General features: G+C 74.3%; 63 protein-coding genes, 1 tRNA gene and 1 riboswitch (2 of these 65 only partly in view). Of the genes, 19 read left to right on the top strand and 45 right to left on the bottom strand.

Annotated elements, in window-relative coordinates; all coding sequences use genetic code 11:
- The 4 genes from WCD74_RS18640 to WCD74_RS18655 all read right to left on the bottom strand — a co-directional run.
- Positions 1–160, bottom strand: partial view of an RsiG family protein gene (locus tag WCD74_RS18640; protein WP_337696371.1) — the start only. It extends 410 nt beyond the left edge of the window; 160 of the gene's 570 nt are visible here — the first part of the coding sequence; the start codon lies at positions 158–160; its stop codon lies beyond the left edge, outside the window.
- Positions 161–290: 130 nt separating this feature from the next.
- Entirely contained in the window at positions 291–1,232 is a 942-nt protein-coding gene (locus WCD74_RS18645; RefSeq protein ID WP_337696372.1) for a threonine ammonia-lyase, read from the bottom strand.
- Complete coding sequence (ygfZ, locus tag WCD74_RS18650) at positions 1,229–2,380, bottom strand: CAF17-like 4Fe-4S cluster assembly/insertion protein YgfZ (RefSeq protein ID WP_337696373.1); 1,152 nt, start codon at positions 2,378–2,380, stop codon at positions 1,229–1,231. Before ygfZ ends, WCD74_RS18645 begins: the two co-directional genes overlap by 4 nt.
- On the bottom strand, positions 2,377–2,808 hold the full coding sequence (locus WCD74_RS18655; protein WP_337696374.1) for a Fur family transcriptional regulator: 432 nt from the start codon (positions 2,806–2,808) through the stop codon (positions 2,377–2,379). The genes ygfZ and WCD74_RS18655 overlap by 4 nt, the downstream gene beginning before the upstream one ends.
- A gap of 147 nt (positions 2,809–2,955) precedes the next feature.
- Here WCD74_RS18655 and WCD74_RS18660 point away from each other — a divergent pair, with 147 nt between their 5' ends.
- A complete protein-coding gene (locus tag WCD74_RS18660) occupies positions 2,956–3,627 on the top strand; it encodes a hypothetical protein (protein WP_337696375.1) in 672 nt (223 codons plus the stop codon).
- A 103-nt stretch (positions 3,628–3,730) separates the two neighbouring features.
- On the opposite strand, the gene WCD74_RS18665 is transcribed toward WCD74_RS18660, so the two are convergent.
- The 6 genes from WCD74_RS18665 to WCD74_RS18685 all read right to left on the bottom strand — a co-directional run bounded on the left by WCD74_RS18665 (position 3,731) and on the right by WCD74_RS18685 (position 6,392).
- A complete protein-coding gene (locus WCD74_RS18665) occupies positions 3,731–4,366 on the bottom strand; it encodes a heme-binding beta-barrel domain-containing protein (protein WP_337696376.1) in 636 nt (211 codons plus the stop codon).
- Positions 4,363–4,488, bottom strand: a complete 126-nt coding sequence (locus WCD74_RS18670) for a hypothetical protein (protein ID WP_337696377.1) — start codon at positions 4,486–4,488, stop codon at positions 4,363–4,365. Before WCD74_RS18670 ends, WCD74_RS18665 begins: the two co-directional genes overlap by 4 nt.
- A gap of 72 nt (positions 4,489–4,560) precedes the next feature.
- Positions 4,561–4,860 (bottom strand): DUF1416 domain-containing protein, encoded by a 300-nt coding sequence (locus WCD74_RS18675; RefSeq protein ID WP_337696378.1) that lies wholly within the window; start codon positions 4,858–4,860, stop codon positions 4,561–4,563.
- The gene (locus WCD74_RS18680) at positions 4,860–5,702 is read right to left on the bottom strand and encodes a sulfurtransferase (protein ID WP_337696379.1); all 843 of its coding nucleotides are present in this window, start codon (positions 5,700–5,702) and stop codon (positions 4,860–4,862) included. Before WCD74_RS18680 ends, WCD74_RS18675 begins: the two co-directional genes overlap by 1 nt.
- Positions 5,703–5,816: 114 nt before the next feature.
- A complete protein-coding gene (locus WCD74_RS29975; RefSeq protein WP_373696099.1) occupies positions 5,817–5,912 on the bottom strand; it encodes a putative leader peptide in 96 nt (31 codons plus the stop codon).
- Positions 5,913–5,936: 24 nt separating this feature from the next.
- Positions 5,937–6,392 carry a TlpA family protein disulfide reductase gene (locus WCD74_RS18685; protein WP_337696380.1) on the bottom strand — a complete coding sequence of 152 codons (456 nt, stop codon included), beginning with the start codon at positions 6,390–6,392 and terminating at the stop codon, positions 5,937–5,939.
- Positions 6,393–6,563: 171 nt separating this feature from the next.
- Between WCD74_RS18685 and WCD74_RS18690 the strand changes: the two genes are divergently transcribed.
- The 6 genes from WCD74_RS18690 (at position 6,564) to pstB (ending at position 12,514) form a co-directional block, all read left to right on the top strand.
- Positions 6,564–7,364 carry a winged helix-turn-helix transcriptional regulator gene (locus tag WCD74_RS18690; RefSeq protein WP_337696498.1) on the top strand — a complete coding sequence of 267 codons (801 nt, stop codon included), beginning with the start codon at positions 6,564–6,566 and terminating at the stop codon, positions 7,362–7,364.
- Between the two features lie 21 nt (positions 7,365–7,385).
- Positions 7,386–8,312 carry a mycothiol synthase gene (gene mshD, locus WCD74_RS18695; RefSeq protein ID WP_337696381.1) on the top strand — a complete coding sequence of 309 codons (927 nt, stop codon included), beginning with the start codon at positions 7,386–7,388 and terminating at the stop codon, positions 8,310–8,312.
- Positions 8,313–8,586: 274 nt separating this feature from the next.
- Entirely contained in the window at positions 8,587–9,696 is a 1,110-nt protein-coding gene (gene pstS / locus WCD74_RS18700) for a phosphate ABC transporter substrate-binding protein PstS (RefSeq protein ID WP_337696382.1), read from the top strand.
- Between the two features lie 183 nt (positions 9,697–9,879).
- Positions 9,880–10,812, top strand: coding sequence for a phosphate ABC transporter permease subunit PstC (pstC, locus tag WCD74_RS18705; RefSeq protein ID WP_337696383.1), 933 nt, complete (start codon positions 9,880–9,882; stop codon positions 10,810–10,812).
- Positions 10,812–11,720 carry a phosphate ABC transporter permease PstA gene (gene pstA, locus WCD74_RS18710; RefSeq protein ID WP_337696384.1) on the top strand — a complete coding sequence of 303 codons (909 nt, stop codon included), beginning with the start codon at positions 10,812–10,814 and terminating at the stop codon, positions 11,718–11,720. The genes pstC and pstA overlap by 1 nt, the downstream gene beginning before the upstream one ends.
- Before the next feature lie 17 nt (positions 11,721–11,737).
- Positions 11,738–12,514, top strand: a complete 777-nt coding sequence (gene pstB / locus WCD74_RS18715) for a phosphate ABC transporter ATP-binding protein PstB (RefSeq protein WP_337696385.1) — start codon at positions 11,738–11,740, stop codon at positions 12,512–12,514.
- 78 nt (positions 12,515–12,592) lie between these two features.
- Here pstB and phoU read toward each other — a convergent pair whose 3' ends face one another.
- From phoU to WCD74_RS18745, 6 genes are all read right to left on the bottom strand, one after another.
- Positions 12,593–13,249, bottom strand: a complete 657-nt coding sequence (gene phoU / locus WCD74_RS18720) for a phosphate signaling complex protein PhoU (RefSeq protein ID WP_337696386.1) — start codon at positions 13,247–13,249, stop codon at positions 12,593–12,595.
- A gap of 80 nt (positions 13,250–13,329) precedes the next feature.
- Positions 13,330–14,952 carry an LCP family protein gene (locus tag WCD74_RS18725; protein WP_337696387.1) on the bottom strand — a complete coding sequence of 541 codons (1,623 nt, stop codon included), beginning with the start codon at positions 14,950–14,952 and terminating at the stop codon, positions 13,330–13,332.
- An 886-nt stretch (positions 14,953–15,838) separates the two neighbouring features.
- The gene (locus WCD74_RS18730; RefSeq protein WP_337696388.1) at positions 15,839–16,834 is read right to left on the bottom strand and encodes a GGDEF domain-containing protein; all 996 of its coding nucleotides are present in this window, start codon (positions 16,832–16,834) and stop codon (positions 15,839–15,841) included.
- A gap of 212 nt (positions 16,835–17,046) precedes the next feature.
- Positions 17,047–17,511 carry a hypothetical protein gene (locus tag WCD74_RS18735; RefSeq protein ID WP_337696389.1) on the bottom strand — a complete coding sequence of 155 codons (465 nt, stop codon included), beginning with the start codon at positions 17,509–17,511 and terminating at the stop codon, positions 17,047–17,049.
- Positions 17,512–17,516: 5 nt separating this feature from the next.
- A complete protein-coding gene (dusB, locus tag WCD74_RS18740) occupies positions 17,517–18,635 on the bottom strand; it encodes a tRNA dihydrouridine synthase DusB (RefSeq protein WP_337696390.1) in 1,119 nt (372 codons plus the stop codon).
- Positions 18,636–18,783: 148 nt separating this feature from the next.
- A complete protein-coding gene (locus WCD74_RS18745) occupies positions 18,784–20,367 on the bottom strand; it encodes a Rieske 2Fe-2S domain-containing protein (RefSeq protein WP_337696391.1) in 1,584 nt (527 codons plus the stop codon).
- 87 nt (positions 20,368–20,454) lie between these two features.
- On the opposite strand from WCD74_RS18745, the gene WCD74_RS18750 reads away from it, so the two are divergent.
- A complete protein-coding gene (locus WCD74_RS18750; RefSeq protein ID WP_337696392.1) occupies positions 20,455–21,489 on the top strand; it encodes a PHP domain-containing protein in 1,035 nt (344 codons plus the stop codon).
- 330 nt (positions 21,490–21,819) lie between these two features.
- On the opposite strand, the gene WCD74_RS18755 is transcribed toward WCD74_RS18750, so the two are convergent.
- Positions 21,820–22,746 (bottom strand): helix-turn-helix transcriptional regulator, encoded by a 927-nt coding sequence (locus WCD74_RS18755; RefSeq protein WP_337696393.1) that lies wholly within the window; start codon positions 22,744–22,746, stop codon positions 21,820–21,822.
- Between the two features lie 41 nt (positions 22,747–22,787).
- Between WCD74_RS18755 and WCD74_RS18760 the strand changes: the two genes are divergently transcribed.
- Positions 22,788–25,010 carry an ATP-binding cassette domain-containing protein gene (locus tag WCD74_RS18760; protein WP_337696394.1) on the top strand — a complete coding sequence of 741 codons (2,223 nt, stop codon included), beginning with the start codon at positions 22,788–22,790 and terminating at the stop codon, positions 25,008–25,010.
- Between the two features lie 31 nt (positions 25,011–25,041).
- On the opposite strand, the gene WCD74_RS18765 is transcribed toward WCD74_RS18760, so the two are convergent.
- Positions 25,042–25,458, bottom strand: a complete 417-nt coding sequence (locus WCD74_RS18765; RefSeq protein WP_337696395.1) for a hypothetical protein — start codon at positions 25,456–25,458, stop codon at positions 25,042–25,044.
- Positions 25,459–25,476: 18 nt separating this feature from the next.
- Complete coding sequence (locus WCD74_RS18770) at positions 25,477–25,953, bottom strand: L,D-transpeptidase (protein WP_337696396.1); 477 nt, start codon at positions 25,951–25,953, stop codon at positions 25,477–25,479.
- Between the two features lie 501 nt (positions 25,954–26,454).
- Here WCD74_RS18770 and WCD74_RS18775 point away from each other — a divergent pair.
- Positions 26,455–26,527: transfer RNA gene (locus WCD74_RS18775), tRNA-Lys, on the top strand.
- A 14-nt stretch (positions 26,528–26,541) separates the two neighbouring features.
- Here WCD74_RS18775 and WCD74_RS18780 read toward each other — a convergent pair.
- Complete coding sequence (locus tag WCD74_RS18780; RefSeq protein ID WP_337696397.1) at positions 26,542–26,889, bottom strand: DUF4333 domain-containing protein; 348 nt, start codon at positions 26,887–26,889, stop codon at positions 26,542–26,544.
- 215 nt (positions 26,890–27,104) lie between these two features.
- Here WCD74_RS18780 and WCD74_RS18785 point away from each other — a divergent pair, with 215 nt between their 5' ends.
- Complete coding sequence (locus WCD74_RS18785) at positions 27,105–27,605, top strand: GNAT family N-acetyltransferase (protein ID WP_337696398.1); 501 nt, start codon at positions 27,105–27,107, stop codon at positions 27,603–27,605.
- Position 27,606: 1 nt separating this feature from the next.
- Here WCD74_RS18785 and WCD74_RS18790 read toward each other — a convergent pair whose 3' ends face one another.
- The 7 genes from WCD74_RS18790 to WCD74_RS18820 form a co-directional block, all read right to left on the bottom strand.
- Entirely contained in the window at positions 27,607–27,804 is a 198-nt protein-coding gene (locus tag WCD74_RS18790) for a hypothetical protein (RefSeq protein ID WP_337696399.1), read from the bottom strand.
- A gap of 238 nt (positions 27,805–28,042) precedes the next feature.
- The gene (locus WCD74_RS18795; RefSeq protein ID WP_337696400.1) at positions 28,043–28,450 is read right to left on the bottom strand and encodes a DUF4333 domain-containing protein; all 408 of its coding nucleotides are present in this window, start codon (positions 28,448–28,450) and stop codon (positions 28,043–28,045) included.
- Between the two features lie 112 nt (positions 28,451–28,562).
- Positions 28,563–28,877: a hypothetical protein gene (locus tag WCD74_RS18800; RefSeq protein ID WP_337696401.1), complete on the bottom strand. Its 315-nt coding sequence runs from the start codon at positions 28,875–28,877 to the stop codon at positions 28,563–28,565.
- A 44-nt stretch (positions 28,878–28,921) separates the two neighbouring features.
- Positions 28,922–29,281: a hypothetical protein gene (locus tag WCD74_RS18805; RefSeq protein WP_337696402.1), complete on the bottom strand. Its 360-nt coding sequence runs from the start codon at positions 29,279–29,281 to the stop codon at positions 28,922–28,924.
- Between the two features lie 2 nt (positions 29,282–29,283).
- Positions 29,284–29,679 (bottom strand): RidA family protein, encoded by a 396-nt coding sequence (locus tag WCD74_RS18810; RefSeq protein ID WP_337696403.1) that lies wholly within the window; start codon positions 29,677–29,679, stop codon positions 29,284–29,286.
- A gap of 130 nt (positions 29,680–29,809) precedes the next feature.
- Complete coding sequence (locus WCD74_RS18815; protein ID WP_337696404.1) at positions 29,810–30,124, bottom strand: DMT family transporter; 315 nt, start codon at positions 30,122–30,124, stop codon at positions 29,810–29,812.
- A gap of 21 nt (positions 30,125–30,145) precedes the next feature.
- Positions 30,146–30,217, bottom strand: a riboswitch (guanidine-III (ykkC-III) riboswitch).
- 30 nt (positions 30,218–30,247) lie between these two features.
- Complete coding sequence (locus WCD74_RS18820; RefSeq protein WP_337696405.1) at positions 30,248–31,078, bottom strand: SAM-dependent methyltransferase; 831 nt, start codon at positions 31,076–31,078, stop codon at positions 30,248–30,250.
- 94 nt (positions 31,079–31,172) lie between these two features.
- Between WCD74_RS18820 and WCD74_RS18825 the strand changes: the two genes are divergently transcribed.
- On the top strand, positions 31,173–31,670 hold the full coding sequence (locus WCD74_RS18825; protein WP_337696406.1) for a hypothetical protein: 498 nt from the start codon (positions 31,173–31,175) through the stop codon (positions 31,668–31,670).
- On the opposite strand, the gene WCD74_RS18830 is transcribed toward WCD74_RS18825, so the two are convergent.
- The 4 genes from WCD74_RS18830 to WCD74_RS18845 are packed head-to-tail and all read right to left on the bottom strand — an operon-like array spanning position 31,604 to position 34,823.
- Complete coding sequence (locus WCD74_RS18830; protein ID WP_337696407.1) at positions 31,604–32,167, bottom strand: DUF998 domain-containing protein; 564 nt, start codon at positions 32,165–32,167, stop codon at positions 31,604–31,606. The two genes, WCD74_RS18825 and WCD74_RS18830, sit on opposite strands and share 67 nt — an antisense overlap.
- A gap of 36 nt (positions 32,168–32,203) precedes the next feature.
- Entirely contained in the window at positions 32,204–33,022 is an 819-nt protein-coding gene (locus tag WCD74_RS18835) for an NAD(P)H-binding protein (RefSeq protein ID WP_337696408.1), read from the bottom strand.
- Between the two features lie 26 nt (positions 33,023–33,048).
- Positions 33,049–33,606 (bottom strand): P-loop nucleotide/nucleoside kinase family protein, encoded by a 558-nt coding sequence (locus WCD74_RS18840; RefSeq protein ID WP_337696409.1) that lies wholly within the window; start codon positions 33,604–33,606, stop codon positions 33,049–33,051.
- Positions 33,603–34,823 (bottom strand): alpha-hydroxy acid oxidase, encoded by a 1,221-nt coding sequence (locus tag WCD74_RS18845; protein ID WP_337696410.1) that lies wholly within the window; start codon positions 34,821–34,823, stop codon positions 33,603–33,605. The genes WCD74_RS18840 and WCD74_RS18845 overlap by 4 nt, the downstream gene beginning before the upstream one ends.
- A gap of 88 nt (positions 34,824–34,911) precedes the next feature.
- Here WCD74_RS18845 and WCD74_RS18850 point away from each other — a divergent pair, with 88 nt between their 5' ends.
- On the top strand, positions 34,912–35,622 hold the full coding sequence (locus WCD74_RS18850) for a hypothetical protein (RefSeq protein WP_337696411.1): 711 nt from the start codon (positions 34,912–34,914) through the stop codon (positions 35,620–35,622).
- Here the strand turns inward: WCD74_RS18850 and WCD74_RS18855 are convergent.
- The 3 genes from WCD74_RS18855 to WCD74_RS18865 form a co-directional block, all read right to left on the bottom strand.
- Complete coding sequence (locus WCD74_RS18855; RefSeq protein WP_337696412.1) at positions 35,619–35,960, bottom strand: DUF4190 domain-containing protein; 342 nt, start codon at positions 35,958–35,960, stop codon at positions 35,619–35,621. The genes WCD74_RS18850 and WCD74_RS18855 overlap by 4 nt on opposite strands.
- 27 nt (positions 35,961–35,987) lie before the next feature.
- Positions 35,988–37,130 (bottom strand): MFS transporter, encoded by a 1,143-nt coding sequence (locus WCD74_RS18860; RefSeq protein ID WP_337696413.1) that lies wholly within the window; start codon positions 37,128–37,130, stop codon positions 35,988–35,990.
- A 131-nt stretch (positions 37,131–37,261) separates the two neighbouring features.
- Complete coding sequence (locus tag WCD74_RS18865; protein ID WP_337696414.1) at positions 37,262–37,453, bottom strand: hypothetical protein; 192 nt, start codon at positions 37,451–37,453, stop codon at positions 37,262–37,264.
- A gap of 135 nt (positions 37,454–37,588) precedes the next feature.
- On the opposite strand from WCD74_RS18865, the gene WCD74_RS18870 reads away from it, so the two are divergent.
- The 3 genes from WCD74_RS18870 (at position 37,589) to WCD74_RS18880 (ending at position 40,356) form a co-directional block, all read left to right on the top strand.
- Entirely contained in the window at positions 37,589–38,800 is a 1,212-nt protein-coding gene (locus tag WCD74_RS18870) for a cysteine desulfurase-like protein (RefSeq protein ID WP_337696415.1), read from the top strand.
- Positions 38,779–39,090: a DUF4326 domain-containing protein gene (locus WCD74_RS18875; RefSeq protein WP_337696416.1), complete on the top strand. Its 312-nt coding sequence runs from the start codon at positions 38,779–38,781 to the stop codon at positions 39,088–39,090. Before WCD74_RS18870 ends, WCD74_RS18875 begins: the two co-directional genes overlap by 22 nt.
- A 90-nt stretch (positions 39,091–39,180) precedes the next feature.
- On the top strand, positions 39,181–40,356 hold the full coding sequence (locus WCD74_RS18880) for a glycoside hydrolase family protein (RefSeq protein ID WP_337696417.1): 1,176 nt from the start codon (positions 39,181–39,183) through the stop codon (positions 40,354–40,356).
- Here WCD74_RS18880 and WCD74_RS18885 read toward each other — a convergent pair.
- Positions 40,323–40,694 carry a winged helix-turn-helix transcriptional regulator gene (locus WCD74_RS18885; protein ID WP_337696418.1) on the bottom strand — a complete coding sequence of 124 codons (372 nt, stop codon included), beginning with the start codon at positions 40,692–40,694 and terminating at the stop codon, positions 40,323–40,325. The genes WCD74_RS18880 and WCD74_RS18885 overlap by 34 nt on opposite strands.
- Positions 40,695–40,809: 115 nt before the next feature.
- Between WCD74_RS18885 and WCD74_RS18890 the strand changes: the two genes are divergently transcribed.
- Genes WCD74_RS18890 through WCD74_RS18900 form a run of 3 tightly spaced genes read left to right on the top strand, consistent with a single transcriptional unit; the run spans position 40,810 to position 43,001 of the window.
- Positions 40,810–41,676, top strand: coding sequence for an NmrA family NAD(P)-binding protein (locus tag WCD74_RS18890; RefSeq protein ID WP_337696419.1), 867 nt, complete (start codon positions 40,810–40,812; stop codon positions 41,674–41,676).
- A 51-nt stretch (positions 41,677–41,727) separates the two neighbouring features.
- Complete coding sequence (locus tag WCD74_RS18895; protein WP_337696420.1) at positions 41,728–42,675, top strand: diacylglycerol/lipid kinase family protein; 948 nt, start codon at positions 41,728–41,730, stop codon at positions 42,673–42,675.
- On the top strand, positions 42,672–43,001 hold the full coding sequence (locus WCD74_RS18900; RefSeq protein WP_337696421.1) for a TraR/DksA family transcriptional regulator: 330 nt from the start codon (positions 42,672–42,674) through the stop codon (positions 42,999–43,001). Before WCD74_RS18895 ends, WCD74_RS18900 begins: the two co-directional genes overlap by 4 nt.
- A gap of 131 nt (positions 43,002–43,132) precedes the next feature.
- Here the strand turns inward: WCD74_RS18900 and WCD74_RS18905 are convergent, their stop codons facing one another.
- The 10 genes from WCD74_RS18905 to WCD74_RS18950 all read right to left on the bottom strand — a co-directional run.
- Positions 43,133–43,654 (bottom strand): GIY-YIG nuclease family protein, encoded by a 522-nt coding sequence (locus WCD74_RS18905; RefSeq protein WP_337696422.1) that lies wholly within the window; start codon positions 43,652–43,654, stop codon positions 43,133–43,135.
- Between the two features lie 65 nt (positions 43,655–43,719).
- Positions 43,720–44,895 carry an MFS transporter gene (locus tag WCD74_RS18910; protein ID WP_337696423.1) on the bottom strand — a complete coding sequence of 392 codons (1,176 nt, stop codon included), beginning with the start codon at positions 44,893–44,895 and terminating at the stop codon, positions 43,720–43,722.
- A 1-nt stretch (position 44,896) separates the two neighbouring features.
- Positions 44,897–45,952, bottom strand: a complete 1,056-nt coding sequence (locus WCD74_RS18915; protein ID WP_337696424.1) for a spore photoproduct lyase family protein — start codon at positions 45,950–45,952, stop codon at positions 44,897–44,899.
- The gene (locus tag WCD74_RS18920) at positions 45,940–47,037 is read right to left on the bottom strand and encodes a nuclease-related domain-containing protein (RefSeq protein ID WP_337696425.1); all 1,098 of its coding nucleotides are present in this window, start codon (positions 47,035–47,037) and stop codon (positions 45,940–45,942) included. Before WCD74_RS18920 ends, WCD74_RS18915 begins: the two co-directional genes overlap by 13 nt.
- Entirely contained in the window at positions 47,037–47,540 is a 504-nt protein-coding gene (locus WCD74_RS18925) for a DUF2505 domain-containing protein (protein WP_337696426.1), read from the bottom strand. The genes WCD74_RS18920 and WCD74_RS18925 overlap by 1 nt, the downstream gene beginning before the upstream one ends.
- Before the next feature lie 43 nt (positions 47,541–47,583).
- Complete coding sequence (locus WCD74_RS18930; protein ID WP_337696427.1) at positions 47,584–48,372, bottom strand: alpha/beta fold hydrolase; 789 nt, start codon at positions 48,370–48,372, stop codon at positions 47,584–47,586.
- Positions 48,372–51,743, bottom strand: a complete 3,372-nt coding sequence (locus WCD74_RS18935; RefSeq protein ID WP_337696428.1) for a molybdopterin cofactor-binding domain-containing protein — start codon at positions 51,741–51,743, stop codon at positions 48,372–48,374. The genes WCD74_RS18930 and WCD74_RS18935 overlap by 1 nt, the downstream gene beginning before the upstream one ends.
- Positions 51,740–52,228, bottom strand: coding sequence for a (2Fe-2S)-binding protein (locus WCD74_RS18940; protein ID WP_337696429.1), 489 nt, complete (start codon positions 52,226–52,228; stop codon positions 51,740–51,742). The genes WCD74_RS18935 and WCD74_RS18940 overlap by 4 nt, the downstream gene beginning before the upstream one ends.
- A gap of 36 nt (positions 52,229–52,264) precedes the next feature.
- Positions 52,265–53,779, bottom strand: coding sequence for a GMC family oxidoreductase (locus WCD74_RS18945; protein WP_337696430.1), 1,515 nt, complete (start codon positions 53,777–53,779; stop codon positions 52,265–52,267).
- Positions 53,780–53,857: 78 nt separating this feature from the next.
- Positions 53,858–54,889 carry the 3' portion of an MmgE/PrpD family protein gene (locus WCD74_RS18950; RefSeq protein WP_337696431.1) on the bottom strand. Its footprint extends 240 nt past the window's final position, so only the last 1,032 of its 1,272 coding nucleotides appear in the window; the start codon falls outside the window, past its right edge — the gene reads right to left on this strand; it ends in the stop codon at positions 53,858–53,860.

Genomic DNA, 54,889 nt, shown 5'->3' on the forward strand with positions numbered 1-54,889 from the left:
GCAGCAGCCGCCGCAGGTAGGACAGGTCGGTCTCCTCCTGCGCGGCGTCGTCGCGCATGGCCCGCAGCTCGTCGAGCGACCGGTCACCGATCGCGGCGAGGAACCCCGGGTCGAGCACGCGGTCGAGCCGCCGCCGACCACCCTGCCGGAACTCGATCATGACTCCATGGTGCGGGACACACCCGTCCGTTGTCACCCGGCCGGGCCCGGCAGGCGTCGACCGGGCACCGGGGCGCGGGCGCCGGTCGTCGTCGGCGGCGGGTCGGCGTCGGGGCGGTGTCGGATCGGCGTCAGGCCGCGAGGGCGCGGGTGAGCCAGGCCGGGTCCACGTTGCGGCCGCTGACCACGGCCACGGTGTGCCCGCCCACCAGGGACGGCCACGTCAGCGCGCCCGCCGTCGCCACGCACCCGCTGGCCTCCGCGGGCACGCCGGCGGCGTGCAGCACCCGGGCGGCCTCGGCGATCGCGTCCTCGGACACGGTCACCACGTCCTCGACGAGGGCGTCCACGTGCTGCCAGGTCAGGTACGCCAGCCGCTGCGCCCGCAGCCCGTCGGCCGCGGTCCGCGCGACGTCGCGGGCCGGCCAGCCGACCAGGTGCCCCGCCCGCTTGGACTCGGCGGCGTCCCCGGCGAGCTCGGGCTCCACCCCGACGACCGGGATCCCGGACCCGGCCAGTGCCGACGCGATCCCCGAGATCAGACCGCCGCCGCCGACCGGGACGAGCACGCGGTCGACCGGGACGCCGGAGTGCAGGAGCTCCAGCCCGACCGTCCCCTGCCCCGCCACCACGTCCGGGTGGTCGAACGGGGGCACGAGGGCCCCTCCGGTCTCGGCGACGACCGCCTCGGCCCGGGCGAGGCGCTCCGGGGGCGGCACCGGCACCAGGCGGGCGCCCAGGGCCGCCATGGCCTCGACCTTGGCGGGCACCGCGTCGTCCGGGACGACGACCGTGCAGGGCACGCCCAGGCGGGCCGCGGTCCACGCCAGCGCGCGGCCGTGGTTGCCGCTGGAGTGCGTCACGAGCCCGCGGGCGCGCACCTCCGGGTCCAGGCGCGCCGCCGCGTGGAACGCGCCGCGGAGCTTGAAGGCACCGATCGGCTGGGCGTCCTCGCGCTTGAGCAGCAGCCCGGGCACGGCGTCGAGCGGCTCGAGCGCGGTGCGCACCGCCACCCCGTCGAGGACCGCCGCGGCGGCCTCGACGTCGCGGCGCGCGACGAGCGGTGGGGTCATCCCTGCAGGCGGCGCACGGCCGCCCGGCCGGGCGGCTCGCCGCTGTCCGGCGGCACCGAGTCGGGGTCGACCGTGGCCGGGCCGGGCACGCCCTCGTCGCGGTCGTCGGCGACCCAGAGCTCCGCGCCCCCGGTGACGGCCGAGCGCTTGACCAGCGCCAGCGCGACCGATCCGAGTTCGTGGTGGCGCACCGCGGTGCCGATGCGTCCGACGGAGCGCCCGCCCTCGGCGGCGAGCACCGGCGTGCCGGGCGGCGGCAGGGCGTCGTCGCCGGACGCGAGGTGCAGCAGCACCATCTGGCGCGGCGGCCGGCCCAGGTTCGCGACCCGCGACACGGTCTCCTGGCCGCGGTAGCACCCCTTCGACAGGTGCACCGCCGAGCCGATCCAGCCGACCTCGTGGGGGATGGTGCGGTCGTCGGTGTCGAATCCCAGCCGGGGCCGCAGCGAGGCCACCCGGAGGGCCTCGAACGCGTCCAGCCCCGCGGCCGTGGCCCCGGCGCCGCGCAGCCGCTCCCACCAGTCGGTCAGCGCGCCCCGCGGCACGACGAGGTCGACGGCGTCGGCCGGCCACTCCTTCCGGCGCACGATGCCGCCCCCGGACAGCGGGCCGGCGTCGGTCGCGGGGATCTCCACCCCGGCCGCCGTCAGGACCTCCGCGGTCTGCGGGCCGACCACCGAGAGCAGTGCGAACTCGTCGCTCGCGTCCCGCACCTCGACCGCGGACCAGAAGGTCATCGACGTCAGGTAGGTCGCCAGGGCCGCCGCCGTGCCGGGTTCCACGTCCAGCCAGATCGCCGGCTCCGCCTCCCCCGCCGCTGCGCTCACCCCGGTGACGTGGCTGATGACGGCGTGGTGCTCCACCCGTCCCTGCACGTCGAGGACGAGGCCCTCGGTCCCGGCGCCGTCGGGCAGGTCGGCGACCTGCTGGGAGACGAGCAGGTGCAGCCAGCTCAGGCGGTCCGCCCCGGTCACGACGACGAGCCCGCGGTGCGAGCGGTCGACGACGACCGCGTGCCGGCTCGCCGCGCGCTGCTCGGCGAACGGGTCGCCGAAGTGGCTCGCGACGTCGGCGTCGAGGGCGTCCGACCCCTCGCCGTCGGGGTGCCCGATCGCGCCGGGGGTGTCCAGCAGGGGGGAACGAGTCATGCGTGCGCCTCCGAGTCCGACGTCTCGCACCGCGAGCAGAGCCCGGACAGCGCCACGTGCGTCGGGTCCAGGACGAACCCGGCCTTCGCCGCGAGCACGCCCGCCAGACCGTCGAGCAGGTCCGCGTCGACCTCGTCGACGTCGCCGCAGCGGTGGCACACGAGGTGGACGTGCTCGTGCTCACCGGTGGCGTAGGTCGGGGCGCCGTGGCCCAGGTGCGTGTGGCGCACGATCCCGAGCTGCTCGAGCAGGTCGAGGGTGCGGTAGACCGTGGTGATGTTCACCGCCGGGGCGATCTCCTGCACCTTGGTGCAGATCTCCTCCGGCGTGGCGTGGCCGAGCTCCGACACGGCGTCGAGCACCAGCTGGCGCTGGGGCGTCATGCGCAGGCCGCGGCGGTGCAGCGTCTGCCGCAGTTCGGTGTCCACGTCCCCGATGGTAGGCCGACACGCCGGGTCCGGATCCGGCGCGCCGCGGAGTCGGCGGCCGTTCGGCGTCTCGCCCCTCCCGGCATCGATCCCTACCATCGGTGCTGCCCGGTCACGCACCGAGACCGGACGGCGACGAGGTGATGTATGACGACGGGTGAGCGGGGGCGGACTCCCCCCGACGCCGAGCACTACCTGGATCTCCCGGACGCGCCGGAGGAGGCGGACGGCCCGCACTTCGACGTGGTGCTGCGGGGCTACGACCGGGGCCAGGTCGACGAGCACGTGGCGGGGCTGCGGCGCATGGTGTCGCAGCTGCGCGCGCAGCTCGCGGTCCGCGAACGACGCCGCGTCACCCCGGATCCCGAACCGCCCCGCCGCGAGCTCGCGGCGACGCTCCAGGAGGGCTCGCCCGCCGCGGCGGCCGCCCGGCCGGCGCCGCCGGACCGGCCCGCCCAGGACCCCGACCAGGTCGGCGCCTTCAACGAGCGGCTGCGCGGCATCCTGCAGGCCGCCGAGCAGGAGGCGGCGCTGGTGCGCAGCAAGGCCGCGGAGTCGCTGCTCGCCGAGCACGCCGAGTCCCGCGCGGCGCTGGCCGACCTGCGGGCGCAGCGCGACGCGGTGTTCGACGAGCTCGTCAAGGTCAAGGGCCACCTCGACGACCTGGTGGCCAACTCCGGCCGCCCGTCGCGTCCCTGGCAGCACCAGCCGCCGCGCCGGGGCCCCTACGGCCCGCCGCCGTTCCCGCCGCCGGCCCCGCCCCGCCCGGCGCCGCCGCAGGACATCGAGGACACCTCGGACCTCGCCGCCGAGAACTGACGGGCGCCGACGGAACGAACGACCCGTTCGTGGCTTCCATCTGCACGAACGAGTCGTTCGTTGCGCTCCGGGGCCGGCGCTCGCCGGCTCGCCCGACCCGCGGCTACCCGACGATGCGGCGCAGGCGGGCCGAGGTGTGCGGCTGCATCTCCTGGCCCATCATCGCCCGCTCCTCGACGTAGAAGAGGTCGCCGTCGACGATGCCGTAGAGCCGGTTGGCGCCCTGCACGTCCTTGGCGGTCGCGGTGCGCACGGTCGCGTCGGTCGAGAGCTCCCAGGAGGTCTGGGTGCGGGCCGACCCGTAGAAGATCTCGACGATCCCGGTGGCGTGGGCGAGGAGCATCTCGATCGTGCCGTCGGGCTGCGGCCGCCAGAAGCCGGTCTCGCGGGCCGCGGGCCGCACGACGGCGCCGCCCGGGCCGTCGAGCAGCCACGCCCGGGCCTCCCAGGCCAGGACGGGCCGGCCGTCGTGGGCGACGGTGATCTGCTGTCCGAAGTGGAAGGGCCCGTCGATCGTCGGGTAGACGACCTCGCCCTCCCCGCGCCACACCCCGACGAGCGGGAGCACCGGCAGCAGGGCGTCGTCGAGGTCCGGCCCGAGGCGCAGGTTGGCCGTGTCGTCCGGGATCGGGAGGTCGGTCCACTGCGGCCGGTTCGCGTCGCGCGTGTGCTCCGCGCGCTCCTCGGCGGCGCGGATGGCCTCGTTGCCCGCGAGACCCTCGGGGACCTCCTCGCTCATGAGGCGCCCCCGGAGGCGTCGCGGGGAGCTTCGTCGCGGAAGAGCCGCCTCGTCAGCACGAGCGCGTAGGAGAGGATCCCGGCGCTGGTCGCGGCGAGGAGGACCGTGTAGACCCAGGCCACCCGACCACCCTAACGACGAACACCCGCCCCGCCCGGGAGGGGCGGGACGGGTGTCCGGGTCGGTGGCGGGGCTCAGCCCACCGGCACCTCGGTGGTGTAGAGCCCGGGGCCCTGCACCGCGACGTCGGCCTGGCCGTTGCCCGAGCGCGAGAGCGCCCGGACGGTCCAGCTGCCCGGGGCCGCGAAGAACCGGTAGTCACCGGAGGCCGACGAGACGACCTCGGCGGTGAACTCGCCGGTGGAGTCGAGCAGGCGCACGAAGGCGCCGCCGACGGGCGAGCCGCCGTTGGTCACCTTGCCGACCAGCACCGACTCCCTGGTCAGGTCGGTCCCCGCGGGGAGCTCGGCCGTCTGCTCAGGAGCACCGCACATCAGGACTTCCCATCCCCGGTCTCGACCGGCACGCCCACCAGCGAGCCGTACTCGGTCCACGACCCGTCGTAGTTCTTGACGTCGGACTCGCCCAGCAGCTCGTGCAGGGCGAACCAGGTGTGCGACGACCGCTCGCCGATGCGGCAGTAGGCGATCGTCGACCGCGACGAGTCGAGGCCCTCGGCCTCGTAGAGCTTGCGCAGCTCGTCGTCGGACTTGAAGGTGCCGTCCTCGTTCGCGGCCTTCGACCACGGCACGTTGAGCGCCGAGGGGATGTGGCCGCCGCGCTGCGCCTGCTCCTGGGGGAGGTGCGCCGGCGCGAGGAGCTTGCCGGAGAACTCGTCGGGCGAGCGGACGTCGACCAGGTTCTTCGTGCCAATCGCGTCGACGACCTCGTCGCGGAAGGCGCGGATCGAGAGGTCCTGCTCCTGCGCGGAGTAGGTCGTCCGCGGGCGCTCCGGGACGGCGGTGTCGAGCTTGCGGCCGTCGAGCTCCCACTTCTTGCGGCCGCCGTCGAGCAGCTTGACCGCGGTGTGGCCGTAGAGCTTGAAGTACCAGTAGGCGTAGGCGGCGAACCAGTTGTTGTTGCCGCCGTAGAGCACCACGGTGTCGTCGTTCGAGATGCCCTTGGCGGAGAGCAGCGCCTCGAAGCCCGCCTTGTCGACGAAGTCGCGGCGGACCTGGTCCTGCAGCTCGGTCTTCCAGTCGATCTTGACGGCACCGGGGATGTGCCCGCCGTCGTAGGCGCTGGTGTCCTCGTCGACCTCGACGAACACCACGCCGGGCGCGTCGAGGTTCTCCTCGGCCCAGTCGGCGGTGACCAGGGCGTCCTGGCGGCTCATGGATGACTCCTCATCGGATGGACGGCGCCACGCGGCGCCGCGGGGGGAACTGGACACACCGGGCGTCGCGACGGCCCCGTCCGGCGAGGGGACGGGCTCGAGAGGCGTGCAGCGTCAGGCCGCGCGACGGGCGCCGGGACACAGGCAGCTGTCGACACGGCACAGGTCGACCGCGCGCCGCCGTGTCAGGCCCTCGTCCACGCGCGCCACGCTACCGAAACGTCCCGGTCGGGGTCACCCGTGACCGGCGGCCCGGCCGAGGTGGGGCTCGATGGCGGTGACGAGCGCCGCGCGGCGCGGCACCCCGTCCACCCGCAGCAGCTCCCGGCCACCGCCGTCGACCAGCAGCGTCGTCGGCGTGCGGGCCACCCCCAGCAGCCGGACGAGCTCGGGGCGGGTGGCGAGGTCGACGTCGCGGTGCACCAGGCCGGGCAGTTCCGCGGCGACGTCGCCCAGCACGCTGCGCGTGTCGCGGCAGTGCGTGCAGAACGCCGACGAGAACTGCAGCAGCACCAGGCCGCCGTCGCGCGCGGTGAGGTCGGCGGGCAGGCGCGGGGCGGGGATCGTCCCGACCGGCTCCGGGGTCGCGGGCCGCGCGGACCGGGAGCGCCGGCGCACGACGAGACCGACCACGGTCACGATCGCCCCCAGCGCCAGGATCACCACGAGGGTGACGACGGCCGCCGTCATCGCGGTCCTCCTCCCACCACCGACGAGGGTCACCACGGTAGGCAGGGCACCGGGCGCGCCGCGGGGCGGGTCTCCAGGCCGTCGGGGGCCGTGGTCCACGTGACATCCGACGCGCGACGGGGTGACGGCGCGGTGAACGGGGCTAAGGTCTCCCCACCACTGTGGAGGGAGATTCGCGTGGAGCTCCTGCTGCTCACCGCCGACCCCGAACCGACGTCAGTGCTGCCGTCGCTGTCCCTGCTACCCCACGGGCTGCGCACCGCCGCCCCCGAGGTCGCGGCCCTGCTCGACGCCGGACCGCACGACGCCGTCCTGGTCGACGCCCGCCACGACCTCGCCGCCGCCCGGAGCCTGTGCCGCCTCCTGGGCTCCACCGGGCTCGACGTCCCCGTGGTCGCCGTGCTCACCGAGGGCGGCCTCGTGGCCGTGTCCGTCGAGTGGGGCGTGGACGAGGTCCTGCTCCCGGGCGCGGGCCCCGCGGAGGTCGACGCCCGGCTGCGCCTGCTGCGCGCCCGCCGCTCCACCGACGCGGTCGGGGCCGAGGGCGCCCTCGTCCTCGGCGAGCTGATGATCGACGAGGCCACGTACACCGCGCGGCTGCGCGGCCGGCCGCTCGACCTCACCTACAAGGAGTTCGAGCTCCTCAAGTACCTCGCCCAGCACGCGGGCCGGGTGTTCACCCGCGCGCAGCTGCTCCAGGAGGTCTGGGGCTACGACTTCTTCGGCGGCACGCGCACGGTCGACGTGCACGTCCGGCGCCTGCGCGCGAAGCTCGGGGCCGAGCACGAGCAGCTCATTGGCACGGTCCGCAACGTCGGCTACAAGTTCGTCCGCCCGGTGCGCGGCGTGCTCGGCGGCGAGGGCCGTTCCCCGGTCGCGCTCGACGATCCCGACGACGACGAGGAGCCCGGCAGTCCGGGGTCCCGCGACGACCGGGTGGTCCGTCCCGCCGTGTGGGCCGGGCGCGCCTGAGGAGGGCGTAGCGTCCCGCAGGTGATCACCCCGGTGTGGATCGAGCCCTCCGCGGCCGACCGTGCGCAGCTCGAGCGGTTCGCGGCGGACGTCGCCCACGCCGACGGGGTCGCCGCGTTCTCCGAGCCGACGATGCTCGACCTCGCGACCCCGACCGGACACGGGCGGCACCTGGTCGTGCGGGGCGACGACGGCGACGACGGCGCCGTGCTGGCCTGGGCGCACGTCGACGGCGCCGACCCCGACGACGTCGTCGTCGAGCTCGCCGTCGCCCCCGCCGTCCGCCGGCAGGGGTACGGCCGGGCGCTCGCGACGGTGCTGGCCGCGGACGACGCGGCCCGGCCGGGGCGGGCCCGGGCGTGGGCGCACGGCGGCCGGGACGGCGCCGCGGAGCTCGCCGGCGCCTTCGGGCTCGAGCGCGAGCGCGAGCTGTGGATGATGCGCCGCCCGGCCGGGGCGGGCCCGCTGCCCGAGGAGCGGGCGCTCGACGGGGTGGCGATCGTGCCGTTCCGACCCGGCGTGGACGAGGACGAGGTCGTCGCGGTGAACGCCCGCGCCTTCGCCTGGCACCCGGAGCAGGGGACGATGTCGGCCGACGACGTCCGCCGTCGGGAACGGGAGCCCTGGTTCGACGCCGCCGGGTTCCTGCTCGCGCGCGACGACGGGCCGGACGGCCCGCTCCGGGGTTTCCACTGGACCAAGCGCCACCCCGACGGGGCCCTCGACGGCGGCCCGGTCGGCGAGGTCTACGTCGTGGGCGTGGACCCCGACGCCCAGGGCCGGGGGCTCGGCGGGGCGCTCACGCTCGCGGGGCTGCACCACCTCGCCGGACGCGGGCTCGACGAGGTCGTCCTCTACGTCGAGGCGGACAACGCCCCGGCCGTGGCCACGTACCGTCGGCTCGGGTTCGCCGTCGACGGCACGGACGTGTCGTACCGCCTCACCTGAGAGGCGACACCTGCTGTCCATCTCCGCGTCATCCGACGTCGATGGGTGAGCGTTCAACCACGCTCCGTCGGCGCTCGCAGGCATGTGATCAGGCTCAACACCGTCCCGCCGGGCGCCGGGGGCCTGTTCACCTCGCGTTCACCCGCTCAGCGTCGGTCGTCCATTCCGGCTGCCTAATCTCCGCGTCCGGTCGCCGTGCTCTTCCGTACCGCGGCCCGGAATGCCCGGATCACCGACGACGGTGCCGGGTCACAGGACGAGACAGGAGATCTCTGTGAGGTTCCAGCGGCGCGCAGCGGCGGTCGGTCTGATCGCGGCCGGGGCACTCGTGTTCAGCGCCTGCGGCAGCGACGGAGGCGGCGAGGGCCAGGGCGGCCAGGCCGCACCGGGCGGTGTCGCGTGTGGCGGCAAGGAGTCCCTGCGGGCCAGCGGATCGTCGGCGCAGGCCAACGCCATCACGCGCTTCGTCACCAACTTCGAGGGCGCCTGCGAGGGCCAGACCCTGAACTACACCCCGAGCGGCTCGGGTGCGGGCCGCAACGAGTTCATCGGCGGCCAGACCGACTTCGCCGGCTCCGACTCGGCGCTCTCCGACGCCGAGGTCGCGACCGCGCAGGCGCGCTGCGCCTCCCCGGCGTGGAACCTGCCGCTGGTCTTCGGCCCGATCGCGGTCGCCTACAACGTCCCCGGTCTCCAGGCGCTGAACCTGGACGGCGCCACCATCGCCGCGATCTTCAACGGGACCATCACCACGTGGAACGACCCGCGGATCGCCGCCCTCAACGGCGGCGCGGCCCTGCCGGCGGCCCCGATCGTCGTGAACTTCCGGTCCGACGAGTCCGGCACCACGCAGAACTTCCAGCGCTACCTCAACGCCGCATCGAACAACACCTACGGCAAGGAGGCCGAGCAGACCTTCCAGGGCGGCGTCGGCGCCGGTGCGCGCGGTAGCCAGGGTGTCGCGGACGCCACGAAGAACACCCCGAACTCGATCACCTACGTCGAGGCCTCCTTCGCGCAGCGCGGCGGGCTGGGGATCGCCAACGTCGTCAACTCCGGGGGCGGCCAGCCGGTCCCGCTGTCGCCGGAGACGGTCGGCAACGCCATCAACGGCGTCCGCGTGTCGGGTCAGGGCAACGACCTCAAGCTCGACCTGAACAGCCTCTACACCGCGAGCGCCCCGAACGCCTACCCGATCGCGCTCGCGACGTACGAGATCGTCTGCTCCAACTACGCCGACGACGCGACCGCCCAGGGTGTGAAGGCCTTCCTGTCGGCCTCGCTGACCGACCAGGCCCAGCAGGGTCTCCCGGAGGCGGGCTACGTCCCGCTGCCGGCGCAGTTCAAGCAGCGTCTGACCGACGCCGTGAACGCCATCCAGTGATGACCCCGGCCGGGGCCCGCCACCGCGGGCCCCGGCCTCCGTACGAGACGAGGGTGGGCAGACCCCGCTGTGAGTGAACGCACCACGGCACGGACCGGGTCGGAGCGTCCCGAGGACGCCCCGGCGCGGGAGGCCGCAACCAGTCAGTCGTCCCCGGGTCCCGAGTCGGGTAACAGCAGGAGCATGTGGGGTTCATCGCGGCGCGGCGAATCGGTCTTCCGGGGTCTCACGACCGGCTCCGGGGTCCTGGTGGTCGCGTCGATCGCGCTCATCGGCCTCTTCCTGCTGATCCAGGCGATCCCGTCGCTGCTGGCGAACCAGGCCAACTTCTTCACCTCGACGGAGTTCTCCACCGGCGACCCGGACAACCTGCGCTTCGGGATCCTCGACCTGCTGGTCGTCACGCTGAAGACGTCGATCCTGGCCCTGGTGATCGCCATGCCGATCGCGCTCGGTGTGGCCCTGTTCCTGACGCAGTACGCCCCGAAGCGGGTGGCCCGGCCCTTCGCCTACGTCATCGACCTGCTGGCGGCCGTGCCCTCGATCGTCTACGGGCTCTGGGGCATCCTCGTGCTCGCGCCGGTGATCCTCCCGGTCAACCAGTGGCTGGTCGACAATCTGGGCTGGTTCCCCCTGTTCTCGCAGGGCAACCTGCCGGTCGGCGTCCGCGGCACGATCTTCACCGGCGGCGTCATCCTCGCCGTCATGATCCTGCCGATCATCACCGCCGTCGCCCGCGAGGTCTTCGCCCAGACGCCGCGCTTCCACATCGAGGCCGCCAAGGCGCTCGGCGCGACGCGGTGGGAGGTCATCACGATGGCCGTCCTGCCCTACGGCCGCAGCGGGTACATCGCGGGCTCGATGCTCGGCCTGGGCCGCGCGCTCGGTGAGACGATCGCGATCCTGCTGGTGATCTCGGCCTCGACGAACGCCCAGACCCTGAGCCTGTTCGACGGCGGGTACACGTTCGCCTCGCTGATCGCGTCCGCGGCCTCGGAGTTCAGTCAGCCGCTGCCGACCGGCGCCTACATCTCGGCGGGCCTGGTCCTGTTCGTCCTGACCTTCGTCGTGAACGCCCTGGCGCGCGTCGTCGCCGGCGGAAAGGTGAACGGCTGATGAGTACCGCCCTCGAGTCGCCGGAGCGGCCGGCGTCGTCCCCGCCCTTCCAGCCGATCAGCACGGCACGCCGGGTGAAGAACACCTCGGCGACGGTGCTCGTGGCCCTCGCCTTCCTCATCGCCTGTGTCCCACTGGTGTGGATCCTGGCCGAGGTCGTGATCCGGGGCGCCGGTGCGATCTTCTCGGCGGACTGGTGGGGCCGGTCGCAGTCGGGCGTGAACCCCGAGGAGTACGCGGGCGGCGTCTACCACGCCATCTACGGGACGATCATCCAGGCGCTGCTCTGCGGGGTCATCGCCGTGCCCATCGGCATCCTCGCCGCGATCTACCTGGTGGAGTACGGCCGCGGACGGCTGGCGAAGACCACGAGCTTCATGGTCGACATCCTCTCGGGTGTCCCCTCGATCGTCGCGGCGCTGTTCATCTTCGCCCTCTTCATCTCGATCCTGGGCGCCGAGCAGTCCGCCTTCATGGTGTCGCTGGCCCTCGTGCTGCTGATGCTGCCGGTGGTCATCCGCAACACCGAGGAGATGCTGCGGCTGGTGCCCGACCGGCTCCGCGAGTCGGCGTACGCGCTGGGCATCCCGAAGTGGAAGACGATCCTGCGGATCGTGCTGCCCACGGCGCTCTCCGGCACGGTCACGGGCGTGATGCTGGCGTTCGCCCGCGTCATCGGCGAGACGGCCCCGGTGCTGGTACTGGTCGGCTACGCCCGCGCCATCAACTACGACCCCTTCGGGGGCAACATGGCGTCGCTGCCGCTGCTGATGTTCAGCGAGTTCTCCAACCCGGAGCCGGCGGGCCAGTTCCGCATCTGGGGCGCGGCGCTGACCCTAATCCTCATCGTCATGATCTTCCAGCTGGGCGCGAGCGTCATCTCGCGCTTCTCGGCGATCCAGAAATAGAAGGCGGCTGATCCTCGATGGCCAAGCGCATCGACCTCAAGGACGTCGACATCTACTACGGCGCCTTCCACGCCGTGCAGAGCGTCAACCTCACGGTCGCCCCCCGGAGCGTCACCGCCTTCATCGGGCCCTCGGGCTGCGGGAAGTCGACGGTGCTCCGCACGCTCAACCGCATGCACGAGGAGATCGCGGGCGCGCGCGTCGACGGGGAGATCCTGCTCGACGGGGAGAACATCTACGACAAGAACGCCGACGCCGTGGCGGTCCGCCGCACCATCGGCATGGTTTTCCAGATGCCGAACCCGTTCCCGACGATGTCCATCCGCGACAACGTCGTCGCCGGCCTGAAGCTGCAGGGCGTCAAGGACAAGAAGAAGCTCGACGAGGTCGCCGAGGCCTCGCTGCGCGGCGCCAACCTGTGGAACGAGGTGAAGGACCGCCTCGACAAGCCGGGCGGCGGCATCTCGGGTGGTCAGCAGCAGCGCCTGTGCATCGCCCGGGCGATCGCGGTGCAGCCGGACGTGCTGCTCATGGACGAGCCGTGCTCGGCGCTGGATCCCATCTCGACGTTGGCGATCGAGGACCTGATCGCCGACCTCAAGAAGGAGTACACGATCGTCATCGTCACCCACAACATGCAGCAGGCGGCGCGGGTGAGCGACCAGACCGGGTTCTTCAACCTGGAGGCCACCGGCAAGCCCGGGCACCTCGTGGAGATCGACGACACCGAGAAGATCTTCTCGAACCCGACCGAGCAGGCGACCGAGGACTACATCTCGGGCCGCTTCGGCTGATCCGGCACCCCGACGACGACGGGCCCTGTCGCACCTCTCCAGGTGCGGCAGGGCCCGTCGTCGTTCCGGGGTGTCGGATCAGGCGAGGGGCGGGTCGGGCATCTTGCCGGTGACCATGAAGACGACCCGGCGGGCCACGGCCACGGCGTGGTCGGCGAAGCGCTCGTAGAAGCGCCCGAGCAGGGTCACGTCGACCGCCGGGGCCACGCCGTGCGGCCAGTCGCGGTTCATCATGACCGTGAACAGGTGCCGGTGGAGGTCGTCCATGGCGTCGTCGTCGGACTCCATGGTGAACGCCAGCTCGATGTCGCGGTCGAGGATCACCCGTCGGGCGTCCTGGGCGAGGTCGAGCGCGACCCGGCCCATCTCCGCGAAGTAGGGCGAGACCTCCTGCGGCAGCACGAGGTCGGGGTGGCGCCGCCGGGCGGCCTTGGCGACGTGCAGCGCCAGGTCGCCCATGCGCTCCAGGTCGCCCGCGGAGTGGATGGCGGCGATGACCGACCGCAGGTCACCCGCCACCGGGGCCTGCAGGGCCAGCAGCCCGAACGCCTGGTCCTCGGCGGAGGTGCGCAGGGCGTCGATCTCGGTGTCGGAGGAGATCACCTCCTCGGCCAGGTCGAGGTCGCCCTCCAGCAGGGCGGTGGTCGCCTTCTTCATGGCCTCGCCGGCCAACAGGGACATCTGTGCGAGCTCGTCGTTGAGCGCCGAGAGCTTCTCGTGATAGGCCGCGCGCATGGCCGCAGACTAGGCGGACGCGCGGTCGGACACCCCACCGATACGTGAACCGCGCATGAACGGCGGGAAGATCACCCTGCTCAGCGGCAAGCGGCGTCGGCCGCGTTGACCAGCGCGGGCAGCGGGGCCGCGGTGGGCGGGGCCGTGGGGTCGACGATGCGGCCGTCGAAGTCGTCGCCGAGCTGCAGGGTGAGCACCCCGGCGGCGCCGGTGCGGGGGTCGAGGACCGCCGAGGGCACGGCCTTCTGCAGCGTCGCGGCGGCACCGGCCTGGTCGGGGGTGAAGGTGATGACGGTGCGGCCGTCGGCGCGCGGGGCGGACGGGTCGGTCGTGACCGTGAAGCCGTGCCCGCGCAACGACCCGGCGACCGATCCCGCCGAGGTGGAGGTCTGGGTGGCCACGTCGCGGCGGAAGCCGGAGGTGTCCTCCCCGTCGCCGCCGTCTCCGCCGCTCTCGTCGGTGACCTGGTCGCCGGTGTCGCCGGAGGCGGAGACCTCGGTGTCGTCGCTCTCCCCGGTGTCGTCGCTGTCCCCCGTGCCCGCACCGGCGGAGCTGTCGGACGACGTCGACGTGGTGCGGGCGTCGACCAGCCGCAGGGCGACCCGCTCGGCCGGGACGGCGGGAGCGGGGGCCGGCGGGGCGGCTCCGGGCTGCCCGGGCAGCGGCCGGTCACCGATGATCGCGTCGAACAGCGCCTGGTTGTCGGCGGCACGCAGCACCTCGTTGCCGCGGCCGTTGGCGACGCCGGTGGTGGGCACCGTCGTGAAGGCGACGTTCCGCGCGTCGAGCCCGGAGAGCGACTGGCCGAGCCCCAGCAGTTGCGAGGCGTCGATGTTCTCGCCGTAGGTGGACCGCCCGACCGCGTCGACCAGGCCCTGGAGCCGGCCGAGGTCGAGCAGGGTGCCCGCCGAGAGCGTCTGGCGCAGGAGCGCGGACAGGAACAGCTGCTGGCGGTGGATGCGCCCGTAGTCGCTGGTCGGGTCGCCGACCACGTGGCGGGCGCGGACGAAGTTGAGGGCCTGTTCGCCGGTGAGCACCGACGTGCCCGCGCGGTCGACGACGGTGCCGAGGACCGTGTCGCGCATCGGGAGCTCGAGGCAGACCGGGACGCCCTCGACGGCGTCCACCATGTCCTTGAACCCGGAGAAGTCGACGCCGAGGAAGTGGTTCACGGCCAGGCCGGACAGCTCCTGCACGACCTTCGTCACGCACCGCGGGCCGCCGACCTGGTAGGCCGTGTTCAGCTTCGCGCGCGCCGTCCGCGGGATGGTCTGACCGGTGTAGGCGCCGGTGACCGAGTCCCACCGCTCGCAGCTCGGCCGGTCGATCTCGAGGTCGCGCGGGAAGGACACCACCGTGACCCGCGAGCGGTCCGCCGGCACGTGGACGACCATCACCGTGTCCGACCGGGCGCCGGGCACGTCGTCCGCGTCGCCGACCTCCTCCGTGGGGGTCGCCCCGACCCGGGTGTCGGACCCGACGACCAGGAAGTTCTGGTCCCCCGCCTGCGCGGCCGGGTCGATGATCGCCGACGACGTCGGGTCCAGGGCGGCGATCTGGCGGACGGCGGCCTCGAACCACGACGTGGCGCCCCACGCGACCCCGCACACCAGCACGATCACCGTGGACATCGCCGCCGTCAGCAGCCGCAGGGTCCGCGGCCAGGTCCACGGCCCGATCCGCGCGCCGACGCCCGCGAGCACGGCCGACGTGGCCGCGAAGTCGGCGCGCTCCGGGTCGGTCGTGACGGCGACGGCGCGAGTGCGACGTGGGGCAGGTTCCGGAGCTGCCGGAGCTGCCTGGTGTGGCACTCGGGGTGGCTCGGGCGGCGGCGCGGCCGGCTCCGGGTCCCGAGTGCGACGTGGGGCAGGTTCGGGGGCGTCGGGAGCTGCCTGGTGTGGCACTCGGGGTGGGTCGGGCGGCGGCGCGGCTGGCTCGGGCTCGCGAGTGCGACGTGGGACAGGTTCCGGGGCGAGCGGAGCTGCCTGGTGTGGCACTCGGGGCGGGGCGGGCGGCGGCGTGGCGGGCTCGGGGTCCCGAGTGCGACGTGGGGCAGGTTCCGGGGCGAGCGGAGCTGCCTGGTGTGGCACTCGCGACGCCTCGGCGGCCGGGGCCGGGCGCTCCGTCCGCACGGTCGGCGGCGCGACCGGGGCCGGCGGGGCCAGCGGGGCCGCGGAGTCCGCGACGGGCTCGGCCTCCGCGGCGGCGGCCACCAGGTCCCGCATCGGCTCGGTCTCGGCGGCGGCGCCCGCCGGACGGAGGCCGCGGCGGCCCTGCCGTCCGGGCCGCCGCGCGAGCGGGACCATCGTGGGCGCGATCCCGCCCCGACGTTCGGGGTCGGGACGCTCCGGGACCACCCGGGTCGGCACCGACGGAGGACCGGTCCGCACCGTGGGGACGTCGGGACCGACGCCGCGCTCACGGTCGTCGGCCACGGGACCCCCCGGTCGGTCAGGGACGGGACCCGACCGGGCAGTCCGTCCGGGGTGCACGGATCGTATAGAGCCCGTCACCGGACCTCGCGCGCGGGACTACTCCGCGGTCACCTCCCGGACAAGACCCGTCACCCGATCGTGATCGGTCCGGTGCTCAACGGCCGGAGCGTGCCGTCCCCGCGACCGCCCGTGCGACCCCTGGGACGCCCCGCCGGCCCGCCGCCGGGCCCGCGAGCCGCACCTCGCCGGTGCTGTCGCGGTAGGCCACCGCGTTCCGCCCGGTGCGCTTCGCGACGTAGAGCAGCTCGTCGACGTCGTCGAGCAGGCCGGGGCCCTCCGCGCGGGTCCCGCCGCAGTCGACGCACCCGAGCCCGACGCTCACCGTGATCCGGAGCTCCGGGGCGAGCGCGGACCAGTCGTGCTCCTCGATCCGCGCCCGGACCGCCTCGCACACCGCGACCGCGTCCGTGTCGGACGAGCCGGGCAGCACCAGCGCGAACTCCTCGCCGCCGTAGCGCGCGCAGAACCCGTCCGGGACGACGTCGTCGACCCCGGCCCGCATCAGGCCGACGAGGGTGCGCAGCACGGTGTCCCCGACGGCGTGCCCGTAGGTGTCGTTGACCTGCTTGAAGTGGTCGACGTCGGCGAGGGCGACGCAGACGGCGTCGTGGCCCTCGTCACGCAGCGTCGACAGGCGCTCGTCGAGGTACCGACGGTTCCAGGTGGCGGTCAGGCTGTCGCGCCGGCTCTGCTCGCGCGCCTCGGCCCGCTCGCGCCGGAGACGGTCGACTTCACGGCGTAACTGCTCGGGCACCCGCACCGGCGGTGTGTCGCCGAGGTGCACGAGGGCCATCGCGGCGCGCAGGTGCTGGTAGGCCTTCCGCCAGTCACCGCGGTCGGCGAGCACCTCGGCCGCGGCCTCGTGGGCGCGCGCCTGGGCGGCGCGGGCCATCCCGTCGTCGTCCGTCGCCGCGTCGAGGCGGAGGGCCTCGTCGATCCCGACGATCGGTGCGGTATCGAACGTGCTGGCAGCGGACGTGGGGCGGGACGATCCGGAGATCTCGGGCGCGGGTGGGGTCGCCACCGGGGCGGGCGGACCCGCCGACACCCGGCCCGGCGACCTGCCGGCCGTGGAGCCCCTCACGAACACCCGCCGCTCCCTCGCGTCCGCACTGCTGCGACCCCTCCAGTGTGGCCGTCGACCGCGCAGGCGCAACGTCCGTTCCCCGCCCGCCAACCGAATCCACCGTCCGGTCGACGTGACTCTGCGTGGAGAATCCGGCCTGCTGCTCGTTCGGCCCCAGATCGCTGCCCGACCGGGTGCTCAAGCCCGGACGCCGTGACCCCTCGTGGTGTGAGGGATCAGTCAGCGCACGGAGCGTAGCTGAACACCCGCGCGTCGCGGACGACGAAGTGCTTCGACCCGACGTCCTCGCGGACCTCTGTCGACCCCCGGCGCACGGTCACCGCGGCCGCGGCCACGTAGATCGCGCCGACCGGCCGGGCCGCGCCCGGGAGTGTCGCGGGCGGGGTCCAGTCCGCGTCCGGGCGCAGCGTGCGGGCGACGAGCCGGGTGTCGAGGGTGAGCTCGCCGAAACACCGGTCGGGCGGGAACGGGGTGCCCTCGGCCTGGCTCGCCCGCAGGAAGTCCGTCTGCGCTCGCGGCCCCGCCGTCCCGGCCCGGTTGGACGCGTCGACGTAGGCGGCGATGAGCGCGCGGTCCGTGCTCGGCACGGCGGCGACGCGGGCGGTCCCGGGGACCACGGCGCCGCACCCGGCCACACCCGCCGTCAGGACGAGCCCGAGGACGAGGGCGGCCGCACGCAAGGGACTCAGCCGCCGGAGTGCATGACGTCCGCGCCCGCGGGCACGGTGGCGTCCTCGGGGTCGTCGAGCCAGCCCTCGGGCAGGGTGACGTGCCCGGGGGAGCCCTGGCGGCCGCGCGGGCCGTCGGCGTCCGGCGGGAAGGGCTGGTCGTGCTCGAGGCGGGCCAGGAGCTCGTCGAGGCGCTCGAGCCCGTCGATCATCCCCAGCTCGCGGCGGACCTCCGAGCCGACCGCGAAGCCGTGCAGGTACCAGGACATGTGCTTGCGGGAGTCGCGGACGCCCTTGCGCTCGCCGTGGTGGGCGATCAGCAGCTCGACGTGCCGGCGCATGACGCCGGCGACCTGCCCGAGGGTCGGCGGGGTCGGCAATGGCCGCCCCGCGAAGGCCGCCTCGAGCTCGCCGAACAGCCACGGGCGCCCGAGGCAGCCCCGGCCCACCACGACGCCGTCGCACCCGGTCTTCTCGACCATCGCCAGCGCGTCCTCGGCGGCGAAGATGTCGCCGTTGCCCAGCACCGGGACCTCGGCGGGGACCGCGTCGCGCAGCTCCGCGATCCGGCTCCAGTCGGCCTGGCCGGAGTAGCGCTGGGCGGCGGTGCGAGCGTGTAGGGCGATCGACGCCGCTCCCTCGGCCGCCGCGATGCGCCCGGCGTCGAGGAAGGTGACGTGGTCGTCGTCGATGCCGATCCGCATCTTCACCGTGAGGGGCAGCGGGCCCGCGGCGTGCACCGCCCGACGCACGATCTGCTCGAACAGCCGCCGCTTGTAGGGGAGTGCCGCGCCCCCACCGCGCCGGGTCACCTTGGGGACCGGGCAGCCGAAGTTGAGGTCGACGTGGTCGGCGAGGTTCTCGGCGACGATCCGCTCCACGGCCCGCCCGATCGTCTCCGGGTCGACGCCGTAGAGCTGCATCGAACGGGGCGACTCGTCGTCGTCGAACGCGATCATCTCGGCCGTGCCCGGGTGCCGTTCGACCAGCGCCCGCGCCGTGATCATCTCGCAGACGTAGAGCCCCGCGCCCTGCTCGCGGCACAGCCGGCGGAACGGCGGGTTCGTGACGCCGGCCATCGGCGCGAGCACGACCGGGGTCGGGAGCTCGTGCGGTCCGATGTGGAGGGGCTTCACGGTCTCTATTGTGCGCCGGGCACCGCCGCCGGTTGAGCGAAGGGCCCCATCAGTCGAGTAGACGGGCCGTGGGCGCCCTTCGCCGGGACGACGGCGCTCTGGCGATGGGCGCCCTTCGGCGATCTACCCGACCGAAGGGGCCCTTCGCTCAATCGCCCAGCTTCTCCGCGCGGATCTCGTGGCCGGCGCTGGTGAGGCAGCGTCCGGTGGCGAGGTTGAACTTCCAGTTGTGCAGCGTGCAGGTGAGCACGTCGCCGTCGACCGCCCCGAACTTCGACAGGTCCGCCGACAGGTGCGGGCACCGGGCCTGGACCTTCCAGCCGTCGAGCTCGATGTCGCGGCCGTCGTCGTTCGCGGCGTCGTACCAGTTCTCGACGTAGTCCATCCGCTCCTCGGACAGACACTTGAAGAACGTGTAGAGGTACTCGTTGTACTGGCCCACCCGGGTGGCGGTGAACCGCACCGAGAGGAACAGCGAGTTCGACCAGTCGACCTCGCCGGTGTCGACGTTGGTCTGCACCAGCGTGCCGGGCACGCCCCAGCGGTAGCGGCACTGCTCGCCGTCGTAGGTGCGGATCTCGCGGCCGGTGAAGTCGAAGACCAGCGACAGCGTGCCGTCGGCGTCGACGCCCGGCGTCGAGTCCGGCATGCCGTGCAGGTCCATCCGCACCGGCCCGCCGATCCCGTCGCACATGTGGTCGGCGCGCTTCATCAGCGGCTCGATCCACTCCTTGAGCTGGCGCAGGATGTCGGGCTGCGGTGCCGACCAGGACGCGCGCTGCGCCGCGATCGCCGGCCGGGCGCGCTCGGCGAACTCCCGGAGGTAGTCCTCCTTCTCGACGAAGATGCGCTCGACCTCGTCGTCGGGCATCGGGTGCGTCAGGTTCCGGACGACGGGTCCGTCGATCTCCGCCGTCGTCCCCGGGAGCAGCAGGTGCCCGCCCTCGTGGCCGAGCTCGCGCATCCGGCCGAGGAACTCCCACTGGTCGGTGAAGATCGACTCGCCCTCGACACCGTCGTAGCCCAGGCCGTTCCACCGGAACAGCTCGTCGTCGAGGAAGCAGGGCGGACCCGCCGTCGGGAAGATGTTGGGGGCGCCGACCTCGCGGATGTAGCGCATCGCGCGGTCCTCCTGCCCGATGCGCTTGCGGCGGGCGAACTCGCGCTTGGCGGCCTTCGGGAGGTCGTAGACCATCGGCCACCAGATCGCGCCCGAGAACTGCGTGAAGTGCGCGTCGTAGGCGCCGAACTCCAGCAGCTCGGGGATGTCGAGCGGGTGCGCGTCGTTCTGGTTGACCACGCGGGCGGTGCCGTCGTCGAGGGAGAGCGCCGAGTCGCCGATCGGCCCGTCGCCCGGGCCCTTGAGCGAGGTGATCATGATGCGCAGCCCGCCGTCGAGCTCGACCGGCTCGGAGGTGCGGGTGCGGATGAAGTGCCGGAAGCCCAGGTCGCGCAGCTCGTGCTCGAGCTCGTCGGTCGGGTAGTCCGGCAGCAGGACGCGGGCGTCCTTGCTGACATTACGTGACAGGTTCTCGGCGTCGAAGTGGTCGCGGTGCAGGTGGGAGACGTAGAGGTAGTCGCACTGCCCGAGCGCGGCCCAGTCGAGCTGCGTGTTGTCCGGGAACGGCACCCACGAGGCGAAGAACGTCGGGTTGGTCCACGGGTCGCAGAGCACGCTGCCGCCCGTCGTCTCGAAACGCATCCCCGCGTGCCCGACTCCGGTGACTCGCACCAGCAGACCTCCTCGAACTCGACCGCCGACCCGATTGTCCGCGTCGCCGCGACACGTCGGCTGCCCGGGTGGGGTATCCCTGACCACGTGACCCGAGTCCCTGTCGACGGTGACCCGATCGCCGCACTGCGCGCCATCGCCTTCTACTACGAGCGCGAGCGGGCCGACACCTACCGGGTGAAGGCGTACCGGACGGCGGCCGACCGTCTGGCGGAGCTCGACCGCGACGAGGTCGAGCAGCGGGCGCGGGCCGGGACGCTCACCGATCTCAAGGGGGTGGGCAAGAAGACGGCCGGGGTCGTGGCCGAGGTGGTGTCGACCGGGACGGCAGCCTCCCTGGAGGAGTTGGCCGCCGCCCACGAGGCGCCCGTCGCCGGCGGGGTGGAGCTGCGCGCCGTGCTGCGCGGCGACTCGCACACGCACTCCACCTGGTCCGACGGCGGGTCGGACATCCTGGAGATGGCGCGCATGGCCCGCGACCTCGGGCACGAGTGGATGGTGCTGACCGACCACTCGCAGAACCTGACCGTGGCCAACGGGCTCTCGCCCGAGCGCCGTCGCCGGCAGTTCGACGTGATCACCGAGGTGAACGAGGAGCTGGCGCCGTTCCGGCTCCTGCGCGGGATCGAGGTCGACATCCTCGAGGACGGGTCGATCGACGCGCCGGACGACCTGCTCGAGGAGCTCGACCTCGTCGTCGCGAGCGTGCACTCGAAGCTGCGGACGCCGTCGGAGGAGATGACCGCGCGGATGGTGTGCGGGGTGTCGCACCCGCTGGTCGACGTGCTCGGGCACTGCACCGGCCGGCTCGTCACGGGCGGGCGGGGGACGCGGCCGCCGTCGACGTTCGACGCCGAGGCGGTGTTCGAGGCGTGCCTGGAGAACGGGGTCGCCGTCGAGATCAACTCCCGGCCGGAGCGGCTCGACCCGCCGCGGACGCTGCTGCGCCAGGCCGTCGAGGCGGGGTGCGAGTTCATGATCGACACCGACGCCCACGCGCCCGGCCAGCTCGACTGGCAGCCCTTCGGCTGCGAGCGCGCCGTGGAGTGCGAGGTGCCGGTCGACAAGATCGTCAACACCCGCCCGGTGCCGGAGTTGCTGGAGTGGCGAACCCGCCTCTGACCAGGGGATTCGATCTCGTTTGCGGATCAGCGGATCCGCGCTTAGCGTGGTCGGTACATGGGAGAGGAGGTGGTCCGACGTTGATGAACGACAGGACTCGTGAGGTGTCCGTCAGCTAGCCGACGTCAGGTCGTGGAATTGACCGGCTCCGCTCCTTCGTAGCGGACACGTCAGCTGGTGAATCCACGGCGGACACCGGACCCCCGGAGCGCTCGGAGTTGTCCATCCGAGCCCCGTGAGCGCCGCTCGCGGGAAGCATGCTCCGGGGGTCTTTCATGTGCGGCTCCGCCGCACGTGTGCACTTACTGGGCCTATGGCCCCACTTTCTGCTCACGTGGCGGCACGCCACATCGCCGACGAGATCTCCCGCGACCGCTCGATCAGCTCCGGCGGGCCCTCGATCACGTAGGGCACGCCCACCATCGCGAGCGTGATCGCCAGCCACTCCCACGAGTCCGGGGCCGAGACGAAGCGGCACTCGTCGTCGCCGAGCGCCTCCACCGCACCCGCCTCCGCGATCAGCCGCTCCGAGACCACCGCGGCCGGCGCCGCGAAGCGCACCACCGCCCGCGTCGTCGAGAGCGGGACCGACACCGAGGCCTGGACGAAGCTCACCGGGTCGTCGGGCGGCGTCCGCTCCGCGAACGTGGTGCCCGGGACGTCCAGCCCGGTAATCCGGTCGAGGCGGAAGGTCCGCCAGTCCTCGCGGTCGCGGTCCCAGCCCAGCAGGTACCAGCGCCGGGCCAGCGCGACCTGCCGGACCGGCTCGACCCGCCGTCGCGACCCCTCCCCGGACCGCGCGACGTAGGTGAACCGCACGTCCTGCCGCGCGCCGATCGCCGCACCGAGCGTCTGCAGCACCTCCAGCGGGACGGCCGCCCGGGACACCGCGTCGAGCGAGGACGACACCGCCCGCACCCGGTGCGCCAGCCGCGACGGGAGCACCTGTTCCAGCTTGCGCAGCGCCCCGTCCGCGGCGCCCGTCCCGGCCACGAGCCGCAGCCCGACGACCGCCGCGACCGCCTCGTCGTCGGTGAACAGCAGCGGCGGCACCGCCGACCCCGCGACGAGCCGGTACGCGCCGCCCGGACCCCGCCGCGACTCCACCGGGTAGCCGAGCTCCCGCAGCCGGTCGAGATCGCGGCGGACGGTGCGCGGGGAGGCGCCGAGCCGCGCGGCCAGGTCCGCCCCGGTGTGCTCGCGACCGTCCTGCAGCACCGAGAGCAGCTCGAGCATCCGCACCGACGGACTGGTCATTGTGGCCACGATACGACCACAACTCGGTCAACGATGGCCGCATGACCGACCACATCCGCATCGTCGGCGCCCGCCAGCACACCCTGCGCGGCCTCCACCTCGAGATCCCCCGCCGCGCGATCACGGTGTTCACCGGCGTCTCCGGCTCGGGCAAGACGTCGCTGGTGTTCGACACGATCGCCGCGGAGGCGCAGTCGCAGCTCAACGAGACGTTCCCGGCCTTCGTCCGGAACCGCCTGCCCTCCTACGGCCGACCCGACGTCGACCTCGTCGAGAACCTCTCGCCGGTCGTGGTCGTGGACCAGCGTCGGCTCGGTGCGAACGCGCGCTCGACGGTCGGGACGATCACCGACATCGCCCCGCTGCTGCGCCTGCTCTTCTCGCGCGCGGGGACGCCGACGGTGGGCGAATCGACGGCGTTCTCGTTCAACGACCCCGCGGGGATGTGCGAGCGGTGCAGCGGGCTCGGGGAGGTGGTCACGCCGCGCCCCGAGACCTTTCTCGACGACGGGTCCACCCTCGCCGAGGGCGCGATCCGGCTGCCCGGGTTCGGCAACACGCCCGGGCAGGCGCGCTACTGGTACCGCAAGTACGCCGAGACCGGGTGCTTCGACGTCGACCGGCCGCTGCAGGACTGGCCGGCCGAGCGCCGCGCGCTGCTGCTCGAGGGCGGGCCGGAGCTGCCGGTCGAGGGGCTGGTCGAGCACTTCACCCGCATCTACCTGCAGGCCGAGGGCGAGATGTCGGCCCGCAAGCAGGCGACGGTGGAGCGGTTCAGCACGCGGGTGCGCTGCCCGGACTGCGACGGAGCCCGGCTGAACGCCCGTGCCCGGTCCGTCACGGTGGCCGGGCGGACGTTCCCGGAGTGGTGCGCGGTCGAGGTGGCCGAGCTGGTCGACCTGGTGCGGACGGTCGCCGAGCCGGCCCCGGTGGTGGAGTCGCTCGCGGACCGGTTGGCCGCGCTGGACGAGGTCGGGCTCGGCTACCTGACGCTGGACCGCCCGACCGGCACGCTGTCCGGCGGCGAGGCGCAGCGGGTGAAGACGGTCCGCCACCTCGCGTCGAGCCTGATCGAGATGCTGGTGGTGTTCGACGAGCCGACCGTCGGCCTGCACCCGCGGGACGTCGAACGGCTCGTCGGCCTGCTGCGGCGGCTGCGCGACCGGGGCAACACGGTCCTCGTCGTCGAGCACGCGCGGGACGTCGTCGCGGTGGCCGACCACGTCGTCGACCTCGGTCCCGGAGCGGGTCCCGACGGTGGGTCGGTGCTGGTCGGAGGGGACGTCGCGGACCTGCGCGCCGCGGACACCCCGACCGGACGGGCCCTGCGGGCCGGGCCGGCACCCGTCGTCGGGACGAGCCGGACACCGACCGGATGGCTGCCGGTGCGCGGGGCGGACCGGAACACGCTGCGGGGCGTCGACGTCGACGTGCCGACCAGGGTGCTCACGGCGGTCACCGGGGTCGCGGGGTCCGGCAAGTCGAGCCTGGTCGACGTCCTGGTCGAGCAGCACCCGGGCGCCGTGCGGCTGGACCAGTCGGGGCTGACGACGTCACGGCGCTCGTCGCTGGCGACCTACACCGGCATCGCGACGGACCTCCGCAAGCGGTTCGCCCGGGCGCACGGCGTGCCGGTGTCGCGGTTCAGCGCGAACTCCGGCGGCGCGTGCCCCGACTGCGACGGGCTCGGCGTCCAGTACACCGATCTGGCGTTCCTCGCCGGGGTGTCGACGCCGTGCCCGACCTGTCGCGGCCGCCGCTTCTCCGAGGAGGTGCTCGCGATGACGGTCGACGGCCGGTCGATCGCCGACGAGCTGGACCGCACGGTCGACGACGCCCGCGAGGACTTCCCGACGATGCTGGGCGCGCTCGCCGACGTCGGGCTCGGGCACCTGACGTTGGGTCGCCCGACGTCCACGTTCTCCGGCGGGGAGCGGCAGCGGCTGCGCCTGGCGCTGGAACTCGCGCGGGGCGCGTCGTCGGGGACCTACGTGCTGGACGAGCCGACGACCGGCCTGCACCCGACCGACGTCGACCGCCTCGTCGGCGTCTTCGACCGCCTCGTCGACGCGGGCCACACGGTGGTCGTCGTGGAGCACGATCTCGACGTCGTCGCCCGCGCCGACCACGTCATCGACCTCGGGCCCGGCGCCGGCCGGCACGGCGGCACCGTGGTGTTCAGCGGGCCGCCGCGCGAGCTGGTGCGGTGCGAGGCGTCGTCAACCGGTGCCGCCCTCCGGGCGTCAGCACTGCGGCCATGCTGACACCGGACGTCACATTCGTGGGGGGTACGAGCTACCGGGCGGCGTGCCGCGGCCGGTCGTCGACGCCGAACGAGGAGCCGTAGGGCGCGTCCATCTGCGCTCCGAAGGAGGCTGCGTCGTCGTCCCGACGGCGGCGGCGCCCGCCGGTCCCGACGATGCTCGGGGTGTCGCCGGTCAGCGGCGTCTCGAGGTCGTAGGGCCGCTCGGCGCGCCGCTCCCGGCGCGGCGGGGTCGTGACGACGGGTGCATGCGGGCCGGTGCCCGGCAGGTTGCCGCGCCCGACCCACTCCGCCTCCTGCGCGATGCGGTAGGTCTGGCAGGGCCACGAGGCGGTGCGGCCCGCGGTGTCGCGGCACCCGCCGCAACGGCCCCCGCCGTCGGGAACGTGCTCGGCCAGGACCCGGCGCACCAGGTCGGGCATCTCGGACATGACCGTGGCCATCGACATGCGTGGCCTCCTATCGCGTTACGGGAGGATCTGGACCTCGTCGTTGACCTGCAGGAAGTCGAAGAACGCCTTCGAGTCGTCGTCGCCGAGGTGCACGCACCCCGCCGACGCGCGCTGCAGGCTGCCGCCGTGGAAGGCGTCGCCCGGCGCGAAGAACACCGAGTAGGGCATCGGCGCCTGGTTGTACTCGCGCGAGTGGTGGAACTGGTCCTTCCACATCACGTGGAACACGCCGGTCGGGGTCTCGTTGCCGGGGCCGCCGGTCGTGACCGGCACCGGGCCGCGGGCGAGCGTGCCCTTGCCGTCGCCGATCCACGCCTTCTGCTGCGAGATGCTGACGCACGCCTTGGCGGTGACCGCGCAGGGCGGCGCCCCGGGGGCCGGCGCGGCGAGGGCCGGCACGGCCGCCGACAGCACCCCGACGCCGATGGCGGCGGCGGCGAGGGCCACCCGGACGAGGCGGCGGCGCTCGGAGTGCCCCTGATGACGACCCAACTCGTGTCCTTCCCCGACGGTCGCGGCGGTCGTTGCGGCGTGACCATACGTCGCGGTCAGGTCACCGATCGCGATCGGTGGGATCACGGGCCGTGGTGTGGCGGCGTGCGGCATCCGGGCGGCTGCTGGTCGCCTGACCTGCACGAACGGCCGTCCGCGGTGCCGTTGTGAGCCCGGTCTCCGCCGAGCGGTGGGGAGGGCGCGGCGCTCGGGTGGAGCAGTCCGGGACGGCCTGCGTGCGGTGTCCGGATCCGGGTTCGCGACGGCGGGTCGGCGCGGGCGCCGAGCGGGGCCACGACTGCGCCGAGTGGGCAGGGGCGTGTCGCGAGGTGCCGTCGTGGTGCCGCGGGTGATCGCGGCGCTCGGCGCGGTGCGGCGGGGCCGGAGCCCGAAGGGCTGCCGGCGAACCGTGTCCGCCGGACCGGGTCGGCCTGAGGTGGGCGACGCCCGAGCCCGACGTGTGCCGGCCCCCCGACGACCCCGCTACGCTCGATGACCAGCGGGCCTCTAGCTCAATGGGCAGAGCATCGGACTTTTAATCCGCTGGTTGTGGGTTCGAGTCCCACGGGGCCCACATCCACGTCGCCGTCATTCGGGCCGGCGGAACTCGTAGGCGACGTCCTCTCCGTCGACCGAGGTCACCGTCGCCCGGACCACGAACAGGGGCGTCTCGGCACCGACGACGGAGCAGTCGATGGTCGCGCCGACCTCGGCGGTCAGGTCGTCGGCGCACGTCGCGGAGCCGCTCGGGACGAGACCGGCCGCGTCCTCGGCGACGACGGCCGCCGGGACGGTGTGTGTCGCCACGAGCTCGTCGAGCCCGGTGACCTGCGCGAGGCAGATCAGGAGGTAGGCGGCCGCGCCGGCGAGCGCCAGGGTCGATCCCCACCGGCTCGTCGAGGAGCGCTTCGGGGCGGGCGTCGTGGATCGGGACACGCGGACTCCTCGGGCGGGCCGCCGAGAGGTCGCGGCCGGTGCTCACAGCGTCTCCGTCGATCACGCCGCCCACCGCCACCTGCGACACAGCCGCAGTGTCAGCGCGACGACAGATCCCGGAGTCCGCGGAGCGCCGCAGGAAGATCCGGACTTCTGGGGCGTGTCGCACGGTCTCTTGCGCGTGTCGCCACAGAAGTCGCGATCATGTTCCGGCGATGTGGAGCACTCGTGCGGAGCGGCCGGGCGACGAACCCGCGATCCGGGCCGTCATCGAGAAGGCCTTCCCGACGCCGGCCGAGGCCGACCTGGTCGACTCCCTCCGCGCCGACCCGGACGCCTGGGTCGACCTCTCCTTCGTGACGACGAGTCCGGACGGCGAGCTGGCCGGCCACGCCCTGCTCACCCGCTGCCACATCAATGGCGGACCGGCGCTCGCCCTCGCCCCCTGCGCGGTCCTGCCGGAACACCAGGGCCGCGGCGCCGGCTCGGCGGCGATCCGCGCGGCTCTCGACGCCGCCCGGGATCGCGGCGAGAACCTCGTCGTCGTCCTCGGGCACGCGGACTACTACCCGCGGTTCGGGTTCACGAAGGCGTCTACCCACGGTGTCCGCGCCCCGTTCGACGTGTCCGACGAGGCGTTCCTGGCGCTCGCCCTCGATCCGGGCCGCCCGACCCCGAGCGGCACGGTCACCTACCCACGCGCCTTCGGCGTCTGAATCACGACACCGGCAGCAGCTCCCACGCCGTCGGCCACGGCACGGACGCCTCCGGGTCGGTGATCGGGTCCTCGTACCCGGCCACCCGCACCTGGCTCGCCGTGATCACCGCCCGGGCCCGCTCCTCGCCGATCCCCGCGCCCGTCAACCGCTCGAGCAGGGTGGCGGGGCGAGGTTCGGGGCGCGGGTACTCGAGCACTCCACGACGCTAAATCCGTCCCGACCCCGACGGCCGTGGCGACGGGCCGGGCGCGGCCGAGATCACCGGGACGGGGCTGCGGCCCGCACACGGCCGAGCCGGGCGGCCCTGCCCGACGAGCGCGTTGCGGGACGCAACGCCCACGTCGCCGAGGTCGACCTCCGCCCGCCGTGTGCGCGGCGCAAGAGCCTCGCCGTCCCGACGGCGGGCCGCGCGCGCCGCCGTCGGGAAGGGTGCGTCAGTCGACCTGCTCGAGGTCGTAGCGGACGTCGTCGCCGTCGACCGCGGTCACGGTCGCGCGGACGTCGTAGCGCTCCGGCCCACCGAGCACGGAGCAGGTGATGGTCGCGCCGACCTCGGCACGCAGGTCCTGGGAGCACATGGCGACCCCGCCGACGATCCGGCTCTGGATCTCGCCCTGCACCGTCGACGACTCGACGACCCCGGGCCCGAACAGGTCCCCGGCGAGCGCGCCGACGCCGCCCACGAACTGGATCAGCGAGAACAGGACACCGACGATGCTCAGTACGAGCACGGCGATCGGGCCGGCCTTCGACTTCTTCGGCGGCGGCGCCTCCGAGGGGCCGGGCCCGGGAGTGACGCCGTTGATCGGGGCGGCGGGCTCGGGCGTGACGGAAGCGGTCATGACGACTCCTCGGTGCGGCGGCCACCCTGTGCGGCCGGTACGAGGAGCGTCGCGGACGCGAGCGGCGCCGTCCGCCGTCGTCGTCACACTCCGTGTGTCACCGCCGCGACAGTCACATCTCCCGCTCGAGGTGCGCGCGCACCGCGGTGCCGTCGTCGTTCATCCAGTCCTTGGACCGGGCGTAGGAGAGCATGCCCTCGAAGTCCGACTCCCAGCCCTCGGGCACCCGCCCGGCGGCGAGCCGGCGGAGGGTCTCCACCGGGATCATCACGTGGTTGCCGTCGGGCAGGAGCTCCCCGCCCGCGTGCTCGGTCATGACCTCGTGCAGACGGGCGGGCGTGAGCCGCTGCTTGTACGAGGCGTACAGGTCGTTCACGTGCTCGGGCTGGTGGAGGCTGACACCGTCGTCGGCGATCTCGAGGTACACATCGGCCACCCTGCCCGGCGATCACCGCCGACGCGAGGGGACCGTCACACCGGGACGGCGGCCCGCCGCCACCACACGACGACGAGGACCAGCCCCACGAGGCTGACCAGCATGCCGACGGCCAGCCCGGTACGTACGTATCCGGGTTGCTCGCCGAGGAGGTAGTAGGGGAGCGCCATCAGCGTCGATATGGCGCGCGTCGCGAACACGACCGCGACGCCCGCCGGGCGGCCGCGCCAGGCCGGCACGGTCGCCACGAGCCCGACCACCGACAGCACGAAGCCCGGGACGATGAACCAGGCCGGGTTCCCCGGGGTGCCGACGAACCCGATGCTCACCAGGTCGGCGAGGTTCGCCAGCGTGAGCAGCGCGAGGGCCGCCGTGCCCGTGCCGGTCCGCTCCACGGTCAGGCCACCGCGGTCGCTTCGAGTTCGAGGAGCAGCTCGGGGAACGCCAGGCGCTGCACGCCGAGCAGCGTCATGGACACGACGTAGCCGTCGCGCCCCATCCGCTCGCCGAGGCTCTCCGTCGCCCCGAAGAAGGCGTCGACGTCGGTGGTGTAGACGTTCAGCCGGACGATGTTCGCGGGCGTCATCCCGGACTCGGCGAGGACCGTCTCGAGGTTGTCGAGCGAGAGGTGGGCCTGCGCGGTCATGTCGCCCTCGTGCTGCGGGTGCCCGTCCTTGTCCACCGAGGTCTGCCCCGCGCAATACACCGTCCGCCGGCCCCCGGTCACCTCGATGGCCTGCTGGAACCCGTAGGCGACCGACCACTCCCACGGGTTGATGACTCGTCGATCCATCGTCCTGCTCCTCTGTGGCCGTGATGTGGGTCACGCCCGATGGTGGAGCAGGTCGTGAACGGAGAGCAACCATGCGCCGGACCCGGACGAACTCAGCAACTCGTTCGGCCCAGCGAACGATGACATCAGGTCAGTGCAGGATCTTCAGCCCGATCACGCAGGCCACGATGCCGCCGAGCAGCAGGGCCTTGACCACCGTGAACGGCTCGTCCCCGGTCGCCATCGCGTACGCGACGGTGCCGACGGCGCCGATCCCGACCCAGACCGCGTAGGCGGTGCCGGTCGGCAGGTCCCGCATCGCGAACCCCAGCCCGACCATGCTGGCGACCACCGCGACCGCGAACACGACCAGCGGGGTCAGCTTCGAGAAGCCCTGCACCTTGCCCAGCGCCGTGGCCCAGACGGCCTCGAGCACCCCGGACACGACCAGGACGACCCACGCCATGACGACACCTCGCTCAGGGGAGAAGCGCCGTCTTGTCGGGGTCCGGGTACGGCGTCACTCTCGTCCGGAGAGGCCGTCGTCGGACGGCTCGGGGCGAGCCTCGCACCCGTCGTCGGGACCGGGCTACGGCTTGCGACCCACGACACCCGCGAGGCACTTCTGCGCCGGCGAGAGCGGGTTGAGCCGCGGGCCGTCCGGCCACCACTCGCTGACCAGCGAAAATCCCGGCGGGACGAGCTCGAGGCCCGCCATCATCTCCAGGATCTCGTCCTGCGTGCGGAAGACGCCGCTGCCCAGCGGGCTGTGGACGAAGACGTCCTCCATGCGGCGGGCCAGCGCGGAGTTCTCGTCCTGCGGGTCGTAGAAGTGCGAGAGCGCGACGTAGGAGCCCGAGGGCAGGGCGTCGATGTAGGTCTTCATGATGTCGGCCGGGGGACGCTCGCCGACGTAGTGGTGCAGCGTGCCGAGCTGGAGCAGGGCGAGCGGCTGGCCGAAGTCCAGGAGGTCGCGGACGATCGGGTCGGCCAGCACCTCCTCCGGCTTGGTCAGGTCGGCCGGGGAGAACCGGGTGAGCTCGTTCTCCTCGAGCAGGGCCCGGCCGTGGGCGACCACCGACGGGTCGTTGTCCACGTAGACCACGCGGCTCTCGGGGGCGATCCGCTGCGCGGCCTGGTGGGTGTTCTCGGCGGTCGGCAGCCCGGACCCGAGGTCGAGGAACTGGCGGATGCCGGTCTGCCCGGCGATGAAGCGGGTGACGCGGATGAGGAACTGGCGGTGGTCGACGGTGAACTGCTCGACCTCGGGGGCGACCAGCTTGAGCTTCTCGACGACCTCGCGGTCGGCCTCGAAGTTGTCCTTGCCGCCCAGCGCACAGTCGTAGACCCGCGCGATGCTCGCCCGGGTCCGGTCGATCGTGGCCGGGGCCTTGGGTGAGGCCGGCCGTTCGATGCTCATCGGTGCTGCTCCCGCCAGAGTCCCGCCGTGTCCGACCTCATTGTGGCAGGTTTCAACTTCCCTACGGCAGGTGTGCGCCGGTCAGACTGTCCGGGTGCGCGATGCCGTCGGTGGGCTGCTGATCCGGGCCGGGGACCTCCTGGGCGGCCGCGCCCGACGCGGGCTCACCGTCGCCGAGCGGTCCGTCCTCGCACCCGTGTTCCGCGACGGCCTGGACCTCGACGCGATCCGGGTCGTGCCCGAGCGCGCGGGGCCGCTCGGGCTGAACCGGCGCCCGGTCACGCTGGGCACGACGATCCACCTCAAGGGGCGGACCGGACCCGGCCTGCTCGTGCACGAGGCCGTGCACGTGTGGCAGTACCGGCGGCTCGGGGCCCGCTACGTCCTCGACGCGATCCGGGCGCAGTACTCCCGCACGGGCTACGACTGGCGTGCCGCCGGGACCGACCGGTTCGCCGCGCTCAACCTCGAGGCGCAGGCCCAGCTCGTGCAGGACCTGCACGACGACCCGGGGCTCGCCACGGCCTACCCCGCACTCGTCGCCGACGCCCTGGCCAGCGTCCGCAGTCCGAGCACGCCGAGCACGAGGTAGCCGGGCCAGAGGGCGAGCCGCTCGAGCAGCCCGCCCAGGTCCGGCGCGAGGCCCAGCAGGAAGACCGCGGAGGCGACGATGCTCACCGCCCCGAGCGCGATCGCGATCCGGCTGCGTAACGCCGTCCCCGTGAGTAGCAGCGCGACCGGTTGCGCGAGGAAGACCGGCGCGGAGACGACGAGGTGGGCCACCGGGGCGGTGTCGAGCGGGGCCAGGCCGGTCGCGACCGACGACAGGCCGGCGACCACCCACAGCACGCGGGCGGTGGGCGACGGCGGGTCGCCCAGCACGGCGCCGAGCACGAGGGTCACCCCGAACAGCACGAACGCCCCGTTCATGACGACGTGGCCGGGCGAGAGCGCGGCGACGCCGAGCTCGCTGATGGTGCTCGAGACGAGGTCGTAGGACGTCACCGCCGCCGCGGCCACGAGCAGCTCCACCACGATGTAGAGCGGCTGCGTCGCCCGGCACAGGGCTCCGACCCGACGTGCGTCCATGCCCCGGACGTTAGGCCGACGACGGGTCCGTGGGCGTCATCCGAAGGTCGCGGCGTGCTCGGTGAACCAGTCCGAGACGCTGCGGGCCTCGCGGCCGGTCACCTCGCGGACGGTGGGGTGCACGACCAGGGCCTCGGCGGGCGGGTCGGTGAGGATCGCGAGGAACCAGTCGATGTCGGCGTCCGGCCAGCCCTGCGCGCGGTACTCCGCGAGCAGCTCGTCCCGGCTCTGCTCGACCAGGGTGATGTCCCGGCCGAGCACGGCGCCCAGCGCGCGGACCTTGTCCCGCGGCGTGACCACCTCCGGCCCGGTGAGCACGAGCGACTCCCCGGCGTGCCCACCCGTCGTCAGGATCGCGGCGGCGACGGCGGCGATGTCGCCCTCGTGCACGGTCGGCCCGCCCGCGTCGACGAACGGCGCCCGCACCAGGCCCTCCGCCCGCACCGACGGCGCCCACTCGAGCATGTTCGCCATGAACTCCACGCCGCGCAGGAAGGTCCAGTCGACCGGTCCCGCGGCGACGGCCTCCTCCAGCGGCGTGCGCTCCACGTCCCCGGACAGCACCGCGAGGCGCCGGACCCCCGCCCGCTTCGCGAGCGCGACGATCTCCGGGCCGGTGGTCAGGGGCTCGTTCTCCGAGCCGAAGGTGATGAGGTGGGCGGCCTCGACGCCGTCGAACACTCCCCCGAGCGTGGCGACGTCGGACAGGTCCCCGCGCACGACCTCGACCTCTCCGGGCAGGTCGGCGCGTTCCGGACGGCGGGTGAGGGCGCGAACGGGGCGGCCGGCGGCGAGCAACTCGTGGACGAGGTGGCGGCCCACCTGGCCCGTGGCTCCGGTGACGAGAACGGTCATACCGGACACTCTGACTAGTGAGGCGGTCAGCTCCGGTCCGCCATGAGCCGCAGCTGTCCGGCGAGATCGTGCAGGGTGTCGACGACCAGGTGCGGCACCGGCGGCGGCACGTCCGGGCGCATGCGGGCGACGAAGGCGTCGAAGTCGGCCAGCTTCCCGGTGTCGTGGCTCCGGCCGCGGTCGACGAGGCGCTGCCGCAGCGTCGCCGGGTCGACCCGCACCCACACCAGGTGCACCGCGGGACCGCCGAGCGCGTCCACGAAGGCCGACCACCGCTCCGGGTCCCGGATCTGACCGGTGAACGGGGCCACCAGCAGCACCGGGCACCCGTGCCGGCGGATCTCGCGGGCGGCCGCCGTCATCCCGCCGTACTCGTGGACCTTGACGTGCTCGTCGTACCAGGGGCCCTCGCGCTCGCCGTCGTCGCGACCGGCCGCCGCGAGGGTCGCGCCGACGAACCCGCCGTAGAGCGTGTCCTTGTCCAGGAGCGCGGGATGCGGGTCGAGCCGCTCCGCGAGCGCGGCCGCGACCGTGGACTTGCCCGACCCGGGCGGCCCCGCCACCACCCAGACGTCGGCGCTCACGCCGGGCGCAGCCGCACCCGGGAGGGATCGAGGTCGTCCATGCGCGGCACGCCCATCAGCGCCAGCGTGCGCTCCATCTCGGCCCGCAGGATGTCGAGCACGCGCGTCACCCCGGCCTCGCCGCCGGCCATCAGCCCGTACATGTAGGCCCGTCCCACGAGCACGGCCTGCGCCCCGAACGCCTTCGCGGCGACGACGTCCGCACCCGACATCACGCCGGTGTCGACGAAGACGCTCGCGCGGCCGCCCACGGCGGCGACGACGTCGGGGAGGATCTCCAGCGGCACCGGCGCCCGGTCGAGCTGGCGCCCACCGTGGTTGGACACCACGACGGCGTCCGCGCCGAGGTCGACGACCGCCCTCGCGTCGTCGGGGTGCTGGATGCCCTTGACCACCAGGTGCCCGGGCCACTGCTCGCGCAGCCAGGTGACGTCCTTCGCGACCGCCGTCGGGTCGAACATGTGCGTGACGAGCTCGGCGACGGTGCCGTTCCACGAGTTCAGCGACGCGAACGTGAGCGGCTCGGTGGTCAGCACGTTCGCCCACCAGGCGGGATGGCGCGCCATGTCGAGCAGCGTCCGCGCGGTCAGCGACGGCGGGATCGTCAGGCCGTTGTGGTTGTCGCGCAGGCGGGCCCCGGGCACGGGAGTGTCGACCGTGAGCACGAGCGTGTCGTAGCCCGCCTTGCGCGCGCGGTCCACCAGCTCGCCGGAGGCGTCGCGGTCGTTCCACAGGTAGAGCTGGAACCAGTGGCGGGCGAGCGGGGCCTCGTCGCGGAACTCCTCGATCGACGTCGTGCCCATGGTGGACAGGGCGTACGGCACGCCCGCCGACTCGGCGGCGCGCACCACGGCCCGCTCGCCCTCGTGGTGCGCCATCCGCGTGAAGCCGGTGGGTCCGAGGATCACCGGCATCGCGGCGGACTCGCCCAGGATGGTGGTCGTGGTGTCGATGGTCCCGACGTCGCGCAGCACCCGCGGGGAGAACTCGACGCGCGAGAACGCCTCGCGCGCCCGCCGCAGCCCGATCTCCTGCTCCGCGGCGCCGTCGACGTAGTCGAACACCGCCCGCGGCGCCCGCCTGCGGGCCGCGGCACGGAGGTCGGCAACGGTGAACGAGGACTCCAGCCGACGGCGGGTCGGGTCCAGCCGCGGCGGGCGGACGCGCAGCAGCGGACTCAGGTCGGAGTACCGGGGGCGCTGGCGTCGCACGGGCACGCGGACTCCTTCGTCGCGGGAACCGACCGACCACAACACGGCGCCGCGGCGAGGGCAAGGCGGGAACCGGACCGTTGTCGACTATGGCGTGGGTCACCTACCGTGGGGGCTCGCCGACGAGCAGGGGGCGACCGCCATGGACGAGGCCACGCGGGCGTTGCTGGACCTCTGGGACACCACCGAGGAGGCCGTCGACGGCCTCGCCGCCGCCGACTGGGGGCGGCCGCTCGGGCGCACCGACCGTGCCCGGGCCTGCGCCGCGCTGGACACGGGCGGCGGGGACGGCGCCGACGTGGCCGATCTGGTCACCCACCTCGGCGGCGGCCACCCCGCCGACCCGCGGCGGATGCGCGAGGCGCTCGCGGTCGCGCACGCCCGGGCGGACCGGCAGCTCACCCGGTCGGCCCCGAGCGGCGACGACCTGGCCGCGCAGTGCCTCGACATGTGCCTGCACACCCACGACCTGCTCGCCGCCCTGGACCGCGACCTCGACCCCGACGAGGCCGGGCCCGCCGCGCTCAAGGCGTGCCGGCTCGTCGTCGGGACCCTCCCGCGACTGCTCGCGTGCACCCCGCACCCGCGGGCCTCCTGCCTGCGGGTGGTGGTCCGCGCGGGCGAGGGCGCCGCCGTCATCGACCGCTCCTTCCCGACGACGGGTTCCGGGGCGGCCGAGACGCTCGAGGCCGAGGCGGTCGCCCTGGTGCTGCTGCTCGCGGGACGGCGGGACGCGGACGAGCTGCGTGACCTGGTGGCGTGGGACGGTCCGACCGCGGAGCAGGTGCTCGCCGCGGCGCGTTAACCCGTCGTCGCCACCGTCCCGAGGACCATGAGCATCACGACGAGCCAGATCGCGAAGACCAGCACGATGATCGCGGTCTGCGCCGCACCGATGATGAGCCCGGCGAGCGCCATGCCGTCGCCCTGCTCGCCGGTCTGCCGGATCTGCTTGCGGGCCATGATGCCGAGGACGATCCCGACCGGGGCGACGAAGATCCCGCACAGCAGGGCCGCCAGCGCGAGGGAGTTCGTGGGCGCGACCGGCGCGTAGGGGCCGTACGGGCCGTACGGGCCGGGCGGTGGACCGGGGTACGGAGCCGCGGGTGGTGGGACGGCCTGCCAGGGCTGCTGCGGGTTCATCCCGGCATCCTGTCACTCTGCGTAGCGTCAGTCCATCGTCCGGCGGTACAGCGCCACGAAGGCGACCGCGGCGATGGCGGCGACGACCACGGAGAAGACCACACCGGCCGTCACGAGCCCCAGGGCGGCCGAGGCGATGCCCTCGCCGATGACCGGCAGCGAGAGGGCGACGTAGAGCACGAGGAAGAAGCTCGACGCCACCTCGCTGCGCCGCTCGGGCGGCGCGCCGGCGGTGACCGCCCCGAGCCCGGCGCGGAACGACATACCCTGGCCGACGCCGGCGACGGCGGCGCCCGCGAGGAGGACGGCCATCGACGCAAGGGCCAGGGACGACCCGACCACGAGGACGCCGACGACCAGGGTGCCGCACCCGACGAGCAGGGCCGGCCGCAGGGCGAGGCGCGAGGAGGCGACCTGGCCGAGCGTGGAGGATCCGAGCAGCGTGAACACGACGAGGCCGCTCACCAGGTGGTTCTCCACCCGCAGGACCTGGCCGAGGAAGGCGGGGGAGACCGCGGTGAAGAGGCCGAGCACCGCGAATCCCGCGAATCCCGCGATCGCGGCGCCGACGAAGACCCCGCGCACCTCGGTGGGCACTCCGAACTTCTGCGGCGCCCAGGAGACGGGCCCGTCGGGCGGGTCGGTCGGTTCCGCGACGAGGAGGAGACCGACCGCGGTGAGCCCGACGAGCACGATGTGCACGGCGTAGGGCAGGACCAGCGGGAGCGGGGCGAACTCGGCGAGCGCCCCGGCGAGGACCGGGCCGAGGCCCAGCCCGAGCATGTTCACGCAGGCGGCGAGGAGGTTGTAGCGGGCCTGCCGTCCCGCGGGCGCGAGGTCGACCAGCATGGCGGTCGCGGTGCCGGTGAAGATGCCGGCCGAGAGCCCGGAGAGCAGGCGCCCGACGAACAGCGCGGTGAGGCTGTCGGGGATCAGGAAGACCGCGCTGGAGACGGCCGCGAGGGCGAGGCCGGGCAGGAGCACGGCCCGGCGGCCGAGCTGGTCGGAGAGCCGCCCGGTGAGCACCAGGGCGGCGGCCACCCCGACGGCGTACGTGGCGAAGACCAGCGTGACGACGACCTGGCCGAAGCCCAGCTCCCGCTCGTAGAGGGGGTAGAGCGGCGTCGGCATCGTCGTGCCGATCATCGTGGTGAGGAAGGCGAGTGCCACGAGGACGGCGGCGGTGGGGCCACGGAGTGCCCCGGGTCCCCGGCGCCCGCGTCGGGCTGTGGTGGTGCGGATGACGGGCTCCCGTCGCTCGGCCTCGGTCCGACGACGGTGGTGCCCGCTGCGGGCCGCGCCTACGCGGTGGCGGCGGTCTCCTCGTCGCGGACGGTGTTGAGGACCGACAGCAGCACGGCGGCGCCGACGTCCTCGCGCCACCGCGGCCGGGGCCGCTCGGTCGGTGCGGTGCGCGAACCGACCGCGGACAGCGTGCGCTGCGTGGTCGGCGTCGAGGTCGCCCGGCCGTCCCTCACGAGTCCCGCGTCCATCTCGTCCACCCCGCTCCCGTTCGGCGCGACCATCGCGCCGTTCGTCGTGCGTGTATCCGCAGATTCGTCATGAATCGTTACCTCGAAACCTCCTGGTCCTCACAACGGGTGATCGGCGCGGCTAGCGTGGCCGACGTGTCGGCACCCTTCTACGACGTCGCCGCCCTGCGCGCCCGCTTCCCGGCGCTCGGTGCCGGCCACGCCCACTTCGACGGTCCGGGCGGGTCGCAGGTGCCGGTCGAGGTCGCGCGGGCGGTGGCGGAGACGCTGACCGCGCCGATCGCGAACCGGGGGACGGTCACCGCGGCCGCCCGATTCGCCGAGCAGGTCGTGCTCGACGCCCGGCAGGCGGTGGCCGACCTGCTCGCGGTGGACCCGTCCGGCGTCGTGTTCGGCCGGTCGATGACGGCGCTGACGGTCGACCTGGCGCGCACGCTCGCCCGCGGGTGGGGGCCGGGCGACGAGGTCGTCGTGACCCGCCTCGACCACGACGCGAACATCCGGCCGTGGGTGATCGCCGCCGAGCGGGCCGGCGCGACGGTCCGGTGGCTGGAGTTCGACCCCGGGACCACGGAGCTGGACGACGTCCGCACGGTCCTCTCCGAACGCACCCGGGTCGTGGCGGTGACCGGCGCGTCGAACCTCGTCGGGACCCGCCCGGACCTGCCCGCGATCGCCGAGCACGTGCACGCCGTCGGCGCGCTGTTCGTGGTCGACGGGGTGCACCTGACCGCGCACGCGGCGATCGACGTCGCCGCCCTCGGCGCGGACGTCTTCCTGTGCTCGCCCTACAAGTTCCTCGGCCCGCACTGCGGCGTGCTCGCTGCCGACCCGGCGTTCCTGGACACGCTGCGTCCGGACAAGCTGCTGCCGTCCACCGACGCGGTCCCCGAGCGCTTCGAGCTCGGCACGCTGCCCTACGAGCTGCTGGCCGGGACGACGGCGGCGGTGGACGTGCTGGCCTCGCTCGGCGCCTCCGAGGGCCCACGCCGCGAGCGGCTCGTCGTCGGGATGGCAGCCGTCGAGGCACACGAGGACCGGCTGCGCGTGCGGATCGAGGAGGGCCTCGCGGCCCTGCCCGGGGTGGTGGTGCGCAGCCGCGCGGCGCACCGGACCCCGACGCTGCTGGTGGAGGTCCCCGGTGGGAACGAGCGGGCCGCCGCCTTCCTCGCCGGGCACGGCGTCTTCGCCCCGGCCGCCTCGTTCTACGCGCTGGAGGCGTCGCGCCGGCTCGGCCTCGGCGACGACGGCGCCCTGCGGATCGGCCTCGCGCCCTACTCGGACGACGACGACGTCGACCGGCTGCTGAACTCGTTGGGGGAGGCGTGCCGGACAGGGTCCAGCTGAGGCGTACGAAGGGGTGGCGCAAGCCGGAGGGGACGATCACGGTCGCGCGTCCGTCGGCGTGGGGGAACCCGTTCAAGCTCGGGGAGACCGTCGACGTGGGCGGGGAGCGGGTCACGCTCGACCGCGACCTCATGATCGCGCTCTACCGGCGGTGGCTCGCCGAGCACCCGGAGCTCGTGGAGCGGGCGCGGTCGGAGCTCGCGGGCCACCACCTCGCCTGCTGGTGCGCTCCCGACGAGCCGTGCCACGCGGACGTCCTGCTGCGGGTCGCCGCGGGCGGGGAGCCGTAGAGCCCGTTCGTCCTTCCCGGTGATCGCACGATCGGGCTACGGTGCCGCGCCATGGGGGCAGGTGGCGGGCAGGCTCGCCGTGTGACGGGTGTGGCAGCTGTGGTCCTGGTGGGTGCGCTGCTGGTCGGCTGCGGGAGCGGGCCGGCCGCTGAGCAGGCGTCGGCGCCGACCGCGGAGGCGGTGACACCCGCCGTCGGGAAGGTGCTCCCGACCGCGTGGGAGCGGCTCGCCGCGAGCGCGGACCGGCTCGACCCCGCGCAGGGCTACCCGCGCTCGGTCGAGGGCGGCGCGAGCACGTGGACCACCAAGCCGGTGGACGACTGGACGTCGGGCTTCTTCCCCGGCCAGCTGTGGTTGGCGCACACGCTCACGAAGGACCCGGCCTGGGTCGCGCGGGCGCAGCGCTGGACCGCCCCGATCGCCGGGCAGGTCACGCGCACCGACACCCACGACCTCGGCTTCGTCGTCGGCGACAGTTTCGGCGAACAGCAGCAGCAGACCGGGCAGGGTGCGCAGGAGGTCGTCACCGCCGCCCGCTCGCTGGCCACCCGCTACTCGCCGGCGGTAAAGGCGATCAAGAGCTGGGACACCGACGGCGACGACGACAAGCGCGGCTCGTGGCGCTTCCCGGTCATCATCGACACGATGATGAACCTGCCGCTGCTCGACCAGGCGGCGGCGCTGCCGGGCGGCGACCCGGCCTGGCGCGACCTGGCCACCCAGCACGCGCGCACCGCGTCGACGACGAACATGCGGCCCGACGGCAGCGTCGCGCACGTCGCCGTGTTCGACCCGGACACCGGTGCCTTCGTCAAGCGCGACACCTGGCAGGGGGCCGACCCGGAGTCGACGTGGAGCCGCGGGCAGGGCTGGGCCATCCACGGGTTCGCCGAGCAGGCGCGCGTGAGCGGCGACCCGGAGCTGCGCGCGGCGGCGGTGAAGGCGGCCGACTGGTGGCTCGCCCACACCGCGCCGGGCGCCCGCGTGCCCTCCTGGGACTTCTCGAAGCCCGGCGAGGAGCGCGACACCAGCGCGGCCGCCGTCGCCGCGGCCGGGCTGATGGACCTCGGCCGTCAGACCGGCGACGCCCGCTACCGGCAGGCCGCCGTCGAGACCCTGGACGAACTGGCCACCCGCGACGTGGCGCCGTCCGGCCCGGCGCTGCTCGCGCACGCGGTCGGCGGGAAGCCGCAGGACAGCGAGGTCGACGTGGGGATGGTCTACGCCGACTACTACTTCCTCGAGGCCGTCGCCCGCGCGTCGTAGTCCGACCGCGCGGACTCGACGTCGCCGATGTGGGTCTCGGCCCAGTCCTCGAGCCGGCGCATCAGCCCGACGAGGTCGTGGCCGAGGTCGGTGAGCCCGTACTCCACGCGCGGGGGCACCTCCGCGTACACGGTCCGGTGCACCAGGCCGTCGCGCTCCAGCCCGCGCAGCGTCTGCGTGAGCATCTTCGGCGTGATCCCGTGGATGCGCCCCGCGATCCCGCCGTGCCGCAACGTGCCGTCGGCCAGCGTGCTCACGACGAGGACACTCCACCGGTCGCCGATGCGGTCCAGGACCTGACGGCTCGGGCAGTCCGCCGCGTACAGATCGCCTCTCACCCGTTCACTATCCGTCAGGTACCTACCGCACTTCAAGGTGCCCACTCTCCGTCGGGAAGTGATCGACGGCGAGCCGGGTTGGCTCCGGCGACCGCCTCACCCGAAGGAGCACGCCGTGTACGTCATCACCGGAGCCACCGGAGCGCTGGGCCGCCTCGCCGTCGAGATCCTGCTGGAGCGGGTCCCCACGGACCAGGTCCGCGCGACCGGACGGCGGGTCGCGACGCTGGACGACCTCGCGGCGCGCGGCGTCGACGTGCGCCGCGCCGACTACGACGACCCCGCGTCGCTGCGCGACGCCCTCGACGGCGCCACCCGCGTGCTGTTCGTGTCCGGGAGCGAGGTGGGGCAGCGGATCCCGCAGCACCGCGCCGTCGTCGAGGCCCTCGCCGCGACGCCGACCCTCGAGCTCGTCGCCTACACCAGCATCCTGCACGCGCAGGAGTCCGACGTGGTCCTCGCGCAGGAGCACGCCGACACCGAGCGCCGCCTCGCCGAGGCCGGGCTGCCGACCGTGCTGCTGCGCAACGGCTGGTACGTCGAGAACTTCCTGACGGCGGTCGGGGCGGACCTCGAGCACGGCATGATCGGTGCCTCCGGGGACGGCCGCTTCGACGCGGCGACCCGCGCGGACTACGCGGCGGCCGCGGTGGCGGCACTGACCGGCGGGGCGTCGGCCGGCGACATCCTGGAGCTCGGCGGCCCGGGCTTCACCCGTGCCGAGCTGGCCGCCGAGATCGGGCGGGCGGTCGGGCGCCCAATCACCTACACCGACCTGTCCGAGGCGGAGTTCACCGCTGCGCTCGTCCAGGCCGGCCTGCCCGAGGCCTTCGCGGCGGTGCTCGCCGACAGCGACCGCGGCGCGGCGCAGGGCCTGCTCGCCGCCCCGGGTGACGACCTCGCCCGCCTGCTGGGCCGTCCGGCCCAGTCGTGGACCCGGGTGGTCGCTGATGCGGTGCGAGCGGTGCTCGTCACCCCCTGAGCAGGCCGTTCCTCCGTCCGTGCGACCGGACGCGGCGGTACTGTCCGTTTCGTGTCCGCCGCCGGCCCGGTCCCCGACGCCCCGCCGATCCGCAGCGTGCTGCTCGTCTACAACCCGAACAGCACCGGCGGGGGTGAGGGCAAGGCCCACACGCTCGCCCGCGAGCTCAAGGAACTGACGCCGGGGCTCGACGTCGAGCTCGTGCCGACCGAGTACGCCGGCCACGCGCGCACGATCGCCGAGAGCGCGGCGCGCACGTACAAGCCGGTCGTCGTCTCGGTGTCCGGCGACGGCGGGTACAACGAGGTCGTCGACGGCGCCATGGCCGGGGGCGACGGCACCCGCACCGGCACCGTGGTCGCCGTGACGTCGGCCGGGAACGCCAACGACTTCCGTCGCGTGACCCGCCGCCGCCCGCTCGCCGAGGCGATCGCCGAGGGCCACGTCGAGTACCTGGACGTGCTGCGGCTGACGATCGGCACCAACCGGCCGCGCTACGCGCACTCCTACATCGGGCTCGGCATCACGCCGGTCGTCGCGCTGGCGCTGGAACAGGGCGGGAAGGGGTCGCTGCGCGAGCTCGTCACGACCTTCCGCGAGTTCCTGCGCTTCAGCCCGTTCGAGATCGAGCTGGAGGCGTTCGAGGGGGAGTCCCGCGACGGCGTCGGGGTCGGCGACTACCTGGGCCGGCACGTCTACGACAGCCTGATCGTCGCCAACCTGTCCGAGATGGCGAAGTACGCGGTGCTCTCCGAGGGCGACCCCGCCGACGGGCGCTTCGAGATCGTGTCGATCCCGCACCGCGGCCGGGTCCGCCTGCTGTTCACCGGGCTGCGGGCGGCGTGGCAGGGCCTGGGCTGGCAGCCGAGCGCGAAGCACCTGCGGTTCCGCACGTTCGGCGAGCTCCCGCTGCAGCTCGACGGCGAGGTGATCACGCTGCCGGCCGACACCTCGGTGGCCGTCGAGCTCGTCCCTGGTGCCCTGGCGACCCTGCGGTGAGCGCGGCCGACGATCTCGCCGCGGCCCGCGACGAGACCCGGGCGCGGATCGCGGCGCTCGAGGCGCAGGTCGCCAGCATCGTCGAGACCGCCTCGGCGAGCTCCGGCGACGACGAGCACGACCCCGAGGGCCAGACGATCGCCTACGACCGCGCGCAGGCCCAGGCCCTCCTCGACCGCTCGCGCGCCGACCTGGCCGAGATCGACGCCGCGTTCGCCCGGCTCGACGCCGGCACCTACGGGATCTGCGAGGTGTGCGGTCGCACGATCCCCGGCGAGCGCCTCGAGGCCCGGCCCGCCGCGCGCCGGTGCGTGCGGCACGCCTGATCGTCCCGGCCTCTCCACGTCAGCACTGCGGCCATGCTGACACTGGACGTCTTATACGTGGGCGGTACGGGCACCTCCCGGTGCCAGCAATGCGTCACTCCTTGCACTTAGTGCCAGAAAAGGCGGCACCCTCAGGGGCGCCGGAACACCTCGCCCGCCGGGCGCACCGGCTTCTCGCCGGCGGCCGCGAGGAACCGCTGCTCGGCGTCGACCGCGGCGTCCGAGGACAGCGCGGTCGCACCCAGCCGCTGGACGACCGGACCGACCAGCTCCGCCGCCCCGTCGTCGGGAAGAGCCGTGAGGAGCAGCCGCTCGCGCATCCAGTCCGTGAGCCGCTCCTCGTCGGCCTTCGCGAGCACGACCTCCGCGGCCCACGTGGGGGCGAGTCCGAGGTCGTCGAGCAGCAGTCCGGCGAGGACGCGGCGGAGGCGGGACACGCCGGTGCGGTAGAGGTCCTGACGGCGGATGCGGTTGCGCAGCATGCGGGCGGAGCCGACGTCGAGCAGTACCCGGCCGTCGTGCTCCGCGCCGCCGAGGCCGAGATCGGTCGCCGTCCACCACGCGTACAGCCCCGGCGCGCCCGGGAGCCCCGCGACGGTCTCGTCGAGGTCACTCGGGGGCGCGAGCAGGGCGGCGACGGCGTCCTCGATCATTCGACGATTGTCCGATATGACGTCCGATCATGACGTCCAGCGTCAGCATGGCCGCAGTGCTGACGTCAGGAGGACGGCCGCGCCCGCAACGATCGTGCGAGCACCGCCGCGCCGAGCGCCGCGACCGGGACGAGCAGCAGCCCCGTGCCCACCGAGGAGGCGTCCGCGATCGCCCCGATCACGGGCGGGGTCACCAGGAACCCGAGGCGGGCGAGGAAGCCGACCACGGCGATGCCGTCGCCGGGGCGGACCCCCGGCACGGTGCCCGCGGCCGCGAAGGCGAGCGGGAACAGCGTCGCCACCCCGAGCCCCGCGAGCGACCACCCGACGACCGCCGCCACCGGGTGCGCCACCAGCAGCGCGACCGCCAGCGCCACCGCGGCCACCAGCGCTCCGAGGCGCGCCACCCGCGCCGCCCCGAACCGGTCCACGACGCGGTCGCCGCCGATCCGACCCGCCGTCATGAAGACCTGGAAGGCGACGAACGGGAGGCCCGCGACGAAGGCGCCGGCGCCGAGGTCGTCGCGCAGGTACACCGCGCCCCACGACGCCGAGGAGTCCTCCACCGCGCCGGAGCACACCATGAGCCCGGCGATCGCGAGCAGCCCCACCACGGCGGGCCGCGAGCGCAGGACCGACCGCACACCCCCCGACCCGGAGGGCGACTCCGGCGCGTGCGGCGGGTCCGGCACGACGAACACCCACGCGAGCGCCGAGACCACCACCAGGACCACCGCCACCGCCGTCAGGTGCCAGCCGATCGGCACCCCGAGGCCCGCGGCGCCCGCCCCGAGCAGGCCGGCCCCGACCGCGGCGATGCTCCACGTGGCGTGCAGCCCGTTGATGATCGACCGGCCGTAGCGCTCCTGGACGACGAGGCCCTGCGCGTTCATGGCGGCGTCGGTCCAGGCGTCGGTGACCCCGAGGACGAACAGGGCCGCCGCGAGGGCCCACCACCCGGGGGCGACTGCGACCAGCGGCAGCAGGAGGGCCCCGAGCAGCGAGACCGACGCCGCCACGCGCCCGCTGCCGAACCGCGCGACCAGCGGCCCGGCGAGCACCCCGAGCAGTAGCGCGGCCGCCGGGAACGCCGCGATGGCGGTCCCGAGCTCGGCGTTGGAGAGCCCGAGCCCGTCGCGCAGGGCGGGGAAGCGCGGGACCAGGGAGTTGTAGGTGGCCCCGTTGACGACGAACAGCGCCATGACCGCCCCGCGGGCGCGGCGGTCGACCGCCGTGGTCACCTCAGAAGGCATAGCGGATCGTCAGCCAGGGGGCGTGCACGCCGACGAGCTCGCGGAACCGCGCGACGGCCCGGCGCTTCACGTCCACCCGGTAGCGGACGTTCTCCTGGCCGTTCTGCGAGGTCTTGGCCTCCTGCGCCTCGGGACGCCACAGCACGTCCTCGGCCTTCGGGTGCCAGCCGAGGTTGACCTCGTGCAGGCCCTCGTTGTGGGTGAGCAGGATGACCTCGCAGGCGGTGGCGGCGCGGGTGTCGGGCGTGAGGGTGTCGGTGAGCTCGTCGAGCAGGGCGGCCCAGCGGCGCTGCCAGCCCTCGCGCAGGACGACCGGGGAGAAGTTGAGGTGCACCTCGTAGCCCGCCGCCCGGAAGTCCTCGATCGCGCCCATGCGCTCGTCGATCGAGGAGGTGCGCAGATCGAGCAGCTGGGCGTCCTCGCGCGGCATCAGCGAGAAGCGCACGCGGGTCGAGCCCTGCGGGTCGAGGTCGAGCAGGTCGCGGTTGACGTACTTGGTGGCGAACGAGGCCTTCGCCCCCGCGAGCCCGCGGAAGTGCGCGATCGCGTCCGCGACCCCGTCGCTGATCGTCGCGTCGACCGAGCAGTCCGAGTTCTCCCCGAGGTCGTAGACCCAGTCGACCGGGTCGCACTGGTTCGCCTCGGGCTTCGGACCGGTGCGGGCGAGGTGCCGGCTGACCGCCCGGAGGATGTCGTCGACGTTGGTGAACACCGTGATCGGGTTGGCGTACCCCTTGCGGCGCGGGACGTAGCAGTAGGCGCACGCCATCGCGCAGCCGTTGGCCGACGACGGCGCGATGAAGTCCGCCGAGCGACCGTTCGGCCGCACGGTCAGCGCCTTCTTCTCGCCCAGGACCAGGTTCTCGGCCTTCACCCGCACCCACCGGGACACGTTGCCGGCGTTGCCGTGCAGCTCGGGGATCGCCCAGTGCGAGTCGACCTCGCGGATCTCGGCGTCCGGGAACCGCGCCAGCACCTCCTGGCCCCGCATCGACACCAGCGAGGCGGGCTCGGCCCAGATCGTCCCGACGTCTAGGAGAGCCACGTGTCCGACCGGCGCGCCACCACGTAGGTCTCTTCGATCGCCGCCGCGGTCAGCCGGTCGCCGCGGCTACGCAGCTCGCGCGCCAGGTCGCCGGCGCGCGTGACGACGACGCCGCGCGGGCGGCTGTGGTTCACGATCGTCGCCCCCACCACGACGACGACGGGTGTCACGCCGGGCGGGTTGAGCACCTCCTCGAAGCCCGCGGCGAGCGCGATCCCCTCCGCGAGCCGGTCCGCGACCTCCTCGGCGACCGTACGGATCCGGGCGAGGTCGAGGTGCTGGCCGTCGATCTCCAGGCCCTCGGTCGACGCGTGCACCTTCCCCCCGGGCTGCGGGCGGTCCTCGAGGACGAACACGCCGCTCGGGCAGATGACCAGGTGGTCCACGGTCGCGATCTCGCCGCCGACCCGCACGTCGACCCCGTGGAGCATGCGCCACCGGGCGGCGCGGGCCAGCCGGGCCGACACGGGCGCGGCCAGCTCGCGGCTGAGCGCCCCCGCGACCTCGAGGCGGGCGTCCGCGCGCAGCCGCAGGGCCTTGTCGTCGTCCCGCCGCCCGGCCCGGCGCGCGTCCGCGGCCCGGCGGGCGAGACCGTGGTCGGGGGCGTGGCGGGCGAGGTCGGTCCAGGTCTCCTCGAGCCGCTGCCCGGTGCGTTCGTGGCCGGGTGCGCGGGGCCCGCCGTCGTCGAAGGCGTCGAAGCGGTAGCCGTCCGCGGAGTCCGCGGACCAGCCGCCGGCCGGGGTCGGCACCCCGGCCTCCAGGGCCGCCGTGGCCCGCGGCTCCTCCCGGCGCGCGGGTGGGGCGGGGGCCCCGCCGTCCGCCTCGCGGGGGCGGCCGAGCCGGGACCGTCCGCGCTGCCGGCGCGACGGCGCCACCGGCGCGCCGTCCGGGCCGAACCCGGGGAACGGGTCCAGGCCGTGGGCGGTGAGCCACTCGTCGAGCTCGGCGACGAACGTCGCCCGGAAGGCCGGCGGGACGTCGGACACCGTCCCCGTCTCCAGGTCGTAGGTCCCGAGGCGGCTGCCGTAGGGGGAGATGACGACGACCTTGTCGCCGCGACCGAGACGATTGCGTCGGGCGGGCATCAGTCGACCCGCGCGTCGAGCCAGCGGGTGATGTTGTCGTGCTCGACGCGGGTCAGCTGCCGCACCCCGTCGGCGACCGCGCCCTCCACGAACATCCCCGCCAGCGGGATCGTCACCGTCACGTCCACGTCCACCTCGAGCACACAGCCTCCGTGCCCCGCACCGTTCCGCACCGCCATCGTCCCCTCCGCCCGCACCGGGGCGAGGGGCACGGTCACCTCGACCGTGCCCGCACAGCGGTCGTCGGACAAGCTCCACCGCTCGGTGCGTCGCAGCACGAGCCCGCCGGTGAGCAGGCGCCCGATCGCCGGCGGCACCTGCCCGGTGGGCACCGGCTGCCGGACGACCACCTCGACCCGGGAGCCCGACACCTCGTGCCGCTCCACCTCGCCGCCGCCGCCCGCGTCCAGCCGCGCCCGGTGGAAGTCCGGGTCGGCGAGCGCGCGCGCGAACGCCGAGACCGGGTGCGGGTACTCCCGGTCGGCGTGCAGACGGGTCGTCACATCCCGTCACCCTAGGTGGAACCCGGCACCACGGCACGGGACCTCACCGTGCGGACAGCCACGTCCGCACGGTGTCCGCGAACAGCTCCGGGCGGTGGTCGACCGAGGGGACCCCGGTGCCGGGCAGCAGCGCGCTCTCCGACCCCGGGATCGCGTCGAGGATCTTCCCGACGTCGGGTCGGGAGAAGGTGTCCAGCTCGCCGCACAGCACCAGCGCGGGCGCGGTGACGAGGCCGATCCGGTCCTCCATGCGGTAGCGGTTGACGGCCTCGTGGCCCTCCTCGACCCGGTCGAGCACGGCGACGGCGTCGTGGACGAGCCGTTCGAGCAGGTCGGGGCGGTCGGCGGGGTAGTAGGGCGCGCGGTTGTCCCAGAGCCGCTGGAGGTGGCTGCCGTCGGCGGCGCGCTCGACGTGGTCGATCGGCGGCCGGCCGGTGGCGACCTGCTCGCGCCGCGCCGCGTCGACGTAGGGCATCCCGGAGAGCACCAGCGCGGACACCCGGTCCGCTGCGGCGGCCGCGATCTCGACGGCGACGACAGCTCCGGTGTGGTGCCCGACGAGGGTGACCGCGTCGAGGCCCAGGGCGTCGAGCAGGTCGAGGATCCCGGCCGCGAACGCCTCGATCGTCCACCGCTCCGCCGGCCCGTCGGAGAGGCCGAAGCCGGGCGTGTCGGGTGCGACCGCGCGGTGTGTGGTGCCGAGCAGCCCCAGCACGTCGCGGTACTCGTCCCACGAGCGCGGGGTCTGGTGCAGCAGGAGCACCGGCTCCCCGGTGCCCTCCTCGGCGTAGTGGATCTGGCCGTACCGCGTCGGGGCGAACCGGTGCTGCATCAGGGCTCCAGGATCCGTTCGACGGCCTGCTCGACCAGGCCCGCGGCCGCGTCGAGCTTCCAGGCGTTGCGCGGCAGGGGGTGGGCGTGGCGGTCCAGCTCGGCGTCCACGAGGCGCCGCACCGTCGCCACGTCCGGCCGGGTCCCCTGCAGGGCCGCCTCGACCGCGGCCAGCCGCCACGGCGTCGGCGCCAGCGCGCCGAGGACGAGGCGCACGTCGCGCCAGGTGCCGTCCTGCGCGGGAACGACGGACAGCGCCGCGGCCGCCGTCGCGAAGTCGCCGGTGTAGAGGCCGAGCTTGGTGTAGGCGCTGCGGCGGCCCGCGACGAGCGGGACGCGGACCTCCTGCACCAGCTCGCCGTCGGCCAGGACGGTCTCGCCCGGCCCGGACCAGAACGCCGCCGCCGGCACCTCCCGACGCGCCCCTCCGGCGCCGACCAGCACGACGACGGCGTCGAGCGCGGGCAGGACCGTGCCGAGGTCGGACGGCGTGACCGCCTGGCACCGGTGACCGTCGACGGCCGCGTGCTGGAAGCGGTGGTCGCCGAGGACCGCGTAGCAGGGGCTGGTCGGGCCGTTGCGCTTGTAGCAGTCGAACCCGTTGCGGAAGAACCAGCAGCGCTTGGCCTGGACGAGGTTGCCCGCGACCGTGGCGGTGTTGCGGATCTGCGGGGAGGCGATCGTGTCGATCGCGGTGGCGAGCGCGGTGGGTACGGAGGGGTGCGCCGCGAGCTCGGTCAGCGTCACGGCCCCGCCGACGTGCAGGTCGTCCCCGACGACGGCGAGGCGGCGCAGCTCGGTGACGGCGGAGGTCGCGACGAGCACCGCGGCCGGCCGGGGCTGGCGGGCGCGGTCGGGCAGGACGTCGGTCCCGCCGCCGAGGGCCTGCGCGTCCGGTGCGGCGAGGGCGGTGAGCGCGTCGTCCAGGCCGGTGGCCAGGTGGACGGCCGGCGCGGGGGCCGGCGGGCGGGAGCGGGCCCGGCGGGCGGATCCGAGCCGGGTGCCGTACCGGTCGAGGACGTGGTGCAGGCCGAGCGGGTACAGCGCCCGGATCGCGGCGATCCACCACCGCGACGGCCGCCGCCACACCCCGTGGCGCCGCCGCCGGCCCTGCTGCTCGGCCAGGGCGGTGAGCACCTTGTCGGGGGTGATCGGCAGGTCGCGGATCCGCACGCCCACCGCGTCCGCGACGGCGTTCGCGACGGCGGCGCCGGGCGGCACGATCGACATCTCGCCGACCGACTTCGCGCCGTAGGGCCCGGCGGCCTCGTGGTTCTCCACGACGTGCGCGCGCACCCGCGGCACGTCGGCGTTGCGGGGCAGGGCGTAGTGCAGGTAGCTGGTCGGCACCACGCGCCCGCCCTCCCGGACGAGCTCCTCGCCGAGCGCGGCGCCGAGGCCCATCACGGCGCCGCCGACGATCTGGCCCTCGACGGCGGTGGGGTTGATCGCCCGGCCGACGTCGTGGGCGGCGAGATAGTCCACGACGTGCACCGCGCCGGTCCGGCGGTCGACGTCGACCACGGCGCCGTGGGCGGCGAAGGCGTAGCTGGGGGAGAGGTTGGCGCGGTCGCGGTCGGGTGTGAGCATCTCGGTGCCCTCGAGGACGTAGCTCGACTCGTGCGAGAGCACCCCGTCGCAGGCGTCGTCGGCGAGCCCCACCAGGTCGCCGAGCTCGACGTCCTCGTCCCCGGCCCGGGCACGGCCGCCGGCCAGCGTGACCGCGTCCGCGTCGACGCCGAGCTTGTCCGCGGCCAGGGCCCGGAGCCGGTCGCCCAGCTCGCGGGCGGCCTGCCCGACCGACGAGCCGGTCATGTGGGTGCCGCGCGAGGACCAGGCGCCGAGCTCGAACGGGGTGCGCTCCGTGTCGATCGAGAGCACGGAAACGTCCGCGAGGTCCACCCCGAGCTCGTCCGCGGCGATCTGGGCGAGGATCGTGTTCTGGCCGGTCCCGGCGTCGGAGCCGCCGTGGCGGACCTGCACCCGCCCGTCGTCGGACAGGTCGATCGCGGCGTCGCTGCGGTTGGCGAACTCGTAGGCGTAGGCGCCGCTGCCGTGCGAGCCCGCGGCGACACCGCGGCCGCGCGAGACCGGTCCCGACGACGGGCGCGCCCCCTCCCAGTCGAGCCCGTCGCGCACCGCCACGAGGCAGTCGCCGAGCCGGTTGGTGCCCACGCGGTAGCCGCACAGCGTCTCGGCGTGCTCCGGGGCGAGGTTGCGCAGCCGCAGCTCGATCGGGTCGATCCCCAGGCGCTCGGCGATCTCGTCGACCTGCGACTCCATCGCGAGCGAGACCTGCGGGGTGCCGTAGCCGCGGAACTGCCCGCCCGGCTGGGTGGCGGTGTCGACGAGCCGCGCGGTGAACGCGACCCCGTCGGGCCGGTACATCGAGCCCAGGGTGATCACGCCGACGCGCATCACCGAGGTCCCCATGTGGTTGTAGGAGCCGTTATCGACGGCGATGTCCGCGTCGAGGGCGCGCAGCACGCCGTCGGCGTCGGCGTGGGTCGCGAGCGTCGTCGCGAACCGGTGGCGGGGCTTGTTCGCGCCCAGCTCCTCCTCGCGGGACAGCGCGAGCAGGACCGGACGGCGGGCGGCCCGGGCGAGGGCCGCGGCGAGGACCTCGTGCTCGGAGGCCTTCGACTTGCTGCCGAACCCGCCGCCGGTCGCGACCTCCCGGATGACGACGTCGTCGTGGGCGATCCCGAGGAGCTGGGAGACCTCCTTCGCGAGGAACCACGGCGACTGGGTGGAGGTCCACAGCTCGACGTGGTCGGAGTGCCAGACGGCGAGCGTCGTGTTCGGCTCCATGCAGGCGTGCGAGACGCTCGGGTACGAGAAGCCGCCGGTCACCGACACCGACGCCGCCGCCCGCCCCGCGTCGGCGTCGCCCCACACGGTGTCCAGCCGCATGGACACGTTCGGCTCGTCGGTGGTGCGCACGTGCAGCCGGCGGGCGCCGGATGCGCGGGACTCCGTCGTCGTGAGCGGGGCCCGCCGCACCCGGTAGCGGACCCGGATGGCGCGCACCGCGGCCAGGGCCTGCTCGGGGGTCTCCGCGGCGACCGCCGCGACCTCCTGCCCGACGTGCCGCACCACGCCGTCGGCCAGCGGCGGGCGGTCGGAGAGCGGGCCGCCGCGGTGCACGTAGCGGGCGCCGGGGGCGAAGTCCGCGGCCGTGATCACCGCGTGGACCCCCGGCATCGCGCGCGCGGCCCGGGTGTCGATCCCGCGGACCTCGGCGTACGGGTGCGGCGAGCGGAGGACCGCCCCGAGAAGGTGCTCGCCGGGCAGGTCGGCGGTGAAGAGCGTGCGTCCGGCGCTGCGCGCGTCCCAGTCGATCGGGCGGACGCGGGCCCCGACCCAGGTCACGACGCCACCTCGGTCGCGCGCTCGGCCCGCTCGTCGGCGACGGCGCACACGGAGGAGACGATCGCCTGGTAGCCGGTGCAGCGGCAGATGTTGCCGGACAGGGCGTGGCGGACGTGCTCGCGGCGGGCGCCGTCGTCGTCGGGCAGCCCGGTGCGCAGCAGCGCGCAGGCGTGCACCACCTGGCCGGGCGTGCAGAACCCGCACTGGAACGCCCCGGTGTCGGCGAAGTGCTCCCGCAGGTCCCGGCTCTCCTCGGCCAGGCCCTCGCTCGTCTCCACCGGCTCGTGCACGAGCACCGCCGGGGTGATGCAGGACATCGTCGGACGCCCGCCCACCAGCACCGTGCAGGCACCGCACTCGCCGCGCCCGCAGGCGATCTTGGCGGCGGTGAGCTGCAGCTGGTCGCGCAGCACCGTCGCGAGCGAGGGCAGCCCGGAGACGTCGACCTCGCGGGGTCGACCGTCGACGACGAGCGTGTGGGGCACGGGGCCTCCCGGTGGTGGACGGGTGGAGGGCGGGCGTCAGGCGATGAGCTCGGCGGCCCGCTCCGCGATCATGACGGTCGGCGCGTTGGTGTTGGCCGAGGTGATGGTCGGCATCACGGAGGCGTCCGCGACCCGCAACCCCTCGATCCCGCGCACGCGCAGCTGCGGGTCGACGACCGCGTCGTCGCCGGTGCCCATCGCGCAGGTGCCGACGGGGTGGAAGTAGGGCAGCGCGGCGCGCCGGACGAACTGCTCCAGCGACGCGCGGTCGGTGCCGCCCGGGGCGACCCGCCGGGCCACGAGCTTGCGGAAGGCGGGCTGGTCGGCCAGCTCGAGCCCGATCTCCACCCCGGCGACCGCGGCGTCGACGTCCGCCGGGTCGGTGAGCATGTTCGACCGGAGGTCCACGCCGCCGTCCGCCGTGAGCCGCAGACGCCCGCGGCTGCGCACGCCCATGACGCCGGGGGCGAGGACGAAGGCGTTCGCGGGCACGGGGTGGGCCGCGGCGACCTCGGCCGACACGTAGGGGATCTGCACCGACACGAAGGTCAGGTCGGGGACCGCCACGTCGGGTGCGCTGCGCCAGAAGGCCATCGAGCCCTCCAGGTTGTCGCGCAGCGGCGGGAGCTCCTCGGCGGCCTCGAAGCACAGCCCGGCGAGGATCGGGTGCTCCTGGAGGTTCTCGCCCACCCCGGGCAGGTCGAGGACGGGCTCCACCCCGACGGCGCGCAGGTGCTCGGCCGGGCCGATGCCGGAGGACAGGAGCAGGCGGGCGCTGCCGATCGACCCGGCGCACAGCACGGTCTCCCGCCCGGCCCGGATCTCGTGGGTCTCCCCGTCGACCCGGAACCCGACCCCGACGCAGCGTCCGCCCCGCAGCGTGAGCCCGGTGACCTGCGCGCCGGTGACCACCGTGAGGCGCTCGTGGTCGAGCACCGGGCGCAGGTGCCCGGTCCAGGTGCTGGTGCGCACCCCGTCGTGGACGTCCATGGTGATCGGGCCGGCCCCGAGCGGTTCCGGGATGTTGATGTCGTCGAGGTAGGGCATGCCCGAGCTGATGCCGGCCTCGACGAGGGCCTGCGCCACCGGGTGCAGGTCGGTGCACCGCTCGATGCGGACCGGCCCGCCCGCGCCGTGCACCTCGGACGCGCCGTCCTGCCAGTCCTCGCTGCGGCGGAACGCGGGCAGCACCTCGTCGAAGCCCCACCCGGTGGCGCCGCCGGCGGCCCACCCGTCGTAGTCGGCCCGGTGCCCGCGCACCCAGACCAGCGCGTTGGTGCTGCCCGACCCGCCGAGCACGCGGCCGCGGGAGAGCAGCAGCGTGCGGCCCTCGAGGCCGGGTTCCGGGCCGTAGGTGTAGGTCCAGTCGTGGCCCGCCCCGATGTTCTCCACCCAGCGGGTCGGGTCGGTGGACGACCCGAGATCGTCGGGGGAACCGCCGGCCTCGAGCACGACGACGGTGCCGTCGGTGGTCTCGAGCAGGCGGCGGGCGAGGACGCAGCCGGCGGAGCCGGCGCCGACCACGACGTAGTCGGCGGAACGGGGTGGCACCACGACGACCTCCGATGCTCGTACTTTGTACGGGACAGTGAACGACCGGTGTCTGGCCGACGTCAAGCAACCGTCGTGTTACGGCCCGACCAGGCGTCCGACGTCCGTGACGGCGTCCAGGTCCAGCCAGGGGGCCAGGGCGTCCCGCGCCGACCCGGTGAGCGCCGCCGTCCGCGCGAGCAGGACGTCGTCGGACAGCGGCCGGTCCGGGTGGCCGGGAGGGACGAGGCAGGTCGCGGTCGCACCGCGCACCTCGACGTGCGCGCCCCACCGGGCCGGGAAGGCGGCGTCGAGGTCGGCCGACCCCGTGAGCTGCACGCCGGTGCGCGGGCCCCGGGCGAGCCCGGCGGCCACCTCGCGGAACCACCCGGGGTCGTCAGCCCGCCCGAGTGCGTGTCCCCGGACGGCGACGGTCGCGCTGGCCGCAGCGGTGGTGGGGTCGTCGGGGGTCTCGGTCGCGGTGACGAAGGCGCGGGCGGCGGTCGGCAGGGCGACGGTGACGACGTCGCCGTCGTCGGGTCGGACACCCCGGTCGGCGAGCTCGTCGAGCGCCGCCAGCACGGACTGCAGCGGGCGGGAGCACGGCCAGCGCTTCGATCCGGTGGCGGCCAGGTGCGGGCCCGTTCCCGACGGCGGGTCCGGGACGCGGCCGAGCGCGACCGCTCCGGGACCGTCGAGCAGCGTCGTCGACGCGGTCAGGCCCGCCCGGGCCCCGAGGGCGGCCCGCAGCCCGGCGCGGGCGGCGGTGCCGCCGAGCAGGTAGTGGCCGTGGCCGAGGACGTCGGCGGAGAGCAGCCCGCCCAGCGACGTGGAGGCCAGCGCGAGCGCCGTCGTCGTGCCCGCCTCGTCGAGGTCGAGCAGGACCGCGGCCGCCGCGGCCGCGGCCAGCGGGCCGAACACCGCGGTCGGCCAGCGCCCGGTGGCGTACAGGGCGGGCCCGCCGAAGCGCAGGCTCGCCTCCGCCCCCGCCTCGTAGCCGGCGACGACGGCTCGGGCCAGCTGCTCGCCGGTGATGCCGTCGGCCAGGGCCAGCACCGTCGGGACGACGACCGCCCCCGACGCCATCGCCGACGGCCCGTGCAGCGGGTCCAGCTCGTCGAGGTGGGCGAG

The organism is Actinomycetospora aurantiaca (assembly GCF_037401875.1).
GTDB classification, from domain to species: Bacteria; Actinomycetota; Actinomycetes; order Mycobacteriales; family Pseudonocardiaceae; genus Actinomycetospora; species Actinomycetospora aurantiaca.

Excerpts from the sequence above, each read along its gene's own strand:
- WCD74_RS18645 (WP_337696372.1), bottom strand. The coding sequence starts at position 1,232 with ATGACCCCACCGCTCGTCGCGCGCCGCGACGTCGAGGCCGCCGCGGCG.
- ygfZ (WP_337696373.1), bottom strand. The coding sequence starts at position 2,380 with ATGACTCGTTCCCCCCTGCTGGACACCCCCGGCGCGATCGGGCACCCC.
- WCD74_RS18660 (WP_337696375.1), top strand. The coding sequence starts at position 2,956 with ATGACGACGGGTGAGCGGGGGCGGACTCCCCCCGACGCCGAGCACTAC.
- WCD74_RS18665 (WP_337696376.1), bottom strand. The coding sequence starts at position 4,366 with ATGAGCGAGGAGGTCCCCGAGGGTCTCGCGGGCAACGAGGCCATCCGC.
- WCD74_RS18675 (WP_337696378.1), bottom strand. The coding sequence starts at position 4,860 with ATGTGCGGTGCTCCTGAGCAGACGGCCGAGCTCCCCGCGGGGACCGAC.
- WCD74_RS18680 (WP_337696379.1), bottom strand. The coding sequence starts at position 5,702 with ATGAGCCGCCAGGACGCCCTGGTCACCGCCGACTGGGCCGAGGAGAAC.
- WCD74_RS18685 (WP_337696380.1), bottom strand. The coding sequence starts at position 6,392 with ATGACGGCGGCCGTCGTCACCCTCGTGGTGATCCTGGCGCTGGGGGCG.
- pstC (WP_337696383.1), top strand. The coding sequence starts at position 9,880 with ATGTGGGGTTCATCGCGGCGCGGCGAATCGGTCTTCCGGGGTCTCACG.
- pstA (WP_337696384.1), top strand. The coding sequence starts at position 10,812 with ATGAGTACCGCCCTCGAGTCGCCGGAGCGGCCGGCGTCGTCCCCGCCC.
- pstB (WP_337696385.1), top strand. The coding sequence starts at position 11,738 with ATGGCCAAGCGCATCGACCTCAAGGACGTCGACATCTACTACGGCGCC.
- phoU (WP_337696386.1), bottom strand. The coding sequence starts at position 13,249 with ATGCGCGCGGCCTATCACGAGAAGCTCTCGGCGCTCAACGACGAGCTC.
- WCD74_RS18755 (WP_337696393.1), bottom strand. The coding sequence starts at position 22,746 with ATGACCAGTCCGTCGGTGCGGATGCTCGAGCTGCTCTCGGTGCTGCAG.
- WCD74_RS18760 (WP_337696394.1), top strand. The coding sequence starts at position 22,788 with ATGACCGACCACATCCGCATCGTCGGCGCCCGCCAGCACACCCTGCGC.
- WCD74_RS18765 (WP_337696395.1), bottom strand. The coding sequence starts at position 25,458 with ATGTCGATGGCCACGGTCATGTCCGAGATGCCCGACCTGGTGCGCCGG.
- WCD74_RS18785 (WP_337696398.1), top strand. The coding sequence starts at position 27,105 with ATGTGGAGCACTCGTGCGGAGCGGCCGGGCGACGAACCCGCGATCCGG.
- WCD74_RS18795 (WP_337696400.1), bottom strand. The coding sequence starts at position 28,450 with ATGACCGCTTCCGTCACGCCCGAGCCCGCCGCCCCGATCAACGGCGTC.
- WCD74_RS18810 (WP_337696403.1), bottom strand. The coding sequence starts at position 29,679 with ATGGATCGACGAGTCATCAACCCGTGGGAGTGGTCGGTCGCCTACGGG.
- WCD74_RS18815 (WP_337696404.1), bottom strand. The coding sequence starts at position 30,124 with ATGGCGTGGGTCGTCCTGGTCGTGTCCGGGGTGCTCGAGGCCGTCTGG.
- WCD74_RS18820 (WP_337696405.1), bottom strand. The coding sequence starts at position 31,078 with ATGAGCATCGAACGGCCGGCCTCACCCAAGGCCCCGGCCACGATCGAC.
- WCD74_RS18830 (WP_337696407.1), bottom strand. The coding sequence starts at position 32,167 with ATGGACGCACGTCGGGTCGGAGCCCTGTGCCGGGCGACGCAGCCGCTC.
- WCD74_RS18835 (WP_337696408.1), bottom strand. The coding sequence starts at position 33,022 with ATGACCGTTCTCGTCACCGGAGCCACGGGCCAGGTGGGCCGCCACCTC.
- WCD74_RS18855 (WP_337696412.1), bottom strand. The coding sequence starts at position 35,960 with ATGAACCCGCAGCAGCCCTGGCAGGCCGTCCCACCACCCGCGGCTCCG.
- WCD74_RS18865 (WP_337696414.1), bottom strand. The coding sequence starts at position 37,453 with ATGGACGCGGGACTCGTGAGGGACGGCCGGGCGACCTCGACGCCGACC.
- WCD74_RS18905 (WP_337696422.1), bottom strand. The coding sequence starts at position 43,654 with ATGATCGAGGACGCCGTCGCCGCCCTGCTCGCGCCCCCGAGTGACCTC.
- WCD74_RS18920 (WP_337696425.1), bottom strand. The coding sequence starts at position 47,037 with ATGCCCGCCCGACGCAATCGTCTCGGTCGCGGCGACAAGGTCGTCGTC.
- WCD74_RS18930 (WP_337696427.1), bottom strand. The coding sequence starts at position 48,372 with ATGCAGCACCGGTTCGCCCCGACGCGGTACGGCCAGATCCACTACGCC.